Source organism: Vibrio mediterranei (assembly GCF_013364395.1).
In the GTDB taxonomy this organism is placed as follows: Bacteria; Pseudomonadota; Gammaproteobacteria; order Enterobacterales; family Vibrionaceae; genus Vibrio; species Vibrio mediterranei.
Genome location: NZ_JABXGK010000008.1, coordinates 57672 through 115342, shown reverse-complemented (window position 1 = coordinate 115342; position 57671 = coordinate 57672). Strand labels below are relative to the sequence as shown.

The following is a 57671-nucleotide window of genomic DNA, read 5'->3' as shown; positions in this document are numbered from 1 at the left end:
TTGACACCATTGTTGCTCTTGGCGCTATTGTTGCGGTGAACTTTGCTCGAGTAGTTCATTGGAAGGATATTGAGAAGACCGCAGACTGGGGTGTCTTACTGCTGTTTGGTGGTGGTATCTGTTTGAGTAATGTCCTTAAAGCAACGGGAACGAGTGTTTTTCTTGCCAATGAATTAAGTGACATGATCTCTCAGTTCAACATGTTGGTGATTATCTTGGTGATTGCGGCGTTTGTGGTCTTCTTAACTGAGTTTGCCAGTAACACAGCGAGTGCGGCGCTGCTGATTCCGGTTTTTGCGAGTGTCGCTGAAGCGTTTGGAATGTCACCGGTGATTTTGTCGGTGTTAATTGCAGTGGCAGCCTCTTGTGCGTTTATGCTTCCGGTGGCGACACCTCCGAATGCGATTGTTTTTGCCTCTGGTCATATTAAACAGCAAGAGATGATGCGTATTGGTATTATCTTGAATATCGCTTGTATCGGTGCCTTGACCATAATTGCAATGAGCTTTTGGGCATAGTCTAACGTCATCGAGTTGACTAAATAATCAAATAGGTCGTAAATACAAAAGGGTCATCAGTGTGTACTGATGACCCTTTTGCTTACCAGTTTATTTCGTCCAGCGCATTATAGATAAGCTGAGCGCCAAGCGGTGACAAATGAATACCATCGGCTTGGTATAGCGATGCGTAGCCTCTTTCGCATGCATATTGTTCAAACGTTTGGTAGATGTCCACGATCTCAAGCCCATTCTCTCCGCTGCTGTACATTGCTTTCAACTTTTCGACATGTTTTTGGCTCAACTGCTTAATAGCACTACGTATGGCTTCAACGGTGTCTTTACGATTGCCAAACATTGGGAGCGAACCAACTGGGTCGATAGCAGAAGTGACGATTAAAATGGGTTGAATACCATGATGTTGAGACTGGGCAATCATAGCGTTGAGGTTACTGGCAACCACACTGATATCTGTGCCCCAGTTGAGGTCGTTCAGCCCGCCAAATAGAACAACGGCATCAGGAGCTTGGTCTAAAACTTGTTGTTTGAATCTAGATAGCATTCCTGTTGTCGTGTCACCGGGTACACCACAGTTGATAAACTCAATATCTGGATGGGCTGCAATGAGTTTATCTGACCAGTTTTGATTTGTGGCTAAACCCCATCCAGCCGTCAAGCTGTCACCCAATAGGACAATTTTTTTCACGTATTATTCTCGTATGATCGAAAAAGCCGCTCCATTAAGAGCGGCTTTTGAATAAGGTAGATTAGTTGCTGCTGATGTATTCTTTAAAGCGGGCTTTAGTGTCAGCATCTGCCTTGTTGTACCAAAAGATTAGCATCTCTTCAGCCGTATTGTCTGCTGCGCCACCTGGTACTGCGATTTCTGCGTTTGCTGAATTTGCAGGTAAGGTTGCGGGTAGCGTTACTGCGGAAACAGTGCCTGCTACAGCGATAGCGGCTACGCCACCTTTACGGTTGTAATCCTCGGCTTCTCGGTCGTAATCACGACCTATCTGCATACCGTCCTTAATCAGTTTATCCTGAGTCACTGGAATAGCATTGCCATCAGCGTCGACCAAAGACCATTTAAAGCTATCAATGTCCTTTTTAGCCTGGCGTTCATTCTGGTAGGTGGGCACTTCTAGAGTGAGTTCTGTATTGCTAGCATCAAATCGAGCGATGATTGCTTTGCTTGGAACCGTAACACGTTCTTCTCGATTCAAATCAAACAAAGGCTCGAAGCGAAATACAATTTGATTTACACCATCTGGAAGCGTAGCAGTTTTTCCAGAAGAGAAGAAACCGTTGGATTTTGTAACTGGGTCTCCAGCATTGACTGATAGTAGATCAACAGAGTCTGGGATTTTGATCGTCACATCAGCAACAGCCATGGTGCTGCAACCGGCGAGTAATGCACAAGCAAGAATCTTAGAAGCTTTCATTTTATTTTATCCTAGCAGAATTATTCTAATAGTTTAGCGTACACTAGATTGCCTATGTTATGGATTGATTGCAATCTTCGCCGCAATACTAATATGGAATTTAATCAAAAAATTACAATGCATGCTTGTCATTGTTGTGGTCGACGATCGGAAATACTGCATCGTAAACCAGATTAAAGAAATAGGCGTAAAATAGAGCCACAATTACGAAGCCCAAGTCAGCTAGCACGGCATCGATTAATGATAGGTTTAAGCTCCATGCCAACAATGGAATAGTCGCGACTAGTAACCCTAACTCGAACAGTAATGCGTGGTAGACACGTTGAGTGGGGGTCTTTTTTGATGTCCCTCGTAAGTAAATCAAAGCTCGATCAAAAGCATAATTGTAAATGTAGTTCCAGACCATAGCGATCAACGACAGCGAAAATGCAGTTAACGCTGCGGTTTTGACGTTAGCTCCGAAAACAAACATACAAATTGGTGCTGCAATAAGTAACAGTAATAGCTCGAACAAAATGGTATGTCTCAATCTATCCGCAGGGCTTCGCATTACATTTTTTGAATTCACAATGTGCTCTCCTTCACATCTCATCGAATTGCGCAAACTTTATAAAAAAAATATTACATTTTGAAGATCGATCTATTATATTTTCGAATTGGTCGGAGGAGTGATGACTCTAATGCCATATTTTCGTAAGAATATGATCTAAATATACGTTTTCAATAACTTCAATGAATGCGTTGCTCATTTGGTGTGTTATTAATATATATATGATCGACTATTGTTTGTTCTGAATTGCCAGTTTTGAAAATTACCTATTAACTATGCGGATACTTGGTCTTTTTCCTCAAACTAATATTTAGTAGGACGTCGATTGGTGATACCTCCACCAAACTGCACTCAATGAGCCTAAGTGGTCTCAAAAGAATGGAATCTAAGTGCTACGTACGATTTTCAATAACGCACAGAGATTTCATTTGAACACGCCAAACTTTTCATCGACTTTGATGGCTATATCAATACTAGCTTTTGCCCCTTATTGCGACGCGAGCGAATCGAAGACTTCAACAGAGAGTCAGGACAAGCCCGAAGAGTCGGTGGAAACATCAGATGAGCTTCCTGACCGCAAGTTCGCCGCATTTCCTGTTCCAATTACTGATGATGCACTTGGTCTGGGTCTTGGCGTTAATGCCATGTACCTTCACGACCGAGCCGAAGGCGCTAAAAACCCCTCTACCAGTATGTTTTACGGTCAATACACTGATACTGGCAGTGGCATGGCAATCATAGGACATGAACATGTTTTCGCGCATGATGCGTGGCGTGCGGGTTTCTATGCTGGACACTTTGGTCTCAATTTGAAATACACAGGGCGCGTCGGAATGCAGTTACCTAAAGCCGCTCAATATTCATCCTACTCTAACTTTGTTTACGCAGAGGTACGTAAGCAAATCATTGATGATCTGTATTTGGGGGTGCAAGGTTTGTGGAGTGGTGGTAACGCAAGCCTTAATGAGCATACCGATCCAGAAATTAAAAAAGCGTTTGAGCAAGAAATGAGTGGCAGCAATAGCGCGCTTGGACTGCTTATGACCTACGACTCTCGCGATAATATGATGGGGGCGACGCAGGGATTAAACGTCGATTTGAGTACCTTGCACTACTCAAGAGACAAACGGACGGGCAAACGCTTTACCAGACTGGATGCAGAAATTAGTCAATATTTCCCAATTGGAGATGATGTGCTGGCGTACCGAGTTATGGGTAAGGAAATGTTAGGTGATGCGCCAGAATATGAGTTTGTGACCCCCAGTTTACGTGGTGCCGATTGGAATAAATACCGAGGCAGTTCAGTGTACCAAGCTGAAATTGAATATAGGCATAAGTTCTCCACACTCTGGAGCGGTGTGGCTTTCGCTGGTGCGGCGGTGATAGGTAATCAGGACCGGTACTACACGCACTCGGTTCAGTCTGAAGTTGTGCCGTCGGCTGGCGTCGGTGTTCGTTACCTATTGAATGCCAAAGAGCGATTTACTGTTGGCGTAGACGCGGCGGTATCAAAGATGGGAAATACCAGCTTTTATATTCGTTTTGGAGAAGCTTTCTAGATGCCAGCTAAGCCATTTTATTGATTTATAGCGCAAATAATCGGTACTGGCATTATTGTTTTGGTTTATCTTTGGGTGCAATTTTTGTGCTATTGTTTTACGATGGTGCGCTTGTTAATAATATAGTCAAAGGGTTGGGTATGCTGAATATTGAACAGCTTGTTGCTTTTGTCGCTGCGGCAGAACAAGGCTCATTTTCTGCTGCTGCGAGGCATTTAGGAAAAAGCCAAAGCTCAGTGAGCATTGGTGTCAATAATCTGGAGGTCGATCTCGGGATTACGCTTTTCGACCGCAGTACCAAGTACCCTAAGCTGACGCCGCAAGGCGAGCGAATGTTGTCGCAAGCTAAGGTGCTTTTAAGACAAGCTGAACGAATTCGTAATTACTCACAAGCTAGTGTTGATAGTGTTGAAGATACATTAAAGATCGCCATTGACCCTTTACTACCATTCTCTTTGTTGGAATCCGCAATTGAGAAAATGTCTCAACGCTTTCCTTTCACACAAGTTGATGTTTCGAGGCTTGCAGCACACCATCTCACTAACGCGATTATCAAAGATGAAGTGGAACTTGGTTTCAACCTAGCGGCCGACGCGGTGCCAGAAGGGCTAGACTTTGTTTCTATCGCTAATATCGAGTGGGTGTGTATTTGTAGCCCGGATTCGATTTTTGCCGACATGCAGCAAGTGAGCAATGAAACCCTTATTGGCGAACGACAAATTGTGTGTCGCAGCATGATGCAGAATACGGTGCTTCAGGCTCAGGGCGCGTTTTCTCAAGATATTTGGCAAGCTGACGATCAAGAAGATGTGATCAAGCTGGTGGAGCAGGGTATCGGCTGGGCGATAGTGCCTAAAGATTTCACTGTTGAAAAGCAGGCGATGGGTACCTTGATTGATTTTAGGCCTGAATTCCAGCGCTATGAAATGATGAACTCTGCGGATGTGCTGTGGAAATCCAATACGAGGTTAGGTCCTGCCGCTAAGTACTTATGCGAGATGCTTGGTGTATTCTAAATAAAAATAACCCCTCAACCGAGGGGCTTTTTTTATGCTTGATGAATGTGGACTTGATTACGACCTTTTAGTTTTGCCTGCTGTAGGCTTTGAGTAGCTCTACCAATAATGCCATCTGTACTATCTCCTGTTGCTGTAACGCCAATAGAGACGGTTGCTGTAATCCATTCATCATGAATGTTCAAAGGTAGCTTTTCTATCAGCTGTCTTAACCATTCAAGCTGCTTTTTCGCATCGACGTTGTCGTTTGCCTCGAATAGTACCGCAAATAGTCCGCTTTCATAGCGAGCAATGCAATGTGACTTTGGCTTTGGGAAGCTGCGTTTGATGATGTCTGCTACATACAGAATAATCGTGTCGCCAATCATATCGCCATAGTCAGCATTGATTCTTTTTAATCCATTTATATCGATCAAAGCAAAGTAAGCGCTAGAATTTCTGAGTTGCTGGGTCAACTCTGAACGCATGGTGAGCTTGTTGTCCAGTCCAGTAAGTGAATCCTTATCGTTGAGGTATTGGAACAGCAATAAGTTTGAAAGAGCGACTTCAGAGAAATCTCGAATAGCTCTTATTACGCCATCAAAGGCAAAAAACGCACTCTTAACGTATATCACGCCAATTAGGGTATCCCTCTGAAATATAGGCAATATGTAATGACGCCCATTCACTTGAAGCTTTCGCGCCAACGCATCATTGTTACTGTTATATACATAGTTCAATTGACGTGAGGTGAAGATGGACGGCAATGACTGGCATTGATGAATAACTTTGGTATTGCCATGAAAGTCGACGGTTTTAAAGCTCCCAGTATCTTGTTCGTATAGACAAAATTGTACGCCTTTGTGGAAGATAAAACGGTCAAAGATGGCGCGAAGATCGTGTTTAAAATGAGCAATGTCAGGCGCCTGGTTGAGTCTTGCTAAAGAGTGGTTGAGCTGGTAACTGATGTAGTTAATAGATAGAGCCAGCGATAACAGCGCTAATATGACCAAAGCGGTGAGTGAAATCTGATAAGACGTAAACAGAATATCTGCTCGACTCGTTCCAGAAACGAATATCCATTTCATTGGGTTTCTTGCGTCAAACATACTGACTTTGAGTTCGCCATTGTAGTGGTATTCGTAGCTACCTCTAGTTTGTCCATAGGTGATCTTCTGTTCTAGACCCTTTAGGTAGCTGATGGATTCTGTGCCGATTCTCAGAGGATTAGGATGGAAAATAAGTCGGCCATTAGTGCCATCTATTACGAATACATAGCCTTCTTTAAGCGTTTTCATATTCGCGAGATATTGGGTGATATGCTGAGCGTCTACCTCAAACCAGACTTCTAGCCTGGGGTGACTAAGTTGCTGTTTGATAGCAAATACCCAGAGCCCATCTTGCTTTTGATATAGGGTCGAAACAGCATACTGGTGCGAAAGAGCATCGAAGGAGTGCCACTGAATCGATGACTTTGTCTGCTCGCTAATACCTTCTCCATGATTATCGACATAGGTTTGAGCGATCGGGTCGAACACACTAATACTTTTATACAGGTACGTGTTGTCTAGTGTTTGCGTAACAAGTGAAGCAAAACGTGCGTCGTCAATATTCTTTTGCAGTAAATCCACTTTTGCAAAGGTCGCTTCAATTTGTGACCAAACTAGTGCCGTTGCCATTTTCACATTGGACTGAGATTGAGATTTCGCGAGTTGAAGAGAATGTTGATATTGCTGATAGGAGATAAAAATAAGCGCTGCAATAAGAGCAAAAGTGAGCGGTTTTAGGGCTCGTAGTAGGATTTTCGGCAGAGACATATTGTATTAAACCATTTGAGCATGCGGAAATGGTACTACGTCTTAGATAAGGGATACAAAACAATTATTTGACGTAAAGTTAGTAGAGATCAATTGATAAAAATAAGAGGTTGAAAAACAACCTCTTATTGATGAATGGACTAACGTTAGATCATGAATCTGTTGGAGAAAAGTGCAAAATAGCCATCGACATTGGAGCTTGAAGTATTTCACCTTCAGCATGTCCTACTTCAGACTCTGCAATATGAGTATCGCAAATGGTCTTCCAAGTCTGGTTTCGATCGTTTGGCAAGGTAAAACGAGCAGGTGCTTTGGTTTGGTTAATTAAGTAAACCATCTCATCGCCGTCATCCCCAATACCAATATGTAGTGCGACGCTACTAAGTCGATTCCAATCTTCCATGCTCATTAATTTTCCATCCACACGGCTCCAGAAAATGCGATTGTCGTTACGCTTCTCGCCGCTAAATGCGCGGATGAAAGGCACCATATACTCCTGGCGAGCGGCAAGCATGTCAGCTAGCCATTGTCTGAAGTGCTCTTTTGGTTCGCTTGAGCTCCAGTCCAACCAACTGATCTCATTGTCTTGGCAATAGGCGTTGTTATTACCTTTTTGCGTGTGTGAGAGCACATCTGCGGTCAAAATATGGGGAATACCAAACGAGAAGAGCAGCGTTGCCATAAAGTTACGCTTTTGCTTCTCGCGAGTTGCCAAGATGACTGGGTTGTCTGTGTCGCCCTCTGCGCCATAATTGTCTGAGCGATTATCACCGTGTCCATCACGGTTTTGTTCACCATTGGCCTCATTATGCTTATGCTTGTATGACACCAAGTCTTGCATAGTGAAACCATCGTGGTAGGTGATGTAGTTCACGGTCAGTTTATATGGCCAATTTGCCGCACTATATAGGTCTCGAGAACCCATTAATCGGGTAGCGAACTCTTTCAAGTAACCTTGATCGCCCCGCCAGAAACTGCGCGTAATGTCTCGCAAGCGATCATTACACTCATTCCAACCAAATGGGAAGTTACCGACTTGATAACCATTAGGACCGATATCCCATGGCTCTGCAATTAACTTAGTCTGTTTTAATACAGGATCTTGCGCGACAGCTCTAAAGAAGGCAGCGTCACGGTTAAAGTTATCTCCGTTACGACCGAGTGTCGCAGCAAGGTCAAAACGGAAGCCATCGACGTTGAACTCTTGAACCCAATAACGGAGTGTATCCATAACAAGGTTGAGTGCTGGCTGATAATTGAGGTCAACCGTGTTTCCGCAACCGGTAAAGTTTGCAAAGAACTCACCATGGCGTAGATAGAATTTAGAATCCAAGGCTTTCAGATTGAAGACCGCTCCGTTATCTCCACCCTCTGCAGTATGGTTGTAGACCACATCAAGAATGACCTCAATACCATGGCGGTGAAGTTCACGAATAGCTGATTTTAGTTCTAGGACAGCATCTGAATCTGCATAGCGCGGATCTGGTGCCATAAAGACATATGGGTTATAGCCCCAATAGTTAACTTTATCCATGTTGAGCAGGTGAGGTTCATGCATACAGGCAGCGACAGGGAGCAATTGTATAGAATTGATATTTTGCTGCTTATAAAACTTCAGCATCTCTTCGCTGACTAAGCCTAGATACTTACCTCTATTCTGCGATGGGACCTTCTCATTGAGCTTAGTGGAGCCTTTTACATGAGTTTCGAACAGCACCATTTCTTCGCGAGGGATTCTTGGTAGCTTAGTGTCTTGCCAATCGAAGTCGTCAGCAATGACCACACATTTCGGTAGTTCAAAGCTTTTTGATGCATCAAATGGCGGAATATAGTGCAGGGCTTTGTCCAACGATTTTGCGTAAGGATCTGATATGAAATGACGCTCTTCACACGTTTCTATGACAAAACCATAACGTTGCCCAGCCTTGACTTCGCTAATGTGGGTATGCCTTACTCCAGCATATTCATTAGGGAGTGGGAACAATTGAATATTATCGTTGTCATCAAAGAGAGCTAATTGGATATCTGGGCAATCTGGAGCATGGATCGCGAAGTTACATCCTCGTATATCCAGCGTCGCCCCTAATGGATATGGGCTTGATTGATGTTGTGTCATAAGATTTTTTTCTATTTGTTCGTGAATGACATTACTTAACTTTCAATAGTTAATAGCTTTGTAAACATTAGGTCAAGTTAAGATCACAGAATTTTAAATGTAATTTAATTTCAGTTTATTTGGCGTTATTTTGTAAAAAGTGATGTAAGACGTATTTTGTGCGTCAAAACATTACCAAATCCGCTACTCCTCCCCCCTTTTTTTGTGACTTATCCTTAAAAAACACCATACGGTTATTTTTCTCATCCTTTCTCATCCCCCTTAACAATCTTCAGGGTGGAGGACGTATCGCACTTACTACTTGGTTAATCTGACACCGTTCAATCAACTCGGGACCCTAAACCGATAAATATTTCAGACCTAAACGCATCAGTACTGCCTCTGCGGCGTTTTGGAAAATGAAATTGAATATAACGATAAGTTAAACGGAGTTTTCTAATGAAAAAAGTAAGTGTAATTGCTGCTGCAGTGGTGGGTGCTTTAGCTTCAGGCGCTGTGATGGCGGAAGACAAAGTACAAGAAGGTTGGCAAGTTAACGGTTATGGACACCTTCTATATAACGTAGGTGAGTCTCTACAACTTAATGAAACTTGGGAGCACCGCCGTGACTATCGCGCAGCGGGTGCAGCTTTCTCTGGTAACCCTAACCAAGTAGAGTTTACGGTAACTAAAGGCAATAACTACGAAAACGGCGCTTGGTCTAAATACGTTCTAAAGACAGAATATGGTAACAACGAGGGTGGTAATGGTCGTGGTTTCTATGGTTCTTCAGGCGGTAACGACAGTCACCTTTCGTCAGGTCAATTAGAGTTTAAAGAAGCGTATGTAGAGCTTGGTGACCTTTCAATGTTTGCTGAAGGCACCAGCATCTGGGCTGGTAAACGTTACTTGAACCGTCAAGCAGGTATTATCACGAAAGAATATTGGAAGCAGTCTTCGGGTCTAGGTGCGGGTGTAGAATATAAAGGCCTAGATTTTGCGGATAACTTAGGTTTTGCAGTAGTTTCTGCTGATCCTGGTGATGGTTATTGTGTGAACACAGTTACACCGGATAACGGTCCGGATTATGACGAGACTGTAAACGGTAAATACTGTAATACGCTAGATGATGGTCGTAGTACAACATTAACGTCACTAGACCTTTACTTATATGGTATTAAAGGACTCGGCGGAAGCTTTGATTTCGACCTTAAGTACCAAGTACGTGCTCATTCAGATCAATATCGTGTAGATACTAATACACCAGATGCAGCTGAAAATGGTATTGGCGCTGGTATTACTTATTCTCGCGACTACTACGGTTTTGATGGCTGGTCATTAACGGGTGTTACTTATGGTAAAGGCATTGCGGCCACTAAAGGTACAAACTTCGGTAACTGGAATGGTGGATGGGCAGAAGACGATGTCTCTCTATTCTTAACGTCTTACGGTGTTGCCAACATTACTGAAAACGTTCAACTTGGTTCAGAAATTGTTTATTGGAACATTGATAACAATGATCGTGGCCAGGTTTGGGGCGCGCAGGATGGCGTAACTCGCGCATTCTTGGGCTTAACTCCTACGTACCGAGTAAGTGACAACTTCCGTTGGGAAGCAGTTTTAACAGCGGCAAGCGAAACAGCTAAGGGATGGCGTACAGACGATACAACGTATTTCTACTCAGCTACATTAGCACCTGTTTTCACTGTGAATGCAGACTACTGGGGACGTCCACAGATCAAACCATACATTGCTTATATGTCATCTAGCGATGATTCTTATGGATGGTCGCAATCATCGAAAGGTAGTGATACTCGATTCGGTATCGAAGCTGAAATCTGGTTCTAATCAACCTAGTTGAATTTACTAGATGAAGTCTTAATCTAACAAGGCAGTCTAAGGACTGCCTTCTTTTTCTAAAATGGTGGAATATTATGAACAAAAATATTTTGGCGCTAGTACTTGGACTAAGTGTGGTTGGTTGTGCGAGTAACTCTGGTGTTGAGCCCACCATCACAGATGCTCAAATGAAGTCAGAAGACGTTTGCTGTATCAGTAAAAAAGATTTTGCTTGGGTGGAGTTGGATAAGACTGAAGATGTTGGTTTTGTAATTGATGAATCATCTCCTGTATGGGAGTTCAAAACCGGTAAGAGCTTTTTCAATGCGTTCGAGTTCTCTCCTCGTTCTGGCAAAGTAAAGGTAACCCTGAGCAGTAAAATGCTCAAAAAACGAGTGTTAGCACCGACAGTTCAATTACTCGACAAAGAATATAATGTGGTAAGAACTATCACTCTTGATGAATTCAATATTCGCTATTCAGACATGTTCGATGCGAATCGTTATGTAACGAGTTTTGAAGTCGACGCACAGTCATTACCTTACATGATTGTGTTCACTAACAGTTCAGATGTCGGCCAGTTAGTTTCAGTACCACATCCTGCCAAGGTGAGAGCAGAAGAAAGCGGGGAGCCGTTACCTATTGTGACTGACCCTAAGTTTAAACACAGTTATGTCGGTGAACTGAATTTAGAAATAGAGACCCTCACATTGGGGTCTAGAAAAGTTGATAATTCCATGGTGGCACCTGTTACAGCGGCAACGACTGGCGTTGTAGCAACTAGTGTGAAAGCAGCTCCAGCAACCATTCAACCAGAGACGACAAGCTATTATCATAGTGCGATCCAAAAAGCCGTCGCCGAGGACAACATCCCTAAAGCTCTGAGCCTGCTAGATGAAGCGAAAGCTCTTAACGTCGAAGGTGCTCAGGAAACGTTTGTTAAAGCAATTAACAGCCGTAAGTAAGATAACTTAGAATTTACCCCGTCTCGAATCATTCTGCTCGGTATAGGAAGCGGCAATGGTTCGAGGCTTTTTCTCTAAACAGATATTCAGCCAACGTCATTTCTCCAAACTAAGTTGTAAAAGCGTGTAATAGATCGCCTATATCACTTAATTAATCTCCCTTCCTGCCGTTACTATATAGAGTAACCGTTACCCAAAAAGCTATTAATCAATGTCGACACTTTCTATTGCAATAGGTGCAACCAGTCTTTCGCTCATCTTGGCATTTATCTGGATGTTCTCGTTATCCTTGAGACGCAAGAGGATGGAGCAAGAGCGTCTTGAGCGTGAAGCTGCCTACCGACGTGCTATTGAAAAAGCGCGTCAACAAGAAAGGCAAGAGCGTGTTTATAAAGCGGAAACGGGCCATGTACCTACAATTTTGTATTTAGCGAAAGAAGCCGAACGCAAGAATGTGAAAGAAGCGCTGTATTGGTACCATAAAGGTGCGCAGTTGGATAACGTCACGGCGATGTACGGCATTGTTCGTCTCAGTGATAAAAAGCGCGAAGACTTGGTATTACGTGAGCAAGCAAACTATTGGCGCCTTTGTATTGCTGGTACTGAAGGGGATTCTCATGCCAAATTTGAGGCTGCGAAGGCTTTAATTTATGGGCGAGGTACCGAGCGCAATATTCCCAAAGGTGTATCTACCATCCAAGAAGTTGCTGAAGAAGGAAATTTAGAGGCCATTCTCTATATGGGCGACTGGAGTATTTCTCCTGATAACCCAACACCATCGCCTAAACAATCGACTCTTTGGTTTGAAAAAGCCGCGGAAAAGCAAAGTGAAGAGGGCATGACCAAACTGGGTCTGAATTACCTAAATGGTGTTGGTGTTGAACAAAATACTGACAGAGCTTGCTATTGGTTAGAACGTGCGGCTGAGAAAGGCAATGTGGAAGCTATGTTTTATGCAGGTGAAGCATGGCGAGACATTAAGCCTAATGGCGCTGCTATCGCTTATATTTGGCTGTTTATGTCCGCCTATTTAGGTTATGAGGCTGCAAAATCAGCAAGAGACTCGGTGGGTTCGACATTAGGAGTGGACTCCGTCGTGGGACTTCAATCGTTGGCAAAACCCGTCATTAAAAAACTTCAGTTTGGGCCGATGGTGAAACATTCGCTAATCAAGGCATTAAACAAGCTTTATAAAAGAGAATTACCTCTTTTTGCACTTGAAGATGCAGACACTTTGAATAAAGAGCAGCCAAATACGGAATCTTCAGAGAGTCAGCAAACGACCTCCGATAATGACACCTCAATGCAAGTGAATGAATCTGATTACAATTACTCCAACTATCACACATCTTACTCCAATCAGTAATCGCATTTATGGTATGAATTCATCGTTAATGATTAATGTGGTTTCATTTATGATTAATATGAATCAAAAATAGGTGTATAATCTATTTTTGTTATCGATTTGAGAATATTTTGTTCCGTAAATTAGCTTGTGGTTCAATTATGATGTGATGCTCATCACTTCAAACTCTACTTTGACATTCCTCTGACAAAAATGATGCTCAACAAAATATGCTGAGCTCAGTTTTAGTGTGGCGTCTAAGGATGCTTGGCAGTGGCCTAAACGCTCGCACGTTAAATTAATGCCTTTTGGCATTCCTGTTCTATACGGAGCTTTTCATGAAAACTTTTAAAATGACATTAGCGGCTGCACTTGTTGCTGCTGTAGCCCTTCCTGCAAGCGCAAACTACGTTGACGTTCGTGGTGCTTACAAAACAGAAGCTAAAACTTACGAAACTCGTGTACGTGCTGGTTTTGACTTTGCAGAAGATTGGCAAATCCACCTTGAAGGTACTCAAGCTCAAGGTGATAAACTGTTTAGCAATTCTGGTAAAAGCGTTGCTGCTTTCGAAACAGAACTAAACTACAACTGGGCAATTAACGATAACTTCACGTTAACTCCTGGTTTCGTATACTGGAACGGTTCTGACCACATGGAATACCGTCCATACCTAAAAGCAACGTATGCTGAAGGCAACTTCTATACTGCAGCTCGTTACCGTTACCAAGCAGCGTCTAGCAGCACAACTCCAGGTGTTAAAACAAACGACACTAACCAAGTTGACCTATGGGTTGGTTATAACCTAAACGACTTCGCACTTGAGTATAACCCTGCTTACATCAACCAAAAAGACGGTGGTGCATATACAGGCAATGGTACTGACAAAGCAGACACTAAGTGGGAACACACATTCCAAGTTAAGTACACTGGCTTTGAATCATGGGCTCCATACGTAGATTATCAAATTCTTGATAAAACATATGCGAATGCACAATACACGGATTTCAAAACAGAAAACCGTATCCGTGCAGGTGTAACTTTTAACTTCTAATCGTTACCGAATACATTGTCGCTTAGCGACAAACCCGAATTGAAAAGGCAGCACATAGTGCTGCCTTTTTTAATCTTTATAACCCGCCTTTGTTTAACTCTCTTTCAGATGATGTACCATCTGCTGTCTTAACCATGTAATGGCAGAGTTGTGACTCATTTTACTTGGCCAAACCATATAGGAATCAAAGGTTTTAGTTTCAAATGGGAAAGGAAAAGTTTGCAGTTGGAATATATCGCTATACTGCTCCGCAACAGATAAAGGTATGACCGCAATCGCTTGTGAATTGGATACTGAAGGAAGCATTCCAAGCAATGAAGAGTGTTGGCTAAATACTTTTCGTGGTGGCAATACTTCGCTGACCAACCATTCCACAAATGTGAGATTGTGGCGCCTGATATTCAGTAGAACATGACTTTCGGTCATATAGTTGGATTTATCGAATTTACCTTGCTGTATGCGTGGATGATTCTTACTGGCGACGCATGTTAGCCCTTCACTGTGCAGTAATTCTGATTGAAATACTTTGCTGTCTGATGGCGACACATCAATAACTAGATCCACTTTCTCCATCTGAAGATCTTCGTAGATTCTGGCATCTTTGGGAGGTAGTTCTTTTAAGATGATCTCGATATTTGGATAGGTAGTACAGACATGGAGACGTTTCTGAAGCCTTAACATAGCGGCTTCATGACAATATACGACGAATGTACGTTGTGTTTTCTTTGGATCAAACGCTTCTAGACCTTGAATCACTTTCTCTATACTCATGATATGGTCATGGGTCTGCTCATACAGTTCTTTGGCATAGCGTGTCGGTTTGATGCCTCGGCCTGTTCTCGAGAATAGTTCTTTGCCAACATTTTCTTTAAGGCGTGTCAGCGCATTACTCACCGCAGATTGCGTCAGGTCGAGTCGCTCTGCTGATTTGGTCACAGATTCTGTTTCGTAAGTAGAAATAAACACTCGCAGTAAGTTTAGGTCGAACTTCTTGTTAGGTTTGCTTTCTAGCTTTTTATTGTCCATAGCAACGTCCTGTGTCGTTGTCTGTTAATCGAGAGTTTTCTTGAATCTAAAGGCGGCAACAATAAGACCGACTACGGTAAATCCAGCCAGCCAGACGGTATCACGCCATACGTCAGACAAATCAGCGCCACGTAAAATAATGCCGCGTATCATGCGCATAAAGTGAGTAGCTGGTAAAGCTTCAGCGACCCATTGAGCGGCATTCGGCATCGCTTCATAAGGAAACATAAATCCAGAGAGCAAGATAGAAGGCAGCAAGATAAACACGGTCATTTGCATGGCTTGCAACTGAGTCTGCGCGATGGTTGAAATCACCAAACCCAGAGTTAAGCTAGCGGCTATAAATAGCAAACTTCCCATCAGAATTTGACTCACTTGACCATTTATGGGAACGCTGAAAATCGCCCAGCCGAGTCCTAAAATAATGAAGATCTGAATCAGTCCGATAAAGATATAAGGGACTATCTTACCGATCATTAGCTCAAGGGAATGAATAGGTGTGGTGATTAATAACTCCAGATTGCCTCGTTCGCGTTCTCGCACGATGGCTGCACTGGTAAACAAAATCATCGTCATTGTCAGTATCACACCTAAGAGTCCAGGGACAATATTCACTGCGGATCGGCGACTTGGATTATAGAGTAGGGTTGCTTCGAAGGTTTTTGGAGAGTGTGGTTGGTAGCCTGCTATCGCAAATTCTTTGATAGGCATGTTTTGCAAGCCCAAAAGCGCAGAACTAATCATAGTATCGGAACCGTCGACCAGCCATTGGCCTAGTGTCTGCTTATGAGTAATACGTTGCGTTAGGTTGTTAGGTAAGATTAACGCCGCACGTACCACACCCTCACGAATGGCAACCTCTGCTTCCTCAACCGTTGGATATTGCGCTTTAACGGTGACTACCTGAGTGACCTTGACAGCTTCAACAATAATTCGCCCTGGGGCTGATTGGCTTTGATCAACGATCGCAATCGGAATATTCCGCACGTCCGTATTCATTGCAAATCCAAATAAAATAAGCTGAATGAGCGGTATCATGACAACCATCCCAAACGTAATACGATCCCTTGAGAGCTGGCGAATTTCTTTGACCATTATGGCGCTCATGCGCGTTAAGCTTTTCATTGTCTGCCCTTACCTGTGACGGAAACAAAGACATCTTCTAAACTTGGTCTTGCCGGTGTGAGCTCAGCTTGAGCTAAATCAGGGAAGCGCGTTTTAAGCCACAAGATGGGGTCAGCGACGGATTGATAGATCAGTACGCGTAAGCGAATTCCTAACTGAGCTGCAGATCGAACCTCTTCACAAGCGATGAGCTTCTCTTTCAATGCTCGTAATTGGGGCGCTCGCACTTCTATGATGTTGACTCCCATATTATTCATCAGCACTTCAGGCTCATCATCTGCACGCATTTCTCCCGCTTCCATAATGGCTAATCGATGACAACGCTCAGCTTCATCCATATAGTGGGTGGTGACTAGGATAGTGGTGCCTTGATCACTAAGATCAAACAGTTGTTCCCAAAATTCTCGACGATTCTCAGGATCCACGGCTGAAGTCGGCTCATCCAAAAAAAGCAGTTCTGGTCTGTGCATGGTCGCAGCCGCAAGGGATAAACGCTGTTTTTGGCCACCACTCATGCCGCTGACTCGTTGTTTCTTGAGGTTGGACAGACCGTAGATACTCAGTTGCTCTTCTATTCTGTTGCTACAAAAAGAGCGGTTCATTCCGAATATTTGCCCAATAAACTGCAAGTTCTCCTGAACAGAAAGATCGTCATACAAAGAGAATTTCTGTGTCATATAACCAATCTTTAATCTCAGTTGCTCTGACTGTTGGGGAATATCCAATCCCAAAACATTAACTGTGCCCTCGGTAGGACTAAGCAGGCCTGTTAGCATGCGAATAGTGGTCGATTTCCCGCAACCATTGGGCCCTAGAAACCCATAAATACTGCCTTTGGGAACCGACAAGTTAATGCCATTGATGGCTGTAAAGTCACCGAACTTTTTGGTGATATTGGTTGCTGTAACGGCAATCTCGCTCATCTACTTCAGCCCCGCTAAGTCAACTTGAGCTGGTACTCCGGTAGGAAGTGTTTGAGCACTGTCGGGTAAGTCGATCTCTGCCAGATACATCAAGCGTGAGCGCTCATCTTCAGTTAGAGCATAATAAGGGGTGAATGATGGATCGGATGCGACCCAACGAACTGTGCCAGTTAGTATTTGCTCTAACCCGTCCACATGAACAGGCACTTCAAGACCAGGGACAAACTTCACCCTGACTGAAGAAGGAACATAGACACGCGCGTAGGGTACCCGGTCTGCTAGCACCACGGCAACAAAGGAACCTGTAGCGACTCGTTCGCCAAGATTGTATGGCAGGTTATCAAGCACGCCATCACGTGTCGCGACGATAGTGAGCTCATCCAACTGCTGGGTTTGTAATGCAACGTCGGCCTTGGCAGCAGCCAAGGCAGCTTCTGCTTGTGTGATATCCTCGGGTCGGGTACCGGCTGTCAGCTTTGAGAACTCTTCTGTTGCCGAGTTTAGCTCCGCTCTTGCTGAGTCGCGGTTAGCCAACGCTTGGTCCTTTTGCGATTGACTTGCGAGTTTTTTGCGCACTAACTCTTCTGCTCGAGAGTAGTTCTTTTCCGCTTCGATCAATCGAGCTTGGGCCATATCTACTTTAGCTTGCGCAGCTGCAATATCTTCAGGTCTTTCACCATTGGTTAGGCGAAGTAAGTAAGCACTGGCTTTTGCTTCTTCAGCTATCGAATGAGCCAATACGGCTTCTTGCCGTTTGGTGTCTAAGCGAACTAGAACATCTCCTGTTTTTACCATACTCCCTTCACGAATAGGCAATTCACGAATGATTTCATTCGCGGTAGAAGAAAATGTAATGCGGTCTCGCTCAAGTGTACCTAGTGCTTTGCCATTGTCGTCACTTTGGCATCCCACCAGAGAAAACAAGATAGAGAAAACAATGAACAACGACCGTTTCATAGAAAACCCTCAAATATCACTTATATAGTCAATATTAGAAGCCAGTTGATTATTTTCTAGCTAATTTTCATAAAGTTATGAAGTCAAGACGTTTTGGATATTGGTATTCGTTGGGAGGTGAGATAGTGATTAATTTCAGGGGGAGTCTGACAAGCTGTCAGATGGGGAGCAGAATATGATTACTTCGGCGCGGATCTTTTTAACCAGTTGTTAAACCTAACATATAGTTTTTATTGATTGTTTGACACAAAGTCACGTCCTGACATTTCATTGCACTTTCTGACTAGTACCTGTCATCTGTATTCCGTAAATTAACGCTTAGTTCAATAAAATCAAGCAATACGGTGAACTTGGTTTGTAGGGAAATTCTGCAACAGTCACGGATAAGACAGCATCAAACATGAAAGACCAACTAACGATTTCAGTTTCAACCATTAACGGCTCCAAGCACTGGCAGTTGAGTAAATCGATGCGCCGGAGCTTAAAAAGCTTGCTTGGAGTCAGTGTTGCGGTGGTGTTTGGCGGCGCGTTGCTTATTCAACACCTTTATCAAGTTGTGGATTACGCTGAGCTCAAACAAAAAGAGCTTGCCAGTGAGTCGCAAACATTGGGTGACGAACTGGCAAATTTGCAGGACCTGAAACAAACCTTAGAGAACGACCTATCTGATAGAGAAGAGCGCATAGCGTTAGTCTCTGAACGACTTTCTGATTTAGAGAAAGTACTGGGAGTGTCTGACCAAGGCGGTGATATTGAGTTGGAGTCCCGTCTGGATGCTGCGGCAATCCACTCTAATATCCGAATGGTGATGTTGACCCAGATCCCGAGCGGTTCTCCCGTGGGGAAACATCGAATGTCGTCTCAATTTGGCAAGCGTACTCATCCTGTGACCGGGAAAGTTAAAATGCACCGAGGGCTGGATTTTGCTGTGAACACAGGCACATCAATCTACGCACCTGCAGACGGTGTGGTTGAGGTAACGAGGCGCAGTAGTAAAGGCTCTGGCAACTTTCTTCGACTGCAACATTCATTCGGCTTTTCCAGTTCTTACTCACATCTTAAGAGCTTCAAAGTTAAGAATGGGCAATTTGTCCGTAAAGGGGATTTGATCGCCATTTCCGGCAACACAGGTCTGTCATCTGGACCGCATTTACACTATGAAGTTCGCTTTGTTGGGCGAGCGCTAAACCCTAGGCCTTTTGTGGAGTGGGGTGTACATGAATTTGAAGATATCTTTAAAAAGGAACGAGGAATACGATGGGAATCTTTAGTAAAAACAGTGGAACAAAGAGTCGCTCAGCAGCTGCAACTCTCATCGCCAAAGGCTGTACTATTAGCGGAAAACTCAAATTAGAAAGTGATATTCAAGTCGATGGAATCGTCGATGGACAAGTTCACGTCGAAGGCTCATTAGTTGTTGCTGAGTCGGGACGAGTGAAAGGTGAAATATTCGCAAAGCAGTTAATTGTTAACGGTATTGTTGAAGGCAATTGTCATGCGGAGCATATTCAGATTCTCGCTAATGGTCGAGTTAAGGGCAAAGTCTGGAGTAACAACTTGAGTATTGAGCCGGGCGGTAAATTCTTTGGCGAAACGGCAGAGTTTCCGGATGATGAAGTAGTGAGTCTAAAATCAAAAGAGACGACGGAAACAAAATTGCCAATCAACCCGAAAAGTGGTCCAAAAAACGACATTAAAAAGAGCGCTTAAGCACGAAAGGTGCGGCTCCCTTGCTGCACCTTAATCCTCTGGAACTACAACCTTAATTTCTCAATTTGTGATAACGATAGCTATCCATTGTTGATATTAATCAATCAACCCTCAGTATAACCCTTTCGTATAGTAGGGACATCAGTTAGAAGAGTTACAATTCGCCTCATACAGCTCATCTGAATGAGCTCGGAAGTAGTATAATTAAATAATACCTTTGACTAAAAGTGAAAGGATCTGAGCATGTCTAGGCAAAACAATAAGTCTTCTGAAAGCCGTCGCAGATTTCTACGTGACGCAGCGAGAACAGCTGTTGGTGTTGGCGCTGCGGCGACTTTACTAGGGTTACAATCCAAGCAAGGGCAAGCAAAAACCAGTGGAGGAGTGCCTATTCGGCCACCTGGAGCGCTTGCTGGCGACCAATTTGACCAAGCGTGTTTGCGCTGCGGTTTATGCGTCCAGGCCTGTCCGTACGATACGCTAAAGCTTGCAACCCTTTTATCTCCTGTAGCATCAGGAACGCCATATTTTACCGCTCGTGATATTCCTTGCGAAATGTGTGAGGACATTCCTTGTGTGGTGGCGTGTCCAAGTGGTGCGCTTGATCATTCACTTACTAATATCGACGACTCCCGTATGGGGCTCGCGGTACTTATTGACCATGAAGAGTGTTTGAACTGGCAGGGGTTGCGCTGCGATGTTTGTTATCGAGTATGTCCGGTCATCGATAAAGCAATTACCCTTGAGCCAATTCGCAACCAGCGCACTGGTTACCATGCCAAGTTTATTCCAACGGTTCACTCTGACCACTGTACAGGCTGCGGTAAATGTGAGCAGGCATGTGTTACCGATGTACCTGTCATAAAGGTTGTGCCTATTGAACTCGCTAAAGGCCATATGGGCGACCACTATCAGCTTGGATGGGAAGAAAAGGTAGAACTTCGCGATGGTACCTTCCCTGAAACACCAGAGATAGCGCCGAGTGAGCACATCCGCATTAATGACGGGAGGAAATAACCATGGCTAAGAATCGCGCAAAAGATGCGGGTAAAGATGCGATAAAAGAGCTTGGCTGGTGGAAGGCACATCGTTTTTTGATTTTAAGAAGGTTATGCCAACTGGCCATCATAGGTCTATTCATGGTGGGGCCAACATGGGGAATTCTTGAAGGCAACCTATCATCCAGCATGTTATTTGGGGTGATTCCTCTCAGTGATCCACTCCTCGTGATGCAAACATTGGCCACAGGGCACTGGCCAGAAGTGAACGCTCTCATTGGTGTTGCCATTGTTGTTGTGTTTTACGCTCTTATTGCTCCTCGTGCGTTCTGTGCTTGGGTTTGCCCTCTCAATATGGTCACCGATTTAGCAGCGTGGATGCGACGTAAACTAAATCTTAAGGCAAGTTATAAATGGTCTCCAAAACTTCGCTATTGGTTGATTCCGGTGATTCTACTGGGTAGTGCTGTTTCTGGTTCACTGTTGTGGGCGTGGATTGATCCTGTGGCATCGTTACATCGTGGATTGGTATTTGGGATGGGTGCTGGTTGGATACTGATTCTATTGGTTTTCTTACTTGATCTCGTTTTGGTTGAACACGGTTGGTGCGGGCATTTGTGCCCACTGGGTGCAACTTACGGCGTCATCGGTCGTAAGAGCGTTATCAGAATTAAAGCAACTCACCGCGAGGCGTGCACTAAATGTATGGATTGTTATAACGTGTGCCCTGAACCCGATGTTCTTAGGCAGCCCCTTAAACAGGGGGACAGACGTGTTATGAGCCAAGATTGCATTAGCTGTGGGCGCTGCATTGATGTGTGTGCTGAAAAAGTACTCGAGTTTACTGCGAGTTCAAAGCAAGACCATAGTTAGAAGTCATAAGTTATGGAACGTCGCGTCTAGGCTCTGTAACGTTCCATTCTAAAAGTTTGCTGCTTTTTACTTTTCTATCAATGGCGTGTTTGTGAATATTGGCTAGGGACACATAAGCGGCTAATAAGATGCTGAGCATGATCATACCTTTAAATTACTGGTCAACATGTCGAAGATGACACTGTTCATTTACGATGAATACCACCCAAGCACTATCGTTCCATACTGAGTCTTTTTCTGGAGTCCAAACTGTGCAGTCCAAGGTCTTGGTGTCGCTGTAGTTTACGGTGAGGTCAAAATTCATAAGATCTTTTGACATATTTATTTGTTTGAAGTCACCGTGTGACGAGATATCAATAGGCGGCGATTGTTGACCAATGTGAACCGCGGTTTTACCTATATGCTTGTGAACATCAAGATCTAGGATAAAAACGGGCACTTTGCCGTCCACGGGTTGAACGTTGGGTTGGTGTAGAGCGTATAGTTGATAGTCATCGGTGTCGGTATTACCTAGACTAAAAACCCAATAGCGAGCTTTATCCACTAGTTCAATTTGAGTATTAGCTAGCACCTGCTGTTCATTTCGACTTATAAGTTCAATGTTTAACAAGTTAACCAAGTCGTCTGTGTCTCGAAATTGTACGGTTTTCGAGTAACCGATATGACGAGAGTACTGGTTTTTCAACAAGTCATGTTTCTCTCCCTTTAGAGACATAGCAATTACGTCAGTTTCAGTGTATTCACTGGGACTAGCGATAAAGTCAAATGTACGAATAACCATACTTTGAGGTTGCGGTAGGGTAGCTTCTGGATTAGTTGGACTACTTCCTCCACACCCAAGTAACGTACTGACGGTTCCAAGGGTAAAAAAACAAAACAACGAGCGTAGTACATTCATAGAGTTTCTCTTAATTGAAAATGGTCTTTGAGTTTACTTAGGCGACGAAATCCAGACTCTTGATATACAGAGCCATTTTGGGACATCGAAAAGGTTGGCTGATATTAATCCAGCTTGGTTTTCTATCTGTGACTGAAACGGAATAGTGCGCTTCCATAAACAGCAGCGTTTCTTCAATAACAGTATTCCAGCGTTGATCCTGTCTAACGATAAGTTGGCTAGACTTTGGGTAAAATTTCCATTTAGTCGTACTTAACTGAGGGCAAATATAAACCTGACCCAAATGGTCAACGATAACCTCACCTTCAAGTCTATTAACACGAAATTTCTTATTTACGTCATCCTTGGTATCAGTGTGAATTTTAATGGCATAGATAAACGGCATATATAACCTACTGCTGTGTTTATTCCTCAGGAGAACCTGATAAAAGTTGTTTAAGCATTTTCCAAAAATGTAGTCACATTATTGGATAGAATTGGTAACGACTAAATATACAGTCTTGGATCGCGTATACTTAGATCAATGCCGTCCATATAAGCAGCTAGCCTCTGTGGCGAATCGATGCGAATCTTGCCTCTATATAAAGTAACAAGATGATTTCTCTATAGTTCTTTCATTACTTCGTTTACCCGTTGGCGTGCGATACCCGTCATGTCACTTAATTGTTGTTGTGACACTGAAATTTCGACCATCGATTCTTTGGTGTTCATATGAGCCAATATATCTATCAACTGATAAACAATTCTTTCTGTGATGTTCGCGCTATATATCAACTGGCTTTGTAGCCATTTCTCTTTTGACTCAAACGTTAATGAATAAAACCACTTGTAGATTTCAGCATTTTTTTCACATATTGGACGCAAGCGTTGGTTACTAAAATGAATAATGCTACAAGGTTCTATTTCAATAAATATAAAAGGCAACAAAGAGGCATTGGGGTCAATATAATTTCCGAACCAGCCATCTTGACCCACTAATAGGCAATTTGCAGTTTTTAAATTTGGAGTTTGTATACAAATCGCTAATGTTCCACTTTCTATAAAGTTGATGCCCCTATTTATGAGACTTGAGCTTGCCAACGCAGGGTCTTCGATTGAAATTCGCTGGGCTACAGAAACTAGTTCTTGTGACAACTCTGGCGACAACGACGTCGTCCATCTCAATTGTTCAACCGCTATCGTCTTTGTCATAACCGCCTCTTCTTATATCTTCTTATAGATTATAGAGGCTTACGGACATTATGAATGCGTTTCTTGCCGTCGTTGAGGGAGAGTGTATAGGGGAATGTAGAGAAGAAGTATCCGGTGGCGGACACTTCTAGCAATTAATTTGATTAAAGTGGTGTATTGAGTTCGAAAACACCTATGACGGGCAGAATGGAATAGCATCCTAGCAGGGGATGATGGCTACTGAGCTATATCCAACATGTTGTCTTTTACACCATTGGTTCTGAACCAACCTGCGATGCTAAAACGCTCGCGTTGAGTTGGCAGTACTTCGTGAGGGAACTGCTCTGAGAAAAACACAAATAATCGGCCTGATTTTGGTTTGATTCGCGTCAGCTCATTGTCATCTAAGTCGTAGACAACTAAATCACCACCATCTTGCTCTGTCCATTCATCGTTCATGTAGAACACTGTCGTCAAACGGCGATTCTCGTTACCGCGGAAGCAATCTAGGTGTTTCTGGTAGAAATCACCCTTTTCATATTTTGCAAAGTGCGCTTCATATTCAAATAGGCCCAAGAAAAAATTCTGGTTTGCGGCTTGGCGAATGATCTCCATCTTACTAAGAAATTGTTGAACTGGCTCACCAAGATCGCTCGATAGCCAGCAGATTTTGTCACTGCGAATTGCGCTTTCACGCATGACTTCGTCGTTGCGACCGATACACGCTTTTTTCCAGTTCTCTGGCAGACACTCTTTGAGCGCATCAACTTGATCGGGAGACAGAAAATCGTCCCAAATGTAATAGCCTTGAGAGAATAAAGAATCGATGAGCTTTTGCATGATAAGCGCCGCCGTGGTTATAAGAAACAGGAGGCGCTTTATAGATAATTAACCCGTTGTCATCAAATCTGTTTTTTTGTCGTGACGATTAACACGGTTATGCTCTGGGCTCTGACAAAAAAGGTCAGAGCCCAGAGCGTGATTAAAGATCGATTCTAAAGACCGATGTCGTACCACTGACTTCATTACCGACGGCAATGAAGTGGTTGCCCTGACGTGTGAAGTACTCGATGGATTCAGGCCCAAGATCGCCTGCCTTTGGGTTGTATTGGTCATTATCGCAATCGCCATCATCTACTTGAGTGCAAACTGGCTGGGAGAAGTCACGGTTATTAACGTAGGTGATAAACAGGGCTTGTGCAGGTTCTGTAACATCATAGACCATAATGCCGCCATGACGTTCTAAGCCAATGAACGCGTAGTGACGACCATTAATATTTGCAACTTCAATTGCTTCTGGCTCGACACCTTTATCATCACTGCGGTCATCTGCGGAGTTGTTATTATCATTAGTGCTGTTGAAGTACATCGCTTCCTTCATGAATACAATATTGGCAAATTCATCGCCACTGTCATAAACCCGTTCACCCGTTTCATTCCAGATAGAGAAGGAGCGAGCGCCAAAGGCTTGCACTTTTTCATCTGCTGCCAATGTTTGGTTTGACTTGATCACTTTAAGGCGTGCTAATTGTGCGTTGTCTTTTAGAGCGATTGCCAGAGGATGATTCGGATCCACTTTGAGCTTCTTGCCACGAACCTCATCAACGTAAGCGATACAGAGGTCTTGCTTGTTAGCGTAGTCCTCAGCATTTTGCTGTTCGTCACCGTCCCACTTGAAACCTTGTTTATCACATTGTTGTTGTGTGGTGTTGAAACCATACTCACGGCCATCACCTTCATTCGCAGTCACAACATAAGTTTCGCCATTTACGCTATAGCTAGCTATGCTGTCGGGCATATACAGGCCTTCTAACATTGGGTAGCTCTTCAAGTTGCCCACAATGTTGTCTTTATTAGAGGCATCAAGCTTCTCTGTTTGCCAAGATTTGCCACCTAAGCCAACGATACTTTTAACACTCGCTGAAGCAACATCAATAGTCGCCATCGCATTGTTTTCTTGAAGAGCTACATAGAGCGAGCCTTTATCATCAAACGTTAAATATTCCGGCTCTAAGTCTTGAGCAACAGTCGCGTTAGGATGAGAGATGCGAACTTTAGAGCTAAGTTCTGAGTGACGAGATTGGCCCTGATTAAACTCGCGAAAATCAATTTGAGTCACTACTGCTTTTTGAGGTCCATTGTTTAGGTCGACCAAAGTGACAGATCCTTCTGGGTCGACAGAGTAGTCTGCGTTGGGTTCACCTTCGTTTGCACTAGCAAGGTAACGGCCGTCTTTGGAGAAGCTGACCATGTCTGGCAGTGAGCCTGCTTGGTAGGTGGTAATGAGCGCTAAGGTATCGGAGCGATACAAGGCAATAATGCCTTTGTCTTGCTTATTACTATTCTCGATAGCGACAGCAACCAGTCCTTCATGAGCCGATACACTATTCGCTGCGCCAATTTTAATGCCGGATTGCTGTGCTGCGGATACTAGATCAATCTGACCTGTTGAACTTGGCTTACCTTGTTTATCAAGCGAAAGTACATCGACTTTCTTTGCTTGTGCATTGACCACATATAGCTTGTCGGTGCAGCTATCGTAACTGACAATCTCTGCAGCAGATGTACCAAACGGGGCATCTGCGATGGATGTGCCGACCAAGGTAAGACCGGAAATTGACATTTCTGAAGGTTCAGGGACAACTGATGTTTTACATTGAATATTAAACGTCTCAACGGCATTGAAAGCTGTCTTTGAAGAAGAGTTTGATGCACATCCAGATAGTGCGATGCTTGCTACGATAACCGAAGCAAAAGTGGTTCTAAGCGAGTTCATATTTCCTCCTTGAATGATTAACTCGCCGAGGATAAATATATTTTGTTACGTTTGTGTGTATGGACAAAAAACCTACGAGAATGTTCACATGGACAGGCTGATAGTGGGCTAGATTAAACGATGAGATTCAGTAGTGAATAATGAAAAAAGCGAGGAGATCCTCGCTTTTTAATGTTGGCTATTTGGCGACGTTACCTGCTACGTTGAGAGCATCCCATGTTCTTGCGAATGGTGGGGCGTAACAAAAATCCAGATAACCTAGTTGTTGAGTCGTCATCTTAGCGGTAATGGCGACCGCGAGTGCATTGATGCGCCCAACTGCACCTTTCTTACCGATGATCTCACCACCAAGTAGAATGTTGGTCGTCGGCTCGTACACCAGTTTGATCTTTATGTCTTCTTGTCCTGGGTAATAGTCGGTCTGGTTTTTGTCTTGGATGGTTGATGTCTTAACTTCCAATCCGTGCTCTTTCGCCATCATCTCGGAAACGCCAGTACACGCCAGTTCGTAATCGAGAACCTTCAAGCAAGATGAACCTAAGAAGCCGTTTAAATAAGTGTCCTTACCTGCTAAATGATCTGCCATCATACGAGCTTGTTTGTTCGCTGTGGTGGCTAGTGGTACGTACACTGACTGTCCCAGCGCCATATGGTGTGCAACAGCGCAGTCACCGACCGCATAGATGTGCTCATCGTTTGTTTTACCAAACTCGTCAACCAAGAGCGCGCCATTCGCTGCTTTTGGTAGATTGAACGCTTCGGTGTTTGGTTTGAAGCCGAGAGATAGAATAACAATGTCCGCTTCGATATCACCGTTGTCAGTTGCAACGATGTAACTACCATCTTGTGCATCGCGAATGGTATTGACGCTACAACCTGTTTTCAAGGTCGCGCCAGATTCACGCACGGTCGCTTCGACAACATCAATCATCTCAGGGCTAAATTGACGACTCATGACAGTGTTTTCACGTTCAACGATAGTGACATCTTTGTCAAGCATATGTGCAGCATCGAATACTTCTAGGCCAATGAAGCCAGCACCAATAATACAAACTCGCTGTTTGCTGGTGTCTTTAAATGCTTCTTTTACGGCTAGGCCGTCTTCTTGACTCGTTAGGGTGTAGACATTCTCGCGGTTGTATTCACCAAATGGTGGGACGATTGGACGAGCGCCGGAACAAATTATGAGTTTGTCATAGCCAATAAGCGCATCTGTACCATCATGACGAACACTGATTTGCTTTTCCGTGCAGCTTAAGGAGATTACTTCGCTGTTAAGACGGACGTCCAAACCCGATGCGATGGCTTGTTCTGGTGTTCGTGAGATCATGCGCTCAGTGTCGTCAAAAAAGCCACCTGCGAAATAAGGAAGACCACAACCACCAAAAGAGATGTAATCACGTTTTTCAATAACAATGACATCGTCACTTGGTTGATTGCGCTTGTATTTTGCCGCAAAACTCATTCCAGCAGCGTTACCGCCAACCACTACAACTTTCATAACTATTACCTAAAATAAGACTGAAAAGAGCACCCAGAGGGTGCTCGTATTATTAATATAAGACGTTAAACAATTGCTTCGCTTTCTTTTGTTGGCGTTGCTGCGCCTTCTGCGTTGTATTGTTCTAAGTCGAGTGTGCCGTTTTTCTTCGCAGTAACCACACCGGACAACATCGAACCAGAGATGTTCAGTGCAGTACGCGCCATGTCGATCAGTGCTTCAATCGATACCAAGATAGCAACAACGGTGATGTCTAAGCCCATGATAGTCAATACAGCAACCGCTGCAAAGGTTGCACCGCCACCAACACCCGCGATGCCAAAAGAGGCAATTGCAATTACCGCGACAAGTTGGATTATGAAACTTAGGTCAACAGGCATACCCATGACTTGTGCAGCCATAATCGCAAGCATTGCTGGGTAGATACCGGCACAACCGTTTTGACCGATACTGGTACCAAATGTCGCTGACATATTAGCGGTTTCTTCATCAACACCTAGGCGCTGTGTTTGAGTTTCCACGTTTAGAGGGATGGCCGCCATACTTGAACGCGAGCCAAAACCAAACACAAGAACAGGCCATGATTTCTTAGCAAACTTCGCTGGAGACAGGCCAAACATTGACACCATGACAAAGTGGATAACAAACATCACTGCGATAGCAACATAGCTTGCTACTAGGAAGCGGCCCATTTCAGCCAGTGCGAATAGGTCGTTAGTCATCATGAACGTTGTCATCAGAGCAAATACACCGTATGGCGTTAGCTTCAAGATTTCACGAACCATGGACAGTACCACTTCTTTCGCTGCATTGATGAAATCAACAAAGCTCTGTACTTTCTCTGGTTTACGCTTTTTCACTTGCAGAATGCTGTAGCCTAAGAACATACCAAACAGAACAGTCGATAGCGTTGATGTTCTTTGCGAGCCAGTTAGCATGTCAAAGATGTTTGCAGGAATGATAGACAACACTAGGCCAGAAAGACCGCTGCTTGCCATGGCATCTTGAGTTGCAATCAATCTGTCGCCACGAGCTTCGATAGCACTGTTAGTACCAATAGTGCTTACTAGAGCGTTTGCATCAATGCCGAAGATATAGATACTTGCGATGCCGACGACTGCAGAAATTGCTACCGTGAAAATGAGGATACCAATAATTTTCGGCGCAATTTTAGACAGTGCACCACTTCCATCTACGTTCATGATCGAAGAGATCATCGCGACGAAGACGAGTGGGATAACAATCATTTGTAGAAGCTTGATGTAGCCTTTGCCGAAGATAGAAATGAATTCGGCGAAGCCTGTTGTTGCTTCGTTACCAAAACCTAAGACCAGTTGAATCGCACCACCAAACAGTAGGCCCGCGACTAACGCACTTAGTACTCGGAAGTTAAAGCTTTTCTTTTGCTTTTTAAAGTTTGCTAGGACGGCGTAAAATCCCAAAAACAAGACGCATAACGCTATAAATGTAAGACTCATGAGATACTCCTATTGTTCCCCATGGTTATTTCTTATGAGCAATGGCTTCGATTTCAACCAAGGCATCTTTTGGTAATCTTGCTGCTTCAACACATGAGCGAGCTGGTGCATTTTCTGTCCCAAATACTTCGGTATACACTTCGTTGAATGCGGCGAAGTTTTCCATATCTGAGAGGAAGCACGTTGTTTTAATCACAGTGTCTAATCCTGCTCCACTTTCTTCTAAAACAGCTTTAAGGTTTTCTAGAGATTGCTTAGCTTGTTCTTTGATTCCACCTTCTACAAATTGCATTGTTTCTGGTACAAGGGGTAATTGACCAGAGGTATAAACTACGTCGCCGTAAATGGTGCCTTGTGAATAAGGACCGATTGCTGCTGGTGCTTTTTCTGTGGCGATAATTTGTTTCACTGTAAACTCCTAATTATTGATTTTATTCAGATTTAAATTCTCGGATGAACTTGTAAACCGCTTGTCGACTGATTCCAAGTTGCTCAGATACTTGTGTGGTTGTTTCCTTTAGTTCAAAGATGCCGTTGTCAAACAAACAGCGCGTAATGGCCTTGTTTCGACCTTTTGTGGTAATCGCGCTGTTTTGGTCAACTTCAGCGATGGCCGCAGTGAGCGCTTGAGCTATGACATCATTGGCATTATTGCTAAAGTTCTCGTGGACTAACGTCTGTGATGTTGAGCATTGAGGCATCAGTGTTTTGATGATCTCAGGGAAAGGAAACGATAAATTCATGTTGATGCAAAGCATCCCTATGGCTTTGTTATTTGGGCCAGCCAAAACACAGGTTGTTGACTTTAATAACGAACCATCCGCGGCATTGGTAAAATAACTCTTAGGAGAGACTTCTCCTGTTTTTTCAAAAGCACGCCACATTCGTAAACCTAAATCGGTAACCGGTGAACCTATTTTTCGGCCTGTATGGTGACCATTAACGATTTTAACAACTGAGTTTTCTAAGCTTTCAAAAGAGTGAATCACGACTTCACAATGAGGACCAATTAGGTCAGCAATAGTGTCAGCAACTCTAAAATAATTGGCTAATGCCGCTCTGTCTTCTTCGCTAAAAGGTACTTGTTTAACATTCATACTTAGGTTTACATTTTTTAACTTTATGACTCAAATCTACTCCTTTTGAGGTAGTTGAGCAACTGTAAGGTAAACTTATGTAAACCTAAAAAAGACGTGAATAAGTGTTTACTTAACCGATATTTAACAAGATATTCGTTCGAAATATGAACAGGATCACGATTGGTGAGGTCTTTGATTTTAAAATCTTAAACTAGCTCAAAGTTTACTATTTTAAATTTAATGAAATACTAAATGCAGGTTTATTGACTAGGCTCAATTTTGAAAATTGAAATGTGCGTCCTGCCCAAGTTTAATTGGGCAGGATGGCTATCATTTACTGACTAAGCTCACTAAACGTCGGCAAACTCTTAGCAAACCTCTGGTGCACATCCATGTAGGTTTGCATGTAGATCTCATCGATACTGTCAGCGCAAGGGAAGCTGGATGAGAAGTCGACATGTTTACGATCGATGGACAATTTGGCTGCCTCGATAATATGAGCGACAAACATTCGAGGGTCTTCCAAACCGATGGAGATCCGCATTGTGGTTGGCTTGATACCAGCTTCATTTAGCGCTTCGTCGCTAAGTTCGGAGTGGGTCGTTAGGGCTGGGCAAAGCGCAACGGTGTTAGTTTGTCCCAGACTTACTTGCATACCGATAGCTGGCTCAAGCATGTCAAAGAACTGTTTGAACCCATCACGATTGATTGGTGCGCGATTGCCATTGCCTTCCATATCGATGGTAAATAGAGCCGCAGGCAAGCCCAAGTGCATGTTGTTCTGGCAGTGTTCGTAGTTATCACTGTCAGGTAGAGCTGGGCATGATACGTTGATGTCTGGGTGAGCATCGAAGATCTTCGCCAAGGTGAGAGTATTGATGGTTTTCTGCACCACACGCATTTCGTAAGTTTTCATACCATTGAGTACTTCAAATGCTTTGTCGGCGTCTAAGAATGCACCTTTAATGTAATACACATTCCAAAAGAGCGTTTCGTTCCATGGAATGATGACCTCATCGCCGTTAGGTTTGGTGAAGGTGACTTCTTCTCCCTTTGGTACAAACATGGCTTCGTTACGGCCGATGACGACCCCAGCGGTTGTGGTCCCTGAACCAGCTAGCTCTTTGGTGTAGGAATGAACTACGAAATCAGGTCGTTCCATCACGTCATCGCGTTTTAGTACTGGGTGCAGGAGCGGGGTACCAACCGTTGAGTCAACGATAATGTCCCAACCACGAAGGTGAGCCGCTTTACTGATGCTAGCAACATCTAAGACGTATCCATGTGGATTACAAGGTGATTCTAGATAAACGTATATTTTCTTACCAGCGGCAAGGCGGTCGGCGTATTTATCGGTAACCTCATCAAGACGAGCCGCAAACTCATCTCCGGAGTAACCATCGACCCATTCGACCGCTACATTCAAGTTTGAGGGTTTTCCAAACCAATCTTCTAATAGCTGATAAGACCCACCGTAGATGTTGCGTGATGCCAGCACAATATCTTCATGCCCAAGTAAATGGCTCAACAACCCATCAATTGCCGCCATGCCAGAGTTAAAGTTCCATGCAAGGTACTCATTAGCTCTTGAGCCTGCCTCTAGGTCAACCATGTGGTTAGCCAGTGAGATTGATGTTGGGTTGAGCAGTCGAGAGTAAATATCGTGAAGCGGCTCTTTACCGTTGAATGCATCTTCAATCCATTCGGTACACGCAAACAAATATGTTGCGGTACGCGTAATCACAGGGCTGGCTGAGAATATAGCGGCAACATTGTCGAAGATAGGGTAGGCACCCTTAGAGGCAAAATGACCATTATTGGTGGCAATGGATTGATAAGTAGTGCGCATGGGGTTTTGCAGGTTGTCGAGGATCTTCGCGATCTGAAATGACAAAAATCGCTTGGCGTTAAACCAGGCGATTCGGTCACTTTTGTCGAGCTCTGAAAGTCCATCAACGGTCAATGCCCAAAGGTCGTGTGTTTTCGTGTTGGCTTTGTATAGTGTGGTCGCTAGTTCAACCAGCGTGGTGCCGTATTCACTATTTGGGTCGATGCCAAAGTGTTTTGCTTGCTCAATGGCAAGAGCTTCTGCTTGTTCGTGTTTGGTTGTTTTACGCAGCGGGCTAAGTTGAGTTGAGGTATTCATAGTTCCATCCTTTATTGTACCTCTTATAATTTTAGTGTTATAAAAATGTTAAAGATTGCGATTTAAGAAGTAACTCACCAATTTTGAGCAATTATATTGCGCATATTGGTTATAAATTGATGGAAAATGCTAATGGATGAGATCGACAAAAGAATACTGGCTGAATTGCAGAGCAACGCTCGGCTAACTAATCAAGAGTTGGCAGATCGGGTTGCTCTGTCGCCGTCCCCCTGTTTGCGCCGAGTTCGGTCCTTGGAGAAGCAAGGAGTCATTCGAGGTTATCATGCCAGTGTTGACCAAGAAGCGTGCGGGCTGCCGATCAATGTCTTTGTATTGGTGAAACTCGAAAAGCCGACTGAAGAGAACATGCGAGACTTTGAGCATCACATTGAAATGATTGATGAAGTGTTGGAGTGCTTTTTGATGACGGGCAACCACGACTACTTGTTGCATGTAGTCAGTGAGTCGCTAAAAAGCTACGAGCAGTTTATCCGCAAGCAATTAACTCGCCTGCCAAATATCGCCTCCATCGAATCGAGCTTCGCCTTTGGTCAAGTAAAAGCAAAGACGAAGCTGCCAGTGAGATAAGTAAGTCCCATTAGTGTTTAGATTTAATGAGTGCTAAAGCTTTATCAAAATCAAATTCTTGTAGAGCACCATCAAGTTGCTTTAGTTGATTTTGGGTAAGCCCCAGTAATTGGCTTTGCTCTATGTTTTGCACTATCTCAAGCGCATCGGTATCGTTCTGTTCAATGGCGCTCTGCAATCGTTCATAGAGAGTAGGGTCAAAATTCGCTGTACGCTCAGGGTTATCGTTAGCCGCTGTATGAGAGTGTAAAACGCCACTCTCTCTTATTGCCTCAGTGGTTTGATTCAGAGCATTGAGTAGCTTCTTTTGAAGTTGTTCATTGTTGATATCAGATTCTAATGCACTACAGAGCTCAAATAACTCGTTCGCACCTATATTTCCTGAGACGCCTTTTAAGCTATGGATGTAACGTTTTAAATCGGAGGACGCTGCATTAGCGAGTTGTTCTCTAACTTGAGATAAATCAGAGTAGTGCTCATAAAAGCGTTGCAACAGTCGGCGATATAGCTGGTGGTTGTTATTCGCACGAGCAAGACCTTGGGACAAGGTGATGGTGTTAATGTCATGAAGTTTCACTGGTTGAGTATTAACATTAGAGTCGGAGCTGGAAGTGCTTACTTCTGACCCAATTTCGCGTTGAGGCGAGGTGATCCATCGAGCAAGGGTGCTGAACATGATGCCTACATCGATTGGTTTAGCTATGATGTCGTTCATCCCTGACTGGTAGGCGCGTTCTCTATCACGCTCCATCACGTCGGCGGTCATGGCAATGATAGGGATAGCTCGGTCATTGAGTGTGTTTCTTATTATCTCTGTTGCGCTGTAGCCATCGAGTACAGGCATTTGGCAGTCCATAAGAATGCCATCGAACGTCATTTGTTTATACAAGTCGATCGCGACTTGCCCATTTTGAGCTACGGTGACTTGGATGTTTTGGCTTTCCAAAAGTTCTACCGCTAATTCTTGGTTAATTTCGTTGTCTTCAACGAGTAATAGATGAGCTCCTGCTAGGTGTTGGACATTAGCCAAATGGGTTTGCTGCTCAAGCTCGTCACGGCTGCTACGGTGGTTTTCTATATCATATAAGCCAACTATCGCATCGAACAAGTGAGAGGCCGTTACTGGCTTATCGAGAATACTTGGTACGATAAGGCCACGCTCTTGAACTGAGTCAGCCAGAAGCTGGCGATCATAGGCTGTGAGCATCAAGATTTTAGGATTGAGGGACTCAGATTGCTGGATAGCATGAATGAGTTCAACTCCATCTTTACCGGGCATCTGCCAATCCGTAATAACCACATCAAATGCGGAATCTGATTGTGCAGCGTGATTGAGTGCGTCGATTGCGCTATCAACTCCATTAGCGCTTCGAACATTAAAGTTGAGTGATTGCAGAATATCTTCAACGATAAGGCGCGCACTGGCGTTGTCATCCACAATCAGGATGTTGAGGTGGTTCAATGATGTTGGCACGACAATCGGTTTGGTTTCTAGCACTTGGCTGCGCTTCATGTTAATTGTGAACTCGAAGGTTGAGCCTTCGCCAAATTGACTCCTAACCTCAATGTCTCCGCCCATCAACAAACAAAGCTCCTTACTGATGGCTAAGCCTAATCCGGTTCCCCCATACTTGCGTGTGGTGGAACTATCGGCTTGGGTGAACTTATTGAAGAGCTTTTGAGTTTGTTCTGGTGTCATTCCAATGCCAGTGTCAGAGACCGCAAATCTTAACGTGACATCGTCATTCTCTAAGTTGTCTGCGGTGATAGTGATTTTGACTTCGCCTTGTTCGGTAAACTTCACAGCGTTATTGGCAAGATTGGTCAAGATTTGCCCCAATCTTAATGGGTCACCGTAAAGTGCTGTTGGTACGTCTTTTGAAGTATGAATAAGCAGCTCTAAACCCTGCTCCGACGCCTTAAGCCCAACCAAATTAGAAATATTGTCCAAGACGTTTTCGAGTCTAAAATCTACGTGCTCAATGTCGAGTTTACCCGCTTCGATTTTTGAGAAATCGAGAATGTCGTTGATAAGTCCGAGTAAGGTATCAGCCGACAGCTTTACTTTTTGAATATAGTTGCGTTGTGCCTTAGTTAAATCTGTTTTTAAAGCGAGGTAACTCATGCCTATGATGGCGTTCATTGGGGTTCTGATCTCATGGCTCATGTTCGCCAAAAAATCCGATTTAGCTTGGTTTGCGTAGTCTGCTTCATCTCTGGCAATAGCGAGCTTATCGGCAGACTTTTCAAGCGCAGCGTGGGATTTGTTGGCGAGCAAAACAATAAAAACTATGGTGCTCATGAAAATGATGCCGCCGATGGCAAGATAGAAAGAGATTTGAGATGAGTTCTCTACAATGTTTTGCTGGTGTTCAAAATCAGGTTCAATAACTTTGAAGGCTTTCAGATAGGCATTATCAAGCGCCGATGATTGTTGGGCGATAGCTTGTTTCTGCGTAAATAACTGTTCGAATAAAGCGAGATATTGCGTCAACTGCCCCTTAATTTTCCCAAGCGTTTGTTGTTGGGTCGCATCTGAAATATGCGGTATCAAATCTGCCAATCGTTGTTGGCTCTCTTTGATAGTTCCTTCAATTTGCTCGGCAATATCTTGCTGTTCGTTGAGTGTTTGTACCAAGGAGAAGTCGCGTTCGTACTGAGTGGTATCGCTAAATAGGGAACGTAATGTCAGCAACTGAGCGGTAGTGGAGAGTTTGACGTTGGTTTGTTGTTGTATGTCGTTTAGTTCTTGTTGATAGGCGGCTAACTCTTTTTGTAAGCTCGTTCTCAGCACTACACTCGCTCGTGTAAACTCTTCCCCCGCCGAATCGATCTGGGCGGCGATGTGCTGCTGCATTGGAGCGGTAACTAGTTTGAGGTTTCTGAGCTGAATGACCGCAGTTAAATACCGATTTCGAGCGTTATCAACCAGTGTCAGTTTGTCCTTAGCAGCCTGCGTAACCATCTTTGGTTGCAGAGCTCTAATTTGGTTACGCACTTCATTGAGGCCAAATTGCAGTTGTTTGTAATCTTCATTATTCGGTTCGAGGATAAAAGACTTTTCATGACTTCGAACTGTAGAAATACGACTTGCTAAATGATGGCTTTCAATAGCGATTTGAGCACTAGCATCAATGTGTTGACGCATGCTTTCGACTAACGCGACCTGTTTTTCTATCGAGACTTTAAGATCGACCTGCATCTCTTCTACATCATAAATAGACGTGTCCGAATTTGAGGTAAGAGCAACGCGGGTGGTTCTTTCTTGGTCGTTAAGTTCTACGTATTCGGTAAAAGTTGTCTTGTAATCTTGAAGTAGCGCCTTTACTTCTTGATTGACCTGCTCGGAAAGCTGGGAATCGGCAAGCAGGTAGGCCATATCAATATGTTCAAAGGTTTTTTCAGCCTGCGGATGGGTGGGCGATAGTGCGTAATTGCGCTCATGCAGCTTAATGCTATCTATGGCGGCACGAAGTTGAGCGCTTTGAGCGTAATTGTCGACAGTTTCAAAACGAAGATTGAGTTTTGACCAACCTATTGACCCGGCTATCACCAATAATGTCACTGCGATGAAAAAGCCAATAAGAATGCGTTTTGAGTCGAGATTTTGTCCGATAGGAAAATTCATGGAAATCCTTTAAACCAATGTAGTTCTAGTCTTTAAAAGCATCTCGAATGGCGAGAATATCATCCAATTTGCTGATGAAAATTGGTACTAAACTTGGATCGAAGTGAGTTCCTGCATCGCGCTCTAGTAATGCGAGCGTTTCCTCAATGGACCAAGCCTTTTTATAGGGACGCACACTGGTCAGTGCGTCAAACACATCGGCTATTGCGACGATTCTTGCACTCAGCGGGATTTGCTCTCCTTTCAATTGGTTGGGGTAGCCACTGCCGTCCCATTTTTCATGATGGTTTAACGCAATTTCTTGCGCCATTTGTAATAGCAGCGAATCGCTGTCACCAATAATGTCACCGCCAATTTCGACATGCTTCTGCATGACGGCCCATTCGTCGGCATCGAGTTTACCTGGCTTTCTTAACACGTTATCTGGAATACCAATTTTGCCGATGTCGTGCATTGGTGCGGCTTGAAATACCAGCTCAACCCAGCGCTTACTAACGTTTAGTTGTGAGGCGAGAATGCGTGAGTAGTGGCTCATCCGCACTACGTGCATACCAGTCTCGTTATCTTTGTACTCTGCTGCTCGTCCCAAGCGTTGGATGACTTCCAAACGGCTTTGTTCAAGCTGAGCCGTTCTTTCACGTACTTTGATAGCAAGTTCGAGATTTTGATCGTACAGCGCAATATGTGTCTTCACTCGAGCTAACACAATGGGTGGACTAATGGGTTTGGTAATATAGTCCACCGCGCCCAACTCAAAGCCTTTCTGCTCGTCGACCACTTCACTTTTCGCGGTGACAAAAATAATAGGAATATCAGCGGTTAGTGGATTGGCTTTTAGTGTCTCGCAAACCTCATAACCGTCCATTTCGGGCATCATGATATCGAGCAATATCATATGAGGTTTAGGTGTGGAGAGGGCGATTTGTATAGCTTTCGCGCCGCTTGTCGCCGCTTTCACTTTGTAATGTTCATTCAAAGAGCCAGCAATGGCATGGATATTATCGGGAATGTCATCAACGACAAGCACCACAGGTTTTTCTTGGTTGTCTGTATGCATAAGTACGAGTCCTTGTACCGAAAATGCAGAGATAAGGCTTTTAAGAATAGACAAGGTTTCGTATGTGTTACAAACAATTAGCTCACTATGAGATTAATATCGCACCAAGATTTGCTTTAACGATTAGGGGAAGCTTCATGATGCAGCCATTCCATTTTCTCATAGAGGTTGATAATTATTCGTTTGTAAAAATGCCATGTTAGAACAAAAATTAACCAATAAAGGATAAGTGGTTAACTGAGGGCGGCTGCGTGGGTAGTGTATTTCACCGACATTGTTCAGATACTTTGCCAAAAGTGAGCTTTGGCGAAGGCGTGTATTTGATTGATTCAGAAGGTCGATATTATTTAGATGGATGCGGAGGGGCGGCGGTCTCCAACCTTGGTCACAACCATCAGCGAGTAAAAGCGGCGATTCAAGCTCAATTAGAGACTATTCCATATGCTCATACAGGGTTCTTTACCAGTGAAAGCAGTGAGAAATTAGCGCAGCGAATCGTGTCGTTAGCCCCAGAATCTTTGCAGCATGTGTACTTTGTTAGTGGTGGTTCAGAAGCGGTGGAGTCAGCGCTTAAAATGGCACGCCAGTATTACGTTGAGCGCGGTATGGTGTCCAAAACTCAATTTATCGCAAGGCGACAAAGTTACCATGGCAATACATTAGGGGCGCTCTCTGTTGGAGGCAATGAGTGGCGACGAGAACCGTTTCGTCCTCTGCTTTCCTCTGCTCACCATATTGCGCCTTGTTATGCCTATCGTGACCAATTGGCGTCAGAAACTGAAGACCAATACAGTCAGCGTATTGCCAATGAACTTGAAGCGAAGATACTCGAACTTGGGGCGGAAAATGTGATGGCATTTATCGCCGAACCCGTCGTAGGGGCAACTGCGGGGGCAGTACCTGCGACTCAGGGCTATCTGCAGCGCATAAGAGAGATTTGTGACCAATATGATGTATTGCTGATTTTAGATGAAGTGATGTGTGGAGTCGGCCGAACGGGGTCTTTCTTCGCATTTGAGCAAGACGAAGTAGTACCCGATATTGTGACCATGGCGAAAGGTCTGGGAGCTGGATATCAGCCCATTGGCGCTGTACTTGTTCACGAAAAAATCTATCAGGAAATAGCCAATGGTTCCGGGTTTTTTCAGCATGGTCATACCTTTATGGGACACCCAATGGCGTGTGCGGCGGCACTCGCGACTGTGGAAATCATCATAGAAGATGACTTACTAGCTCAGGTGGTTTCTAAAGGGGAAATGCTTAAGCAAAAGCTTTTCGAAGCGTTGGGGAATCTCGATATGATTGGTGATATTCGAGGTAGAGGATTGTTTATCGGCATTGAATTGGTTTCTGACAAACATTCAAAATCCCCGCTTGCTATCCAAACTCAAGCGCACAAATGGATTAAATCGTTGGCGATGGAGAATGGTTTAATGTGTTACCCAATGGCTGGGACGATCGACGGTACACACGGTCACCATATTTTACTTGCGCCTCCGTTTATTATTAGTGAGATCGAAATGGATGAACTGGTGACCAAGCTGAAAAAAACGCTACTTTTAGCAGAAGAAAAGTGGGCCCGCTTATGAGTAACCTAACAATGCCATCGCAGTCGGCTATTATCGTTGCGCCTAATGGCGCAAGAAAAACGCAGAAAGATCATCCTGCACTGCCCGTCACTCGTGGAGAGATTATCCAAGATGTTATTGCTTGCCGAAGTGCAGGTGCCGCAATGGTACATCTGCATGCTCGCAATGAAAAAGGGCTGCACTCGTTAGACGTTGCAGACAACCTCCCGCTGTATAACGAACTAAAAGATGCTGTTGGAGACAGCATTATGGTGCAATTAACAACAGAAGCGGTGGGCCAATATCAACCTGAGCAACAAAGGCAATTGATCAAAGCCGTCAAACCAGAAGCGGCGTCATTTGCGTTAAGTGAGTTGATTCCAAATGATGAACACTTGAGCGAGTCGGCCGAGTTTTTTCATTGGGTTGCACAGCAAGGCATTATTGCTCAATACATTCTTTACAGTGCTGACGATCTTGATCGTTATTTTCGACTGATTGATCAAAAGGTCTTGCCTGATCACGACCATCACCTATTACTTGTTCTCGGACGCTATAAGCAAGGACAAGTAGCAACACCTCAAGATCTTGTGCCATTTCTTAGTTGTCGATTATTTGAACTGCGTCACCGTTGGGCGGTCTGTGCGTTTGGTCAATTTGAACACAATTGTTTAACGGCTGCTATGCTTATGGGGGCTGACGTTAGAGTTGGGTTTGAAAATAATCATTATGACAATCAAGGTGCTATTGCTACAAACAATGCATCTTTAGTGAACCAGCTTTGTAAGACGTCAGCGGCGCTTAATATAGATTTACTGAGCGCTACTGAATTTAGAAACAGTCTTGCCATTCGCCAGTAATTAAGGAGTTTACTGGTTTCTGAACCCTACGACAGGAAAGGAATAACTATGACCAAATTAAAAACCATGTTGACCGTGTCTGCTGCATGTATTGCCATGGGAGGAGCAACTCTCGCGCAGGCAGAAGACCGATTTGTAACTATCGGAACCGGTGGCGTAACAGGGGTTTACTATCCAACGGGTGGTGCTATTTGTCGTCTTGTAAATAAAAACCGAGCTGAATTCGGTGTGCGTTGTTCGGTAGAAAGTACCGGCGGTTCGATATACAACATCAATACCATTCGAGCTGGCGAATTGGATTTAGGTATAGCCCAGTCAGACTGGCAATATCATGCATACAATGGCACCAGTAAGTTTGCGGAAGCTGGTCCATATAAAGATCTTAGAGCGGTATTCTCTGTTCACGCTGAACCATTCACTGTGGTGGCGCGTGCGGATTCTGGTATTGAAAGCTTCGAAGATCTTAAAGGTAAGCGAGTCAATATCGGTAACCCTGGTTCCGGTCAGCGCGGGACTATGGAAGTCTTGATGCAAGGTTACGGTTGGGACAAAGATGTATTCAAACTGACTTCAGAGCTAAAAGCATCTGAGCAGTCTAAAGCATTGTGTGACAACAAAATCGACGCAATGATCTACACCGTAGGCCACCCAAGTGGTGCGATTAAGGAAGCGACAACGTCTTGTGATAGCCGCATTGTATCGGTAACTGGACCAGTGGTAGATAAGTTGGTTGAAGACAATAGCTTCTACCGTAAAGCGACTGTTCCGGGTGGTATGTATAACGGTAATCCAGACGATGTGATGACGTTTGGTGTGGGTGCAACATTCGTTACGTCTACTGCTGTGCCTGATGATGTGGTTTATGCCATCGTTAAGTCTGTATTTGAAAACTTTGATGATTTCAAACGTCTTCACCCTGCTTTTGCTAACCTGAAGAAAGAAGAAATGATCAAAGATGGTTTGTCAGCACCATTGCATCCAGGTGCCGTGAAGTACTACAAAGAAGCGGGTTTGATGGACTAACAAACTCTTTTAATGCAACACTCTTCAAAGCCCAGCGATGTAATGCTGGGCTTTTTTATTAATGGTCGAGGGGTCACTGTGACTAGCAACGAAACTGCTCTTCTAGCCATTGGTTGAACAGATAGACTAGCTTGTTGTCGCGACGATGATTTGGGGTGATGGCATAGTAACCGTACTGACTCACTAAACTAAGAGCGAGAGGGTTACTCAACTGCTTTGCTTCAATTAAAGGGTCGACCATAAAATCAGGAAGAAGAGCGAGCCCACAGTTTGCTTTTACAGCCTCCAAAGACATAAAGAAATGCTCGAATCCGACGCCATAAAAATTCATCGGTGTATCAGGGCAAAATTGATTTCGAAACTTTTCCCATAGTTGCGGTCGAGTAATATGAGGAATAAATTGGTAAACTTCCAAATCTTGGTGGCTGCGAATAGGATGATGCTCGATAAGATCTGTTGAGCCGACCAAGCGCAGCGTCTCTATGTGTAGCAGAGTGGCATTTTCGTAATGGGTAGCGATTGGTAAACAGCGGATTATGATGTCACTTCGCGCGTTCAAGCCTTTAATGGGACCATCACCTGTTTTTAGGTTGATTCGTATACTGGCGTTTTGCGACCGAAAGTCTTGCAATGCGTTGATCAACCATAAGCTGGCAAAAGATGGCGTGACATCAAGGTTTAATACCGCCTCGTTGTTTTCAGACTGCTTGAGCCTTGCCGTTGCAGATTGAACACTTTCCAAGGCTTCGATAATACTAGGCAAATATTGCTCACCAATAGATGTAAGTCGAATCCCATCAATGTGTCGCTCAAACAGTGCTTGACCAAGTTGCTGCTCTAGTGCCGCGACTTGTTTACTGACGGCTCCTTGAGTTACACACAGCTCCTGTGCAGCCTTTGAAAAACTGAGGTTGTGCGCCACTGCCACGAAGGTTTTGAGCGCTTTGATAGAAGGTAAGCCTGAGCTGCTACTCATAGTGTTTTCCCGAACTTGTCTACTTGATACCTCGACGATGAATATCCGAGATGCTAATTACGCCAACACACTCATCGCGTTCATTGACAACAGGTAGTGCTGAAATGGCATTATCAAGCATTAAGTTCAACGCATCGTATGCTTTTACTCGCGCACTTGTTTGTTTGCCGTTGGTGGTCATATGCTGTTCAATTTTGTCCTCTAGAACGGCGCCATTGGCGAGCGCTCGTCTTAAATCTCCGTCCGTGAAGACACCTACGAGCGTCGTTTGACGACAAATGGCGATAAGCCCTTTACCACTCTCACATAGTACGCTGATCGCTTCTGCTAAGCTTTGTTCTGGTTGGCAAATGGCATTGTGTTCAAACTCGGAGATTACGTTGCCGACTGTCGTAAGTAGTTTCGCTCCGAGAGCACCAGCAGGGTGAGACTGTGCAAAATCAATACTGTCGAATTTGCGAATTTTCATTGCAGTAATCGCTAAAGCATCACCCATGATTAATGTGTTGACTGCGCTGGATGTTGGAGCGAGTCCGAGTGGACATGCTTCGCTGTCTATGGCGATGTTGACCACACAATCACTGTTCTGCGCCAAATGAGATGAAGTGTTGCCAGTCATACCGATGATAGAAATCCCGCGCTCTTTTAATATCGGCAGCATAGTCTTAAATTCGGCAGATTCGCCTGAGTTTGAAATCAAGATCACTAAGTCTCCTTTAGTGATCATCCCTAGGTCTCCGTGAAGTGCTTCCGCCGGATGAACGAAAAAGGCAGGTGAACCCGTTGAAGCCAGTGTTGCGGCCATCTTCTTGCCAATGTGCCCAGACTTGCCTATTCCAGACACAATTATCTTGCTTTGACAGTTAACGATGTGCGACACCGCTTGCGCAAAATTGTCCTCCAATCGTCCCAATAGCTTCTGAGCTTCTGCTATCTCGGCATTAATGACTTGTGTGGCGTATTCGATGACTTCTGTCTTGACGACTTGCATGGCGATGTGTCCTACGAGCTGAACGATATAGATATTGCTGCCTAGTGTTTCACACCTCTGGTAAAGAGCAAGTTGTAATTTTCATTATTTTCATTATTGGGATCTCTCTCAATCTTGGTGTCTAGTTGAAAGTTAAGATTTTCATTTCATGGAAAGGAATGCAGAACGATTGGCTGTTATTGAAATCTGATTCAAAGGGGGTGTTTGTATGTATCTGATTTTTAAAGATATACACTCTCTCGTGCTCAATTCTATCTCTTTTATTACTTTCATTATTTTTATTTTTGCTTTCATTTATTTTGTGATTTGAATCAATAAATGAAAAATATTAACTTTCAAAATGAAAATAATAATGAAAAAGTAAAAAGGCAATCAGCACTTATCCTTGAAACAAAAGAGGTCAACATGGACTTTATAATTCACTCAGCGGAATGGTTTATCGGGCTATTCCAACAAGGCGGAGAGGTCTTTACCGGAATGGTAACAGGCATACTTCCTCTCTTAATTTCATTACTTGTCGCCATGAACGCATTGATACGTCTCGTTGGACAAGACAAAGTAGAAAAACTGGCACAGCGTAGTGCTGGCAACCCTGTATCTCGTTATCTGGTTCTGCCTGTTGTCGGTACCTTCATTTTCTGTAACCCAATGACGTTGAGCTTGGGTCGTTTTCTTCCTGAGAGATACAAACCTTCTTACTACGCGGCTTCTTCGTACAGTTGCCACTCCATGAATGGCCTGTTCCCTCACATTAACCCTGGTGAATTGTTTGTTTACCTTGGTATCGCTAACGGTATTACTCAGCTGGGTCTACCACTAGGTCCTCTAGCTGTGAGTTATCTACTAGTCGGCATGGTAACTAACTTCTTTAGAGGTTGGGTGACTGACTTTACTACTGCAATGGTAGAGCGTCAGCAAGGTGTTCAACTAGAACGTACTGTTCACTTCCAATCATAAGAGGCCTGTGTCATGTCAAACTCATTAATTATTAATAAAGGTAATGGCGGCTGGGGTGGTCCTCTATGTTTGCCAATCGAAGCAGGCAAGAAAATTGTCTACATCACTGGTGGTACTCGACCAGATATCGTTGACCGTATTGCCGAACTGACGGGTTATGAAGCAGTAGATGGTTTCAAAACTTCAGTACCAGATGAAGAGGTTGCTGTCGCGATTATTGACTGTGGTGGGACGTTACGTTGTGGTTTATATCCGAAGAAACGTATTCCAACAGTAAACATTCACTCGACAGGGCAAAGTGGTCCTCTAGCGCAATACATCAAAGAAGATATCTACGTCTCTGGTGTGAAACCGGAGAACATTCAGCTTTCTGATGCGCAACCAACAGTGACCCTAACTCCGGAGCCAGCAGCAAACGAGTCAGCTCGTTTTGCGACGGACAAAAAACTGACTGAACAAAGCGATAGCCTGTTGGCACGTATCGGTATTGGTATGGGCTCGGTCATGTCGACGTTTTTCCAAGCTGGCCGTGACACGATTGATACTGTATTGAAAACCATTCTGCCATTCATGGCGTTTGTATCCATGCTTATCGGCGTAATTATGGCTTCAGGCTTCGGTGATTTGATCGCGTCAGCGCTGACACCATTAGCACAAAGTCCATTTGGTCTCGTTACTCTAGCTCTGATCTGCTCTTTCCCGCTGCTATCACCGTTCTTAGGCCCTGGTGCAGTAATCGCACAGGTTATCGGTGTGCTTGTCGGTGTACAAATCGGTGCAGGCAATATCCCTCCGCACTTAGCGTTACCAGCATTATTTGCGATTAACGCACAAGCGGCGTGTGACTTTATCCCTGTTGGTCTTGGCTTAGCAGAAGCAAAACCGCGAACTGTCGAAATTGGCGTTCCATCAGTACTTTACTCGCGATTCTTAACTGGTGCTCCAACCGTATTAGTCGCTTGGTTTGTATCAATGTTCATCTATCAATAAGTAAAACAGTAACTCCCAAAGGAATCTAAAAATGACCAAATTATACCAATCAACCATCAAGCATGTCGGTGAACTCGCAGAAGAAGCGTTGGCAGACAACATGATGATTCTATTCGGTGAAATGGCACCGGCAGATGCCGCTGAGTACTGTTTTATCCACTCTCACGATAGCTTGAAAGGCAATATTAATGTGGGCGGAACGTTACAGCTTGGTTCGAATGAATACCCTATCACTGCTGTTGGTGAGGTGGTGAATAAGAACCTTTCAGAACTCGGCCACATCACGATTCGGTTCGATAGCTTGAACGAAGCGGAATATCCAGGGTGTTTGCATGTGAGTGGATCTGTTCCTCACTGCAACATCGGAGAAACCATCTCTTTCTCATAAGGTTAACTAGATTCCAATCGGTATTTTGGCCTCTGCAGATGCTTTGAAACACTCTCCCAAAGTGGAATGTAGAGGCCCTTTTTAAAGAATTAAATTTGTAAGAATGTCGGAGTATTTATGTGTAAAACAGCGTTAGTAGTCGGTGGCGGACAAACATTGGGTGCCTTTTTATGTGAAGGCTTGGCAGCAGATGGCTATCGCGTAGCCGTAGCAGATTTAAACGGTGATAATGCTCAGCAGATTGCTGATAAGATTAATCAAACTTATGGCGAAGGCATGGCGTTTGGTATTGCCGCTGACGCGACCGATGAGATGTCGGTTATCAATATGACCAAAAGTGTGGACGAGGTGTTTGGTAGAATCGATTTGATGGTTTACAGTGCAGGCACTGCTACCGCCGCTAAAATTGACACCTTCCCTATGGATGCATGGCAACGCTCATTAAGCGTTAACCTAACAGGTTACTTCCTGTGTGCACGTGAAGCGTCAAAAATCATGATTCGTGAAAATCGTGGAGGACGCATTATTCAAATTAACTCTAAATCAGGCAAAGTTGGGTCGAAACACAACAGTGGTTACTCGGCGGCTAAATTTGGTGGCGTTGGCTTGACGCAATCTTTAGCTCTTGATTTGGCTGAGCACAAAATTACCGTGCATTCATTAATGCTAGGTAACTTGCTACAGAGCCCTATGTTCCAATCACTGAAGCCTCAATATGCGAAAAAACTGGGTGTCAGTGAAGAGGAAGTTGAGCAAATTTATATTGATAAAGTGCCGCTAAAAGCAGGCTGCGATTATCAAGATGTATTGAACGTACTGAAGTTTTACGCGAGTGAACAAGCCGCGTACTGTACAGGACAATCGATTAATATCACTGGCGGACAGGTGATGTTCTAGTTCCCCCACTAGGTGATGTCTTGTGCTCCTGATGCTACGTTAGGTAGCAATTTCAAGGGCAGAATATCTGCCCTTATTTAAACAGTTAGAGAGGTGTTTTGTGGACTCAACAACTACATTAATTCTAGTGGCCATTGTGGCCTGGATTGGTCAAATTGCTTTGGGATTTTTTCAAATCCGCTCTTTCAATCGAATGGTTCAATCTATGTCACAGAAAGGGCATGTAAAGATCGGCAGAACTAAAAGTCGTTGGAAGGCGAGAACGCTCATTGTGGTTGCTGAGAATGACCAACAAACCATAGTGGATGCCAAAGTCCTAAATGGAATCTCTGTTTTTGCTAGACCTAAGACTTTGGACAAAATTGTTGGGCTAAGTTACCCATTATCCGCTGCGGTAATGAATGAACTAGCGAAAGGGACGCAAGAAGCCATCTCTGTTGCCTACGAAGGTTAACTAGGTCGCAGAATGTACCAAGAAATATAAACTTAGGTTTCTTTCTTTCACAGTGAAAGGGAAATTGTGTATAGTTTAAAAAAAATTAGTGATGGTGCATATGAACATTGAAAATAGACGTCAGAAGTTGGTGAACTATCTGAAACACGAGGGTAAGACCTCGGTAAATGATTTGGCAAACATTTTTGAAACATCAGGAGCGACCATTCGTACGGATTTGCGGACATTGGAAGAGGAAGGGTTGGTTGTAAGACGCTATGGGAGCGCAGAAGCTTGTGGTGCAAGTAAGATTGGTCAAGCCTCAATCGAGGATCGGTCAATGGATGAGAAGCAGACCTTGAATCTCGACCTCAAATCCGCCATTGCAAAGAAAGCGTGTGAGCTTATACGTGATGGTGATTCTATAATACTCGACTGCGGTAGTACTACATTACAAATGGTTCCTCATTTGGAAGATAAACTAGCGCTCACTCTAATGACCAATAGCATGCACATTGTAAACGCGATGGCACAATTAGAGCGCGAGCATACCGTGATTATTCCAGGCGGAACCTATCGTCGAATCTCTGCTTCGTTTCATGGCAAATTGGCTGAACAAGCTTTTAGTCAGTTCACTTTTGACAAGCTATTTATCGGTGCTGATGGTTTTGATCTTAACAGTGGAACGACCACATACAATGAAGCTTATCAAGTGAGCCAAGCAATGTACGAAGCGGCCAACGAAGTGATTGTCGTTTTAGATAGCAACAAATTTGGTCGTCGTAGCCCTAATGTTGTTGTGCCTTTGAAAGACATCGATGCCGTTATCACCGATAGTAATATTTCTCCAGAACATCTAGCAGAGCTAGAATCAAACAACATCAAAGTTTATCTCGTCTAATGTACTTCCCCCAGTGATACTGTAGGAATCTTGCCTACAGTATCTCCGTCGCAAAACTCTTCCTTGTTTACGCATTTACTTTTACATTAAGTGATATATTTTTTCACATAAAAAGTTAATTGGTGACTCCCTTCACGTTGCGAAAGTATATTTCTTTCATTTTGATAATGATAAGAGGAACAATATGGTTCAAAGTGTAAGGAGGATAACTTTGGACTACATGATTCTAGGCGCAGAATGGTTTATTGGACTATTCGAAAAAGGGGGCGAGGTTCTTTCTGATATGGTCACTGGCATCTTGCCGTTATTGGTCTGTCTGCTTGTCGCCATGAATGCACTTATTCGTTTTATTGGTCAACATAGAATTGAAAGGTTAGCGACAAAGTGTGCAGGCAATCCAGTATCTCGTTATTTGGTTTTACCTTTTATTGGGACTTTCATTTTTTGTAATCCAATGACACTAAGTCTTGGACGTTTTCTTCCTGAAAAGTACAAACCCTCTTATTACGCGGCTGCATCTTACAGTTGTCACTCCATGAACGGCATGTTCCCTCACGTCAATCCGGGGGAGTTATTTATCTATTTAGGTATTGCTGCTGGAATCACTCAGCTTAATCTGCCGTTGGCCCCGCTTGCTGTCAGCTATTTGTTTGTTGGTTTAGTGACTAACTTTTTTCGAGGTTGGATCACTGATTTGACGACAAGCATCATCTGCAAACAACAAGGCAGGGCGCTATCTGACAAGGTCGAAATTTCTAAGGAGGGCTCATGAGCATGATGTTAAAAGTCTCTGCGGGAAATGGAGGCTGGGGTGGTCCACTGTTTGTGCCTATTATTGCCGGAAAGAAAATTCTCTACGTGACCGGAGGAACCAAACCTGATTTGGTCACTGCCTTAGAAAATCTAACGGGATTGGAGAGTGTCGACGGTTTTAGACAGGTGCTTGAAGATGAGGATGTTGCATTAGCGGTTGTCGACTGCGGAGGAACGTTGCGATGTGGGCTGTATCCTAAAAAAGGCATCCCGACATTAAACATCCACGCGACAGGGCAAAGTGGTCCTCTTGCTCAATTCATCAAAGCAGATATCTATGCCTCTTCGGTAACTCCTCAGTGTATCGAATTGGTTGAAGGTGAATCCAATAGCCACGCTGAGCCGGTTAGCCAATCTGAGACGCCTCCTCAATACGATACGTCTCAGAAGTTAAGCGCCCAGTCGGACGGGCTGATCGCTAAGGTCGGGGTTGGCATGGGCTCGGTCATGTCGGTTTTTTATCAAGCTGGCCGCGACACTATCGACACGGTGCTTAAAACTATTCTGCCCTTTATGGCATTTGTTTCCATGCTGATTGGCGTCATCATGGCATCGGGGATTGGTGATGTGATTGCCAACCTGCTGTCGCCGTTGGCACAGAATCCTTTGGGACTGGTGACGTTGGCATTGATCTGCTCTTTTCCGTTGCTTTCTCCATTTTTAGGCCCTGGCGCAGTGATCGCTCAAGTCATTGGTGTGTTAGTTGGGGTACAAATTGGTGCGGGACATATTCCGCCTCATTTGGCGCTTCCAGCTCTGTTTGCAATTAACGCTCAAGCTGCGTGTGATTTTATACCTGTAGGACTTGGACTGGCAGAAGCTAAGCAAGAAACGGTAGAAATTGGTGTGCCTTCGGTGCTTTATTCTCGCTTCCTGACGGGGGCTCCAACAGTCCTGTTTGCTTGGTTCGTCTCAATGTTTATTTATCAATAAGGGATGATGATGGGTTATCAATTTCGAGCCAATATTGTGAGCGTCGGAGAGTTTGCACAAGAGGCGCTTCAAGATGATATGTTGATACTGTTTAATGATTCTGCGCCAGAAGATGTGGCTGACTATTGCTTTATTCATGATCAAGCGGAGTACTCCGGCGAACTGTCTACTGAAAGCACCTTATTGATTGATGAGGAGCCTTATGTTGTGACCTCTGTGGGCAGTGCGGCAAATACCAACCTGAAAAACCTAGGTCATATCACTATTAAGTTTGACGGAAACCTCACTCCAGACCTCGCAGGTACGGTCCATGTACTTGGAAGGAAAAAACCGCAGCTGGAATCGGGTGTGTCGTTGATTTTTGGTTAGTGTGTTAATTGGAACGACGCGTTACTTCTCTGGTGTAATCGCATAGTACCTAAGAAACATCAAATCGGCGGGAGTGGTGTCAGCGAGGTGATGAATAGTTGCTGGTGTGAGGCCATGGTCGAGTAGGGTTTCCCAGCTTTGGCACGCTTTGTTTATCTTTTCTTTGTTTTGTCCTTGCTTCTGTTCGACTCCCTGTCTAATGAGGCGTATCTGTTCTCCAATCCAGTCCTCGGATAGGCTGGTGATTCCCATAGTCCTTGATGGCAAACCGCTAGAGTTGTGGTTGGTCGTTATCATTGGCTATCTCTCGTTGCTTCATTAGATGGGCAGTGTAATGAAAGTGGTTTGGCAAATGTATGAGCCGAGCTAGGGTTGAGATATTAATGAGTTTTATAGATCTAGGAATAGGTAGCGCGCACTTTCTGAACCGCGTGGCACAAAATGGTAAGTCGCTATGAGTCGTTTGAATAGAATACCTGCATCAAACGACATTACTCGATTTTGAGTAGATTCATAAACTCAAGGAATACATTGCTCAGGATGGCCTTACTGAGGTTACAACATTGAAAAACACACTTATCAAACACGCTCTAGTTGCAACAACCGGTATTTTGGCGCTAATGGCGACCACTGCACAGGCTTTCGAGCTAGGCGCTGATACCAAACGTGGTATTACGTTCCAGTTTGACAACATTATCATTGGTGTTAACGATAACTACGTAAACGGTGGTATGGCGTTTTTACAGAAGCCACTATCTCAAGAGCACAATATCAGCTGGTTCGTTGAGGGTGGTGTGGGTTATAACTGGAATAGCGAACGTGTCGACGTGCATACGCCTGTGGGACTCCGTTGGGAGCCAGTTAAAAACCTTGATGTTGACTTATTTGCTACGCCAGAAGTCAAATTTAAAGATGGCGTTGATGTTGGTGTGGGTGTTGACTTGGGTGTGTCCTGGAAATTCTAGGTCTCAACGAGAATACTAAACGGTGACCGTATCAAGGTCACCGTTTTTGCATTTTAGTGAGATGACTTAGGTAGCTAGATTAGTATCCAATAACCATTTGACCGAGAATGTAACCCGCGCAACAGGCGGCAACGACGCCTATTAAACCGACACTCATAAAGGAATGGTTGAAGTACCATTTACCGATCTTAGTGGTACCGGAAGAATCGAAATTCACGGTTGCGATATCCGATGGATAGTTTGGAATGAAGAAATATCCATAGACCGCTGGCATTAAACCAATGAGCAGTGCAGGATCCAACCCCAGTCCTAAACCCACAGGAAGCATCATTCGAGCAGTGGCTGCTTGCGAATTAACAACAACCGATACAATGAAGAGTGCCAATGCAAACGTCCAAGGGTAATCCGTTACCATTTCGACGATCCCTGATTTAAACTGTGGCATTGCATATTGGAAGTAAGTGTCTGACATCCAAGCGATACCAAAGATCGCAATGGCGGCGACCATGCCTGATTTGAAGACCACACCATTCGGCACATGGCGTGGATCTGTTTTGGTTGCGAGCAGAATGATACCGCCGAAGCAGAGCATCATCATTTGAATAATGACGGCCATACTGATTGGCTTTGCCGCGTCGCCAATGGTTCTCACTTCAGGAACCATTGCAATAATAACGATGACGACGATAGACAGTAAAAATAGTAAGACCGAGTTACGTGCTGATGTAGGTAGAACTTCGTCTAACGACGTCGCCGTTGTGTTCAAAATGCGCTCGCGCCATTCAGGGTCTTTTAAGCGAGCTTGATATTCAGGATCGTCCTCTAATTCCTTGCCTCGTTTCATACTATAAAGTGACATCAAAAGTGTGCCGAATAAAGTAGCGGGAACGGTGACCATGAGTATGGACAGCAAGGTAATATCTGGTCGTAGATCCGATAATTGTGCGAGGTAATACACGACTGCGGCAGAAATAGGTGAAGCGGTAATGGCAATTTGCGAAGCTACCGAAGCTGCAGCCATCGGGCGTTCTGGACGAATACCGTTCTTTAACGCAACATCACCGATAATCGGCATGATGGAGTAGACTGCGTGACCAGTTCCTAGCAAGAAGGTCATACTGTAAGTCACAAAAGGTGCTATGAGTGTCACGCGTTTCGGATTCTTACGCAGCAAGCGCTCTGCTACTTGCAGCATAAACTTTAGTCCCCCAGCTGCTTCTAAGATAGATGCGCACGTCACAACCGCCAGAATGATCAACATGACTGTGACCGGAGGAGAGGTTGGCGGCATCTTAAAGATAAAGACTTCAATGGTGAGACCTATGCCGGAGACTACACCTAAGCCGATTCCCCCTTTTCTTGACCCGATATAGAGCATCAAGAGCAGGAACATAAATTCAAAATAGAGCATTAATATTTCCCATTTACAATTTGTAACACTCTCAATATTATCCATATAAAAGTTATGGCTATTTGACATAAAGATCACACAACGTATTGAATGAAAAATGGAAAGCTGATTTTATAAGTTCGGTCACGTTATAGAGAGAGGAAGTAAATAGGGTGTAATCTAGGTGTATTTACTGGGTATTTGATTGGTTGCACAACTGAAAAATAAGAGGCAGTACAAGGGGGAGCGTACTGCCTCTGTGTCTATGCGCAAATGCGCCAACTAGGTGTTTAAGGCTCAAACACTATGCGAATAGAAACGGTTTTCTCTGTCAATTTATTGTTAGTGTGCATCGGACATTTGGTTATTAATTTTCTAATTGGAATTAGCATCACAGCTTTCTAATTACTCATGATAAAACAGTCAGTTATGGATTCTCCCTGTTGGTTTTCTCCTCCTAGTATGGCGATACCATTATCAATGGATACACTCACTCCGTACGCCTGTCCGTCGCTAAGGTTTCCAATTTTGTTCCATTGAGATCCATTGAGTTGCCAAATGGCGTTGCTATAGTGTTTTACAAGCCCTTGATGGCTGAATAAGTGCCCTTGTTGAAAGCGTTGTTGGCTGCCAACAAAAAAAGCGCCTCCTGCGACGGTGGGTATGTTGTCGATGAGTCCCACAAAACCCCCAGCTATCCCCTCATGTTTTGGTTCATTTTGGACAATGGTGGGCAGTAAATCACATTCAACGGATCCGTTAGCTCTAATTTGGAATCGTTTGGTTTCTAAACTTCTTAGACCCGGTTTGATCTCACCTTCAATGAGCAGAATTTGTTGATCTTTCTCTATCAGTCCTGCGCCACAATTAGGCAAATAGGGGTTATCTGCTAGCTTTGACCAACGGAGTGTCCGAGTATCGAACATCCAGATATGCGGATTCCAACCGTAGGCCTCGATGGGTTGAGACATAAATGAGTCTAATATTGAGCGCTCATCAGTGGCAGAGCTGACCTTAGAGAGTCTAGCGAACAACGAATCGAACGTTTTTTTGCAATATCCTCCAATGAAAATGAGCTGGTGGTCTGAAATCGAAGTGGCACTGGCACCGAGTAATCCTACCGGTATGGTAGTATCGAGCTTGGACCACGTTTGCGTCTCTTTAGAGAAAAAATAACTATCTGTCAGCACGCGGATGTGAGGGTCTGTGTCCATTTTACCTGCGCCTGAGAACACATAGATCCCTGTGTCTGTTGTTACGCTAGCGGCATCGTTGCGATCGCATCCTGGAAAGGGCTGAGCGAGTTGCCAACCAAGCTCAACGTCATCCATATCCAAATAATAAAAACGCTTCCCTGCGCTGCCTAGGCCAGTATAGAGGCGGCGGCCAAGCAGTCCTCCAATACCGTTTTTCATTGAGATAGGTAGGGGTGGTAATGCGGTCAAACAGATAGTCATTTTGGGTTATTTCCTAATCTTGAATATCAACAGATTTGCCATTCCAGCTCAGCAGATACACTTTTTTGCTTGCTGAGCGGTCAGCCATTTCACCACCTGCGATCAGCACACCCTTTGGTGTGGTAAATGATGCGCCGTAGGCGGAGCCTTCAGGGAGATTGTTTGCTTGCTGCCATAAGTTGTCTTTCAGGACATAAATCTCAGGATTGAATGCTTTACTAAAGCCGTTATGAGCGAAAAGTTTGCCTTGTTCAAAGGCGTGCTTAGCGCCGTGGAAGTTGGCACCACCTGCGACCAAAACCACGCCGTTTGATTCGCCACTAAAAGCACCCGCTACACCTTCTTGTACATTTGAGGATTGAGGTGCAGGAAGAGAGTGAAGACTTTTCCACGGTTGCGCCGCGCCAAAGTTAAACTGTTTTACTTCTGCGGTTCTAAGTCCTGGCTTGATTTCACCGCTGACCAGCGTGGCAGTATTGCCATTGGATACTAACGCGCTGCCACAGTTCGGCAGATAAGGCGAAACAATTAGGGTATTCCATTGATTCGTTTCTGGGTTGTAGCTAACGACTTTATCGTTCCATTTGTAATCTCGAGGTGCCATGCCCATGTAGTTGTCGACAATGGATTGCCATTTGTCTGGCTGCGCTTTCTTATCGGTGGTGTTGATGTCGTAAAGATACTGATCGAAATAGGCTTTGTTATAGCCGCCGAAGAAAACAATCTGACTACCGTTAGGAGAATACGAAGCGGCGCCAAGTAAACCAACTGGGCTGGTACTTTTTACTTGAGACCAGGTGTCGTTCGTGGTGTCGAACTGATAAACCGTGTCGAACAAAATAGGAGAGGTGGCATCAGCCTGCTCTTTTCCTGCGCCTCCAAAAATATAGATCTTGTCGTTAACCGCGGTTGCCGTCGCGCCATTTCTTGCGGGGCCTATAAAGTCGGCCTGCTTTTGCCAACCCTTGTCGATATTAGCGAGGTCGAGCAAATAGAATGCGCTGCCAGAGGAACCAAGACCGGCATACACTTTGTCGCCTATCTGTGCACTGACGCCGCTTTTGATGCCTTCGGGTAAATCTGGCCATGACTCAGATGCGAGAGTGTTGCCAGTGACAATCAATGATGAAAGAGCGAGTGCAAAAAGCGAGTTCCTTGTCTTCATGATATTTCCTTATCGATAGGTGATGGCCTGTTTGGCCAAAATGTATACACATTATCGATCTTTGAAGAAAATATTCTTTGATCAAGTTAACAATAAAAATAATTTTTATCTAATCATGATTGGGAAGGTTTTTCCTGCAACAAAAAGCCCATCAAAAGATGGGCTTAAAAATGGAGATTTGCTAGCGTTTATGACATGAGTGGTACCACAACTTCGGCGGTTTCCATAACAGAGTCACTGTATTCAGGGTACTTGTCCAAAAGTGAATTGACGAGGACATCCACCAATAATAAAGCGCCTACTTTGGAAGCAAATGCCCCACCAGTTAAGGGGCCTTCCGGTCTAGCTGCTACTAACATTTCCGTTGAAATTGCCGAGAGCGGACTGTGATTAATGTTAGTTAGTGCAACCACAGGGACATTTTTACTGAACGCCTGCTTTGCTGCATGAACGACTTCTTTGGTGGAGCCTGAACTTGATACAGAAAACCACAAGTCCCCTTGTGTAGAGCGGCTAGCATTCATGGCTGCTAAGTGAGTGTCTTCGTACATAATCGCTTTCTTACCGATTCGGATAAGTCGGTAAGCTAGGTATCGACCCACGATGCTTGATGCGCCTACACCGACACAACCAATAAAGTCGGCGGAATGTACCAAAGTACAAATCCTATCCAGGGCCTTTCTGTCAATCAGCTTTGCAGTATCTTGGAGACTATCAACCGCACTGCTTGCCGAAATATCGCAGATGTCACCATCTTTAACAGGAGCAGACTTACTGGCGTTTTGGCTTAGGTCGACTGCTAAGGCCATACGGAAGTCGGAATAACCTTTGTAACCCATATCGCGGCAAAGACGTACTACAGTCGCTTCACTGGTTTGGGTATTTCGAGCAAGATCTGTGATGGTCTGGAACTGCACTTCATGAGCATTCTCAAGAATGTAGTCCGCGACTTGTCTTAATTTCTTACTGAGTGGTTCCATGTTGGAGCGCAAACGAACCAGCAGATTGTTCGGTGATCCCACGGTATCCCCTTAATTCTTGTACCTAGATTAAAAATATCAGACTCCCTAACGGTTTAACACCAACAATTAATATAATTCGCGGCATTTCATAGAGAAATGATATACGGTTTGCCTGAAAGCCCAAAAAGGAGGCAACTGCCTCCTTTTGTGCGCGTAGGCGTTAAAAGCCGATGTCTCGCATTTTCGCTACCACATCCGCTTTTTGAGCCGCGGTCAATGCTCGAATTGGTGAGCGCGGGTCACCAGCATCGATACCATGAATTTCCATTGCTGCCTTACCAGCGGCAACGCCGCCATACTCTACAAGAATACGAATAATAGCAATGACTTTATCCATGAGTGCTGTTACACGTGGTTGATCGCCTTGATTGAAAGCTTCAATAATCTCCAAATAAAGCGGAGCAGCGTAATTGTAGGTACTGCCCACTGCGCCCACTGCGCCTACGGCAAGACCTGCTGGTAAGAACTCATCTACGCCAAACGGGATATCAAATTTTCCATCAGCAACTCGCATGCAGCGTTGATATTCGTAAAGGTCCATGTGATTAAATTTTGCACCTAGAAGGTTTGGAATTTTCTGATCACCTTGGATTAGGAACTGCTCAAGATCTAAATTGACCCCTGACATTCCTGAATGATAGTAGTAGAAGCCTTTTGAAGGTGCAGCGGCCGCTATTTGGGCGCAGTAGTCCACTAAGTCTTCAACTGAACCAGGTTTAAAGAAGCATGGACCAATGGCAGATGTTGCCATAATGTCGAGGGTCTCTGCGTGCTTGGTTAGCTCCAAGGAATCTACAATACTCAATGCGCCAGTATGAACAATCAGGTCTAACTGACCTTTTGATGCTGTTACCCAACGCTCAGCGATGGCTTTACGTTCTTCAACGGAGCAGTGAATACCTTCACCAGTTGTGCCACAAACGTATGCGCCTGTTACACCTTGCTCTACAAGCAGTTCTGCGATTTGGTCAATCGCAGCAAAGTTCACTCGATTACTTGCATCAAAAGGAGTGTGTGGTGCTGCGATAAGTCCTTGTAGTTTTCTCATTTTATTGGCCTTCAAATTGCGATTAATGGCAGGCCAATGCTGGCCTGCGTAATTGTTATTGTCCGTATCCTAAGAACAGCTCTGGTAAGAAAAGCGTCACTTGAGGGAAGATTGCTACTAATGCCAGTACGATGAACAGTGGCACTAGAAGAGGGATAACGCCTCGGGTTAATACATGGAATGGAATGTCACCAACGCGAGATACAACATACAACGCCATACCCATTGGTGGTGTCAAAATACCAATCATAAGGTTAAGAATAGCCATCACACCGAAGTGAACAGGATCGATCCCAACAGCCGCCGCAACCGGTACGAGGAATGGTACCAACAACAGCAATAACGCTAGTGATTCAATAAAGGTTCCTAGGAACAGCAGTAATAGGTTAATCAGAAGAAGCAGTACCAGTGGGTTATCACTGATGGTTAGGAA

General features: G+C 44.2%; 56 protein-coding genes (2 of these 56 cut by a window edge). 25 read left to right on the top strand and 31 right to left on the bottom strand.

Features of this window, described 5'->3' with window-relative positions:
* Positions 1-518: the 3' portion of an SLC13 family permease gene (locus HOP38_RS17555; protein ID WP_006070113.1), read on the top strand. 871 nt of this gene lie to the left of the window's left edge; 518 of the gene's 1389 nt are visible here — the last part of the coding sequence; its start codon lies off the left edge, out of view; the stop codon is at positions 516-518.
* An 82-nt stretch (positions 519-600) separates the two neighbouring features.
* Here HOP38_RS17555 and HOP38_RS17550 read toward each other — a convergent pair whose 3' ends face one another.
* The 3 genes from HOP38_RS17550 to HOP38_RS17540 form a co-directional block, all read right to left on the bottom strand.
* Positions 601-1203: an SGNH/GDSL hydrolase family protein gene (locus tag HOP38_RS17550; RefSeq protein WP_006070112.1), complete on the bottom strand. Its 603-nt coding sequence runs from the start codon at positions 1201-1203 to the stop codon at positions 601-603.
* 61 nt (positions 1204-1264) lie between these two features.
* Complete coding sequence (locus HOP38_RS17545) at positions 1265-1942, bottom strand: DUF2057 family protein (RefSeq protein WP_198558590.1); 678 nt, start codon at positions 1940-1942, stop codon at positions 1265-1267.
* Positions 1943-2054: 112 nt separating this feature from the next.
* Entirely contained in the window at positions 2055-2510 is a 456-nt protein-coding gene (locus tag HOP38_RS17540) for a PACE efflux transporter (protein ID WP_038168217.1), read from the bottom strand.
* Between the two features lie 371 nt (positions 2511-2881).
* Between HOP38_RS17540 and HOP38_RS17535 the strand changes: the two genes are divergently transcribed.
* Both HOP38_RS17535 and HOP38_RS17530 read left to right on the top strand, forming a co-directional pair.
* Positions 2882-4051 carry a BamA/TamA family outer membrane protein gene (locus HOP38_RS17535; protein ID WP_006070109.1) on the top strand — a complete coding sequence of 390 codons (1170 nt, stop codon included), beginning with the start codon at positions 2882-2884 and terminating at the stop codon, positions 4049-4051.
* Positions 4052-4191: 140 nt separating this feature from the next.
* On the top strand, positions 4192-5067 hold the full coding sequence (locus HOP38_RS17530; RefSeq protein ID WP_038221951.1) for a LysR family transcriptional regulator: 876 nt from the start codon (positions 4192-4194) through the stop codon (positions 5065-5067).
* Between the two features lie 32 nt (positions 5068-5099).
* On the opposite strand, the gene HOP38_RS17525 is transcribed toward HOP38_RS17530, so the two are convergent.
* Both HOP38_RS17525 and glgX read right to left on the bottom strand, forming a co-directional pair.
* Positions 5100-6863: a sensor domain-containing diguanylate cyclase gene (locus HOP38_RS17525; protein ID WP_198558589.1), complete on the bottom strand. Its 1764-nt coding sequence runs from the start codon at positions 6861-6863 to the stop codon at positions 5100-5102.
* Positions 6864-7014: 151 nt separating this feature from the next.
* Positions 7015-8979, bottom strand: coding sequence for a glycogen debranching protein GlgX (gene glgX, locus HOP38_RS17520; RefSeq protein ID WP_198558588.1), 1965 nt, complete (start codon positions 8977-8979; stop codon positions 7015-7017).
* Between the two features lie 438 nt (positions 8980-9417).
* Here glgX and HOP38_RS17515 point away from each other — a divergent pair, with 438 nt between their 5' ends.
* The 4 genes from HOP38_RS17515 (at position 9418) to HOP38_RS17500 (ending at position 14159) form a co-directional block, all read left to right on the top strand.
* Complete coding sequence (locus HOP38_RS17515; RefSeq protein WP_038230787.1) at positions 9418-10806, top strand: carbohydrate porin; 1389 nt, start codon at positions 9418-9420, stop codon at positions 10804-10806.
* 86 nt (positions 10807-10892) lie between these two features.
* Positions 10893-11762 (top strand): MalM family protein, encoded by an 870-nt coding sequence (locus HOP38_RS17510; RefSeq protein WP_006070103.1) that lies wholly within the window; start codon positions 10893-10895, stop codon positions 11760-11762.
* A gap of 211 nt (positions 11763-11973) precedes the next feature.
* Positions 11974-13128 carry a tetratricopeptide repeat protein gene (locus HOP38_RS17505; RefSeq protein ID WP_198558587.1) on the top strand — a complete coding sequence of 385 codons (1155 nt, stop codon included), beginning with the start codon at positions 11974-11976 and terminating at the stop codon, positions 13126-13128.
* Positions 13129-13445: 317 nt separating this feature from the next.
* On the top strand, positions 13446-14159 hold the full coding sequence (locus tag HOP38_RS17500; RefSeq protein ID WP_006070101.1) for an oligogalacturonate-specific porin KdgM family protein: 714 nt from the start codon (positions 13446-13448) through the stop codon (positions 14157-14159).
* A 93-nt stretch (positions 14160-14252) separates the two neighbouring features.
* Here the strand turns inward: HOP38_RS17500 and HOP38_RS17495 are convergent, their stop codons facing one another.
* The 4 genes from HOP38_RS17495 to HOP38_RS17480 are packed head-to-tail and all read right to left on the bottom strand — an operon-like array spanning position 14253 to position 18190.
* Complete coding sequence (locus tag HOP38_RS17495; protein WP_006070100.1) at positions 14253-15185, bottom strand: LysR family transcriptional regulator; 933 nt, start codon at positions 15183-15185, stop codon at positions 14253-14255.
* Between the two features lie 24 nt (positions 15186-15209).
* Positions 15210-16310: an ABC transporter permease gene (locus HOP38_RS17490; protein ID WP_198558586.1), complete on the bottom strand. Its 1101-nt coding sequence runs from the start codon at positions 16308-16310 to the stop codon at positions 15210-15212.
* Positions 16307-17233 (bottom strand): ABC transporter ATP-binding protein, encoded by a 927-nt coding sequence (locus tag HOP38_RS17485; RefSeq protein WP_124941691.1) that lies wholly within the window; start codon positions 17231-17233, stop codon positions 16307-16309. Before HOP38_RS17485 ends, HOP38_RS17490 begins: the two co-directional genes overlap by 4 nt.
* Positions 17234-18190 carry an HlyD family secretion protein gene (locus tag HOP38_RS17480; protein ID WP_124941692.1) on the bottom strand — a complete coding sequence of 319 codons (957 nt, stop codon included), beginning with the start codon at positions 18188-18190 and terminating at the stop codon, positions 17234-17236. It abuts the gene before it with no gap.
* A 400-nt stretch (positions 18191-18590) separates the two neighbouring features.
* On the opposite strand from HOP38_RS17480, the gene HOP38_RS17475 reads away from it, so the two are divergent.
* From HOP38_RS17475 to napH, 4 genes are all read left to right on the top strand, one after another.
* A complete protein-coding gene (locus HOP38_RS17475) occupies positions 18591-19544 on the top strand; it encodes a M23 family metallopeptidase (RefSeq protein ID WP_006070096.1) in 954 nt (317 codons plus the stop codon).
* Positions 19448-19900, top strand: coding sequence for a bactofilin family protein (locus tag HOP38_RS17470; RefSeq protein WP_081411526.1), 453 nt, complete (start codon positions 19448-19450; stop codon positions 19898-19900). The genes HOP38_RS17475 and HOP38_RS17470 overlap by 97 nt, the downstream gene beginning before the upstream one ends.
* Positions 19901-20143: 243 nt before the next feature.
* Positions 20144-20917 carry a ferredoxin-type protein NapG gene (gene napG, locus HOP38_RS17465; protein WP_006070094.1) on the top strand — a complete coding sequence of 258 codons (774 nt, stop codon included), beginning with the start codon at positions 20144-20146 and terminating at the stop codon, positions 20915-20917.
* A gap of 2 nt (positions 20918-20919) precedes the next feature.
* Positions 20920-21771 carry a quinol dehydrogenase ferredoxin subunit NapH gene (gene napH, locus HOP38_RS17460; RefSeq protein WP_198558585.1) on the top strand — a complete coding sequence of 284 codons (852 nt, stop codon included), beginning with the start codon at positions 20920-20922 and terminating at the stop codon, positions 21769-21771.
* Positions 21772-21781: 10 nt separating this feature from the next.
* Here napH and HOP38_RS26160 read toward each other — a convergent pair whose 3' ends face one another.
* The 11 genes from HOP38_RS26160 to HOP38_RS17410 form a co-directional block, all read right to left on the bottom strand.
* The gene (locus HOP38_RS26160) at positions 21782-21910 is read right to left on the bottom strand and encodes a hypothetical protein (RefSeq protein ID WP_269458204.1); all 129 of its coding nucleotides are present in this window, start codon (positions 21908-21910) and stop codon (positions 21782-21784) included.
* 15 nt (positions 21911-21925) lie between these two features.
* Positions 21926-22669, bottom strand: coding sequence for a hypothetical protein (locus HOP38_RS17455; RefSeq protein ID WP_198558584.1), 744 nt, complete (start codon positions 22667-22669; stop codon positions 21926-21928).
* Between the two features lie 37 nt (positions 22670-22706).
* Positions 22707-23054, bottom strand: a complete 348-nt coding sequence (locus tag HOP38_RS17450; protein WP_006070091.1) for a hypothetical protein — start codon at positions 23052-23054, stop codon at positions 22707-22709.
* Between the two features lie 218 nt (positions 23055-23272).
* On the bottom strand, positions 23273-23860 hold the full coding sequence (locus tag HOP38_RS17445; protein ID WP_242456554.1) for a Crp/Fnr family transcriptional regulator: 588 nt from the start codon (positions 23858-23860) through the stop codon (positions 23273-23275).
* 216 nt (positions 23861-24076) lie between these two features.
* Positions 24077-24679 carry a 2OG-Fe(II) oxygenase gene (locus HOP38_RS17440; protein WP_198558583.1) on the bottom strand — a complete coding sequence of 201 codons (603 nt, stop codon included), beginning with the start codon at positions 24677-24679 and terminating at the stop codon, positions 24077-24079.
* Between the two features lie 142 nt (positions 24680-24821).
* Positions 24822-26615, bottom strand: a complete 1794-nt coding sequence (locus HOP38_RS17435) for a choice-of-anchor I family protein (protein WP_198558582.1) — start codon at positions 26613-26615, stop codon at positions 24822-24824.
* Between the two features lie 178 nt (positions 26616-26793).
* Complete coding sequence (locus HOP38_RS17430; protein ID WP_031493524.1) at positions 26794-28116, bottom strand: CoA-disulfide reductase; 1323 nt, start codon at positions 28114-28116, stop codon at positions 26794-26796.
* A 65-nt stretch (positions 28117-28181) separates the two neighbouring features.
* Complete coding sequence (locus tag HOP38_RS17425; RefSeq protein WP_031493523.1) at positions 28182-29594, bottom strand: cation:dicarboxylate symporter family transporter; 1413 nt, start codon at positions 29592-29594, stop codon at positions 28182-28184.
* Positions 29595-29619: 25 nt separating this feature from the next.
* Positions 29620-30003, bottom strand: coding sequence for a RidA family protein (locus HOP38_RS17420; protein ID WP_063604804.1), 384 nt, complete (start codon positions 30001-30003; stop codon positions 29620-29622).
* A 22-nt stretch (positions 30004-30025) separates the two neighbouring features.
* The gene (locus HOP38_RS17415; RefSeq protein ID WP_031493443.1) at positions 30026-30691 is read right to left on the bottom strand and encodes a helix-turn-helix transcriptional regulator; all 666 of its coding nucleotides are present in this window, start codon (positions 30689-30691) and stop codon (positions 30026-30028) included.
* Positions 30692-31007: 316 nt separating this feature from the next.
* Complete coding sequence (locus HOP38_RS17410; protein ID WP_198558581.1) at positions 31008-32819, bottom strand: trans-sulfuration enzyme family protein; 1812 nt, start codon at positions 32817-32819, stop codon at positions 31008-31010.
* A 132-nt stretch (positions 32820-32951) separates the two neighbouring features.
* Here HOP38_RS17410 and HOP38_RS17405 point away from each other — a divergent pair, with 132 nt between their 5' ends.
* On the top strand, positions 32952-33407 hold the full coding sequence (locus HOP38_RS17405) for an Lrp/AsnC family transcriptional regulator (RefSeq protein WP_006070076.1): 456 nt from the start codon (positions 32952-32954) through the stop codon (positions 33405-33407).
* Positions 33408-33417: 10 nt separating this feature from the next.
* On the opposite strand, the gene HOP38_RS17400 is transcribed toward HOP38_RS17405, so the two are convergent.
* Positions 33418-37035: a response regulator gene (locus tag HOP38_RS17400; protein WP_198558580.1), complete on the bottom strand. Its 3618-nt coding sequence runs from the start codon at positions 37033-37035 to the stop codon at positions 33418-33420.
* A 25-nt stretch (positions 37036-37060) separates the two neighbouring features.
* On the bottom strand, positions 37061-38092 hold the full coding sequence (locus HOP38_RS17395) for a response regulator (protein ID WP_006070074.1): 1032 nt from the start codon (positions 38090-38092) through the stop codon (positions 37061-37063).
* A 251-nt stretch (positions 38093-38343) separates the two neighbouring features.
* Between HOP38_RS17395 and HOP38_RS17390 the strand changes: the two genes are divergently transcribed.
* From HOP38_RS17390 to HOP38_RS17380, 3 genes are read left to right on the top strand one after another with little or no spacing between them, the layout of a single operon-like run.
* Positions 38344-39681 (top strand): aspartate aminotransferase family protein, encoded by a 1338-nt coding sequence (locus HOP38_RS17390; protein WP_006070073.1) that lies wholly within the window; start codon positions 38344-38346, stop codon positions 39679-39681.
* Entirely contained in the window at positions 39678-40520 is an 843-nt protein-coding gene (locus tag HOP38_RS17385; RefSeq protein ID WP_006070072.1) for a beta-keto acid cleavage family enzyme, read from the top strand. The genes HOP38_RS17390 and HOP38_RS17385 overlap by 4 nt, the downstream gene beginning before the upstream one ends.
* 48 nt (positions 40521-40568) lie before the next feature.
* Complete coding sequence (locus HOP38_RS17380) at positions 40569-41543, top strand: TAXI family TRAP transporter solute-binding subunit (RefSeq protein ID WP_006070071.1); 975 nt, start codon at positions 40569-40571, stop codon at positions 41541-41543.
* An 82-nt stretch (positions 41544-41625) separates the two neighbouring features.
* On the opposite strand, the gene HOP38_RS17375 is transcribed toward HOP38_RS17380, so the two are convergent.
* Entirely contained in the window at positions 41626-42519 is an 894-nt protein-coding gene (locus HOP38_RS17375; protein WP_198558579.1) for a LysR family transcriptional regulator, read from the bottom strand.
* A gap of 19 nt (positions 42520-42538) precedes the next feature.
* Positions 42539-43510 (bottom strand): KpsF/GutQ family sugar-phosphate isomerase, encoded by a 972-nt coding sequence (locus tag HOP38_RS17370; RefSeq protein WP_038230744.1) that lies wholly within the window; start codon positions 43508-43510, stop codon positions 42539-42541.
* A gap of 405 nt (positions 43511-43915) precedes the next feature.
* On the opposite strand from HOP38_RS17370, the gene srlA (HOP38_RS17365) reads away from it, so the two are divergent.
* The 9 genes from srlA (HOP38_RS17365) (at position 43916) to HOP38_RS17325 (ending at position 50191) form a co-directional block, all read left to right on the top strand.
* Positions 43916-44467, top strand: coding sequence for a PTS glucitol/sorbitol transporter subunit IIC (srlA, locus tag HOP38_RS17365; RefSeq protein WP_038230885.1), 552 nt, complete (start codon positions 43916-43918; stop codon positions 44465-44467).
* A gap of 12 nt (positions 44468-44479) precedes the next feature.
* Positions 44480-45457, top strand: a complete 978-nt coding sequence (srlE, locus tag HOP38_RS17360; protein WP_006075329.1) for a PTS glucitol/sorbitol transporter subunit IIB — start codon at positions 44480-44482, stop codon at positions 45455-45457.
* A gap of 31 nt (positions 45458-45488) precedes the next feature.
* The gene (locus tag HOP38_RS17355) at positions 45489-45845 is read left to right on the top strand and encodes a PTS glucitol/sorbitol transporter subunit IIA (RefSeq protein ID WP_006075328.1); all 357 of its coding nucleotides are present in this window, start codon (positions 45489-45491) and stop codon (positions 45843-45845) included.
* 117 nt (positions 45846-45962) lie between these two features.
* Positions 45963-46742, top strand: a complete 780-nt coding sequence (gene srlD, locus HOP38_RS17350) for a sorbitol-6-phosphate dehydrogenase (RefSeq protein ID WP_062458724.1) — start codon at positions 45963-45965, stop codon at positions 46740-46742.
* A gap of 100 nt (positions 46743-46842) precedes the next feature.
* Complete coding sequence (locus HOP38_RS17345; protein ID WP_006075326.1) at positions 46843-47196, top strand: transcriptional regulator GutM; 354 nt, start codon at positions 46843-46845, stop codon at positions 47194-47196.
* 100 nt (positions 47197-47296) lie between these two features.
* Positions 47297-48076 (top strand): glucitol operon DNA-binding transcriptional repressor SrlR, encoded by a 780-nt coding sequence (gene srlR / locus HOP38_RS17340; protein ID WP_038230883.1) that lies wholly within the window; start codon positions 47297-47299, stop codon positions 48074-48076.
* A gap of 211 nt (positions 48077-48287) precedes the next feature.
* The gene (gene srlA / locus HOP38_RS17335; protein ID WP_306305461.1) at positions 48288-48848 is read left to right on the top strand and encodes a PTS glucitol/sorbitol transporter subunit IIC; all 561 of its coding nucleotides are present in this window, start codon (positions 48288-48290) and stop codon (positions 48846-48848) included.
* Positions 48845-49822, top strand: a complete 978-nt coding sequence (srlE, locus tag HOP38_RS17330) for a PTS glucitol/sorbitol transporter subunit IIB (RefSeq protein ID WP_038230741.1) — start codon at positions 48845-48847, stop codon at positions 49820-49822. Before srlA (HOP38_RS17335) ends, srlE (HOP38_RS17330) begins: the two co-directional genes overlap by 4 nt.
* A 9-nt stretch (positions 49823-49831) precedes the next feature.
* Positions 49832-50191, top strand: a complete 360-nt coding sequence (locus HOP38_RS17325; RefSeq protein ID WP_006075322.1) for a PTS glucitol/sorbitol transporter subunit IIA — start codon at positions 49832-49834, stop codon at positions 50189-50191.
* A gap of 21 nt (positions 50192-50212) precedes the next feature.
* Here the strand turns inward: HOP38_RS17325 and HOP38_RS17320 are convergent, their stop codons facing one another.
* Positions 50213-50488: a hypothetical protein gene (locus HOP38_RS17320; protein ID WP_198558578.1), complete on the bottom strand. Its 276-nt coding sequence runs from the start codon at positions 50486-50488 to the stop codon at positions 50213-50215.
* Between the two features lie 266 nt (positions 50489-50754).
* Here HOP38_RS17320 and HOP38_RS17315 point away from each other — a divergent pair, with 266 nt between their 5' ends.
* Positions 50755-51156, top strand: coding sequence for a hypothetical protein (locus tag HOP38_RS17315; RefSeq protein ID WP_198558577.1), 402 nt, complete (start codon positions 50755-50757; stop codon positions 51154-51156).
* Positions 51157-51235: 79 nt separating this feature from the next.
* Here the strand turns inward: HOP38_RS17315 and HOP38_RS17310 are convergent, their stop codons facing one another.
* The 6 genes from HOP38_RS17310 to siaM form a co-directional block, all read right to left on the bottom strand.
* Positions 51236-52567: an anaerobic C4-dicarboxylate transporter gene (locus HOP38_RS17310; protein WP_006075319.1), complete on the bottom strand. Its 1332-nt coding sequence runs from the start codon at positions 52565-52567 to the stop codon at positions 51236-51238.
* Between the two features lie 380 nt (positions 52568-52947).
* A complete protein-coding gene (locus HOP38_RS17305) occupies positions 52948-54003 on the bottom strand; it encodes a YjhT family mutarotase (protein WP_198558576.1) in 1056 nt (351 codons plus the stop codon).
* Positions 54004-54016: 13 nt separating this feature from the next.
* Positions 54017-55168 (bottom strand): N-acetylneuraminate epimerase, encoded by a 1152-nt coding sequence (locus tag HOP38_RS17300; protein WP_006075316.1) that lies wholly within the window; start codon positions 55166-55168, stop codon positions 54017-54019.
* 188 nt (positions 55169-55356) lie between these two features.
* A complete protein-coding gene (locus tag HOP38_RS17295) occupies positions 55357-56190 on the bottom strand; it encodes a MurR/RpiR family transcriptional regulator (RefSeq protein WP_031493297.1) in 834 nt (277 codons plus the stop codon).
* Between the two features lie 160 nt (positions 56191-56350).
* Positions 56351-57238: a dihydrodipicolinate synthase family protein gene (locus HOP38_RS17290; RefSeq protein WP_198558575.1), complete on the bottom strand. Its 888-nt coding sequence runs from the start codon at positions 57236-57238 to the stop codon at positions 56351-56353.
* Between the two features lie 55 nt (positions 57239-57293).
* Positions 57294-57671: the final stretch of a sialic acid TRAP transporter large permease SiaM gene (siaM, locus tag HOP38_RS17285; protein ID WP_198558574.1), read on the bottom strand. It continues 906 nt past the right edge of the window; only the last 378 of its 1284 coding nucleotides appear in the window; its start codon lies off the right edge, out of view — the gene reads right to left on this strand; it ends in the stop codon at positions 57294-57296.

Excerpts from the sequence above, each read along its gene's own strand:
- napG (WP_006070094.1), top strand. The coding sequence starts at position 20,144 with ATGTCTAGGCAAAACAATAAGTCTTCTGAAAGCCGTCGCAGATTTCTA.
- HOP38_RS17375 (WP_198558579.1), bottom strand. The coding sequence starts at position 42,519 with ATGAGTAGCAGCTCAGGCTTACCTTCTATCAAAGCGCTCAAAACCTTC.
- napH (WP_198558585.1), top strand. The coding sequence starts at position 20,920 with ATGGCTAAGAATCGCGCAAAAGATGCGGGTAAAGATGCGATAAAAGAG.
- HOP38_RS17415 (WP_031493443.1), bottom strand. The coding sequence starts at position 30,691 with ATGAATGTTAAACAAGTACCTTTTAGCGAAGAAGACAGAGCGGCATTA.
- HOP38_RS17470 (WP_081411526.1), top strand. The coding sequence starts at position 19,448 with ATGGGAATCTTTAGTAAAAACAGTGGAACAAAGAGTCGCTCAGCAGCT.
- HOP38_RS17395 (WP_006070074.1), bottom strand. The coding sequence starts at position 38,092 with ATGCATACAGACAACCAAGAAAAACCTGTGGTGCTTGTCGTTGATGAC.
- HOP38_RS17380 (WP_006070071.1), top strand. The coding sequence starts at position 40,569 with ATGACCAAATTAAAAACCATGTTGACCGTGTCTGCTGCATGTATTGCC.
- HOP38_RS17430 (WP_031493524.1), bottom strand. The coding sequence starts at position 28,116 with ATGAAAGTTGTAGTGGTTGGCGGTAACGCTGCTGGAATGAGTTTTGCG.
- HOP38_RS17485 (WP_124941691.1), bottom strand. The coding sequence starts at position 17,233 with ATGAGCGAGATTGCCGTTACAGCAACCAATATCACCAAAAAGTTCGGT.
- HOP38_RS17505 (WP_198558587.1), top strand. The coding sequence starts at position 11,974 with ATGTCGACACTTTCTATTGCAATAGGTGCAACCAGTCTTTCGCTCATC.
- HOP38_RS17510 (WP_006070103.1), top strand. The coding sequence starts at position 10,893 with ATGAACAAAAATATTTTGGCGCTAGTACTTGGACTAAGTGTGGTTGGT.
- HOP38_RS17455 (WP_198558584.1), bottom strand. The coding sequence starts at position 22,669 with ATGAATGTACTACGCTCGTTGTTTTGTTTTTTTACCCTTGGAACCGTC.
- HOP38_RS17310 (WP_006075319.1), bottom strand. The coding sequence starts at position 52,567 with ATGCTCTATTTTGAATTTATGTTCCTGCTCTTGATGCTCTATATCGGG.
- HOP38_RS17405 (WP_006070076.1), top strand. The coding sequence starts at position 32,952 with ATGGATGAGATCGACAAAAGAATACTGGCTGAATTGCAGAGCAACGCT.
- HOP38_RS17495 (WP_006070100.1), bottom strand. The coding sequence starts at position 15,185 with ATGGACAATAAAAAGCTAGAAAGCAAACCTAACAAGAAGTTCGACCTA.
- glgX (WP_198558588.1), bottom strand. The coding sequence starts at position 8,979 with ATGACACAACATCAATCAAGCCCATATCCATTAGGGGCGACGCTGGAT.
- srlE (WP_038230741.1), top strand. The coding sequence starts at position 48,845 with ATGAGCATGATGTTAAAAGTCTCTGCGGGAAATGGAGGCTGGGGTGGT.
- HOP38_RS17305 (WP_198558576.1), bottom strand. The coding sequence starts at position 54,003 with ATGACTATCTGTTTGACCGCATTACCACCCCTACCTATCTCAATGAAA.
- HOP38_RS17525 (WP_198558589.1), bottom strand. The coding sequence starts at position 6,863 with ATGTCTCTGCCGAAAATCCTACTACGAGCCCTAAAACCGCTCACTTTT.
- HOP38_RS17500 (WP_006070101.1), top strand. The coding sequence starts at position 13,446 with ATGAAAACTTTTAAAATGACATTAGCGGCTGCACTTGTTGCTGCTGTA.
- HOP38_RS17400 (WP_198558580.1), bottom strand. The coding sequence starts at position 37,035 with ATGAATTTTCCTATCGGACAAAATCTCGACTCAAAACGCATTCTTATT.
- HOP38_RS17450 (WP_006070091.1), bottom strand. The coding sequence starts at position 23,054 with ATGCCGTTTATCTATGCCATTAAAATTCACACTGATACCAAGGATGAC.
- srlR (WP_038230883.1), top strand. The coding sequence starts at position 47,297 with ATGAACATTGAAAATAGACGTCAGAAGTTGGTGAACTATCTGAAACAC.
- srlD (WP_062458724.1), top strand. The coding sequence starts at position 45,963 with ATGTGTAAAACAGCGTTAGTAGTCGGTGGCGGACAAACATTGGGTGCC.
- HOP38_RS17435 (WP_198558582.1), bottom strand. The coding sequence starts at position 26,615 with ATGAACTCGCTTAGAACCACTTTTGCTTCGGTTATCGTAGCAAGCATC.
- HOP38_RS17410 (WP_198558581.1), bottom strand. The coding sequence starts at position 32,819 with ATGAATACCTCAACTCAACTTAGCCCGCTGCGTAAAACAACCAAACAC.
- HOP38_RS17290 (WP_198558575.1), bottom strand. The coding sequence starts at position 57,238 with ATGAGAAAACTACAAGGACTTATCGCAGCACCACACACTCCTTTTGAT.
- HOP38_RS17480 (WP_124941692.1), bottom strand. The coding sequence starts at position 18,190 with ATGAAACGGTCGTTGTTCATTGTTTTCTCTATCTTGTTTTCTCTGGTG.
- HOP38_RS17475 (WP_006070096.1), top strand. The coding sequence starts at position 18,591 with ATGAAAGACCAACTAACGATTTCAGTTTCAACCATTAACGGCTCCAAG.
- HOP38_RS26160 (WP_269458204.1), bottom strand. The coding sequence starts at position 21,910 with ATGCTCAGCATCTTATTAGCCGCTTATGTGTCCCTAGCCAATATTCAC.
- HOP38_RS17490 (WP_198558586.1), bottom strand. The coding sequence starts at position 16,310 with ATGAAAAGCTTAACGCGCATGAGCGCCATAATGGTCAAAGAAATTCGC.
- srlE (WP_006075329.1), top strand. The coding sequence starts at position 44,480 with ATGTCAAACTCATTAATTATTAATAAAGGTAATGGCGGCTGGGGTGGT.
- HOP38_RS17370 (WP_038230744.1), bottom strand. The coding sequence starts at position 43,510 with ATGCAAGTCGTCAAGACAGAAGTCATCGAATACGCCACACAAGTCATT.
- HOP38_RS17545 (WP_198558590.1), bottom strand. The coding sequence starts at position 1,942 with ATGAAAGCTTCTAAGATTCTTGCTTGTGCATTACTCGCCGGTTGCAGC.
- HOP38_RS17445 (WP_242456554.1), bottom strand. The coding sequence starts at position 23,860 with ATGACAAAGACGATAGCGGTTGAACAATTGAGATGGACGACGTCGTTG.
- srlA (WP_038230885.1), top strand. The coding sequence starts at position 43,916 with ATGGACTTTATAATTCACTCAGCGGAATGGTTTATCGGGCTATTCCAA.
- HOP38_RS17440 (WP_198558583.1), bottom strand. The coding sequence starts at position 24,679 with ATGCAAAAGCTCATCGATTCTTTATTCTCTCAAGGCTATTACATTTGG.
- HOP38_RS17320 (WP_198558578.1), bottom strand. The coding sequence starts at position 50,488 with ATGATAACGACCAACCACAACTCTAGCGGTTTGCCATCAAGGACTATG.
- HOP38_RS17325 (WP_006075322.1), top strand. The coding sequence starts at position 49,832 with ATGGGTTATCAATTTCGAGCCAATATTGTGAGCGTCGGAGAGTTTGCA.
- HOP38_RS17355 (WP_006075328.1), top strand. The coding sequence starts at position 45,489 with ATGACCAAATTATACCAATCAACCATCAAGCATGTCGGTGAACTCGCA.
- HOP38_RS17425 (WP_031493523.1), bottom strand. The coding sequence starts at position 29,594 with ATGAGTCTTACATTTATAGCGTTATGCGTCTTGTTTTTGGGATTTTAC.
- HOP38_RS17300 (WP_006075316.1), bottom strand. The coding sequence starts at position 55,168 with ATGAAGACAAGGAACTCGCTTTTTGCACTCGCTCTTTCATCATTGATT.
- HOP38_RS17385 (WP_006070072.1), top strand. The coding sequence starts at position 39,678 with ATGAGTAACCTAACAATGCCATCGCAGTCGGCTATTATCGTTGCGCCT.
- HOP38_RS17530 (WP_038221951.1), top strand. The coding sequence starts at position 4,192 with ATGCTGAATATTGAACAGCTTGTTGCTTTTGTCGCTGCGGCAGAACAA.
- HOP38_RS17515 (WP_038230787.1), top strand. The coding sequence starts at position 9,418 with ATGAAAAAAGTAAGTGTAATTGCTGCTGCAGTGGTGGGTGCTTTAGCT.